Genomic DNA, 57,671 nt, shown 5'->3' with positions numbered 1-57,671 from the left:
GCACTCTTTTAGAAACATTAAACCAGAAAAACGCCTTGAAAATTGCTTGTGATATTCCAAGTGGAATCCAAAATAGCGGAATCGTGAATGACGGAAACATTAATATTGCTTTTAAAGCTGATTTTACACTGACAATGGGTGCTCTAAAATATGCTCTTTTTAGTGATTTAGCAAAAGACTTCATCGGAGAGGTAAAACTCCTTAATTTAGGGATAAGCGAGAATATTTTTAACCAAAATTCTACAATAAAACTACTAGAGCGCAACGATTGCAAACTTCCAAAACGAAAGCACCAAAACACGCACAAAGGCGATTTTGGACATTTATGCGTGTTTTTAGGCAAAAGAAGTGGTGCTGGGATTTTATGTGCGCTAAGTGCGCTAAGAAGCGGAGCAGCGTTAGTTAGCACATTACAAGAAAATCAAATCCCAAATCTTCCCTTTAGTCTAATGCACACAAAAGAGATTCCACACAACACAACGGCAATTGCGCTTGGAATGGGACTAGGTAGGGATTTTCCACTAGAGCATTATCTACCGCACTTGCAAAATATCCCTTTACTTTTGGATGCGGATATTTTCTACAATAACTCCTTTACAACCCTACTAGATACGAATCCAAACTGCATTCTAACCCCACACCCTAAGGAATTTACACAAATTCTAAATGCGCTAAATCTTGCCAAAATCTCCACGCAAGATTTACAAAAAGATAGAATCTCTTTTACGTTAGAATTCTCACGCGCATATCCTAGCACTACACTTGTCCTAAAAGGTGCAAACACTATAATTGCGCACGCAGAAAATCTCTATATTAATCCCTTTGGCAACAACACTTTAGCAAAAGGTGGAAGTGGGGATGTGTTAGCAGGAATGATTAGCGGACTTTTAGCACAAGGTTATAACCCTTTAGATTCCGCAATTAATGGGGTTTTAATGCAGAGTTTCTGTGCGGAATCTTTTTTAAAAACATCGCATAATTTTTCACTAAATCCCCTTGATTTAATTGAGCAAATCCGCTACATTTAGACTAAAATTTAAAAAAGGATTCCTATGCAAACTCCTGATAGCCCCCTAAAAATAGGCAATAAAACATTTCAGAGTCGCTTAATTGTCGGTAGTGGTAAATACAAAGATTTTCAAACTACTTTTGATGCGACAATTGCTGCAAAGGCAGAAATGATAACTGTTGCCGTGCGTCGCGTCAATATCACAAATCCCAATGAAGAAAATTTACTAGATTACTTCAAAGATAGTAATGTTCAGTTTCTCCCAAACTCTGCAGGCTGCACAAAAGCAGAAGAGGCAATCACGCTCTTTCGTCTAACTAGAGAAGCCACAGGGATAAATTTTATCAAGCTTGAAATCATCGGCGATACACAAAAAACACTTTACCCAGACACGATAGAAACGCTCAAGGCTTGTGAAACACTAGCAAAAGATGGCTTTTGCGTGTTAGCATACACCAACGATGACCCCATTCTTGCAAAAAAGCTTGAAGATGCTGGAGCTAGTGCGGTTATGCCTCTTGCTGCACCAATTGGTAGCGGACTTGGAATCCAAAACCGCTACAACATTGCCTTTATTAAAGAAACCATAAAAGTGCCTGTTATTGTTGATGCGGGTGTAGGTTGCGCTTCAGATGCAGCAATTGCTATGGAGCTTGGTGCGGACGCTGTGCTAACAAACACCGCTATTGCACAGGCTAAAAATCCTATTTTAATGGCACAGGCAATGTGTGATGCAGTGCGCGCAGGAAGAGCTAGTTACCTTGCAGGCAGAATCCCTAAAAAACCCTATGCAACTGCAAGTTCTCCTACAATTGGACTAGTGGAGTTTTAACTCCATTTTTTCATATCTTTATTTTTCAATTTGCAAACTTTATTATCTTTATTTCTTCATCATTTAGCTTGTAGAGCTTATAGACTAATTTATCAATTGAGATTCTTCGCTTTTTGCAAAAGGTCAGAATGACAAGAATCCTTGATTGTAAGAATCTCCTCTACTAAGGCGATGATAGAATTTACGATTTACCTATGATTTTTAATGTTTCCTAGTTTGACAACGGAAGTAATAATTGCAGGGATGATGCAAGCAAAAGAAAGCCAAGCATTCACATTATTTATAGCAAGATATACGCCAAATCCTAAACTCCCAATGATAACAATAAATGCTGTTATAGCTCCTAAACTTTGCAAACCATAAAACCAACGCATACTACTCGTCCTATTCTTTTGTTCTTGTTTTTCTATCTCAATGATTTCTTTATCCATTTGCATTTTGTGTTCGGCTGTTTTTTCGAGCAAAGCAAGAGCACGGTTTGCTAGAGGTTCGGGGAGTTTTCCTATGGCATTAAGCTCATTTTCCATAAAAATATTGTTTTGGATATTAAGTTGATTTTGTGGATTTGTATTGTTAGAATGACTATCTTTTCTTGCAGGTTTTTTATTCATTTTTGAGACTTATTCTTTGTTTTTGGTGATTCGTATTGATTTGCTTGTGGGTTTGCATTTGTTTTTGTTGAATCTCTTGTGCAATTTGTCCATATTTTTTGGGTATGACAGGTGATGGTGTAGCAGTAAATCCATTTACATAGCCTTCTAAAAACCCATCAATGTATATATTCGTATTAGAATCTTTTTTGCGTAAAATACCAAACCTCAACCATTTTAAATCTTTCATTGTTTGCTCTTTTGTTCTTATTGTCTTTACATTTTAACATAATGACAATAAATTTTTAGCTTATTTTGATGATTTTTATTTCTTCATCATTTAGCTTGTAGAGCTTATAGACTAATTTATCAATTTGGGATTCTAATGCGGTTGTGTCAAAGGTGGAATTATTTTTGTCATATTGAGGTTTTTGCGTAGCAAAAGCCGAAATATCTCTTTTGGTTTGTTGAGGTTCTTTGCCTAGAGATTCTTCGGCTAACACCTCAGAATGACAAGGTGAAGATTCAGCATGACAAGCCTTAAGGCTTAGAATCTCCTCTACTAAAGCAATGATAGAATCTACTAAATAACGATTAGATTCTGTGATTTTAGGGATTGGGAGCTTTTCTATATAAATCTTTGCCCCATATATCCCATTGCCTAAAGTCGCAGCATTATTCTTAATCCAATGTTTTGCAATACTAGAATTAAGAGTTGCTAAAAGATACTTCATCATTAATCCGTTAGGACTTGTTATCATAAACATAGAATCAAGCACATAATATCCAGCTTCATCATAAGAGAAGCAAAGCTCATTTGAAATCCTATTCCATATAATTTTCCCGCAATACGCATGTGAAAAATCCGCAGAGATAGAATCGCTTGTTTGCTGTGTGAAAAACCTTGCAAATGTCCTAAGATAGAGATTTATCTCTACCCCCCCCCCCGCTAGTATAAGTAGATTCTATCAAGGCTATTTCGTTTTCATTTAAATTATAAAGTCTATAAATCATCGCCTCAAGTTTGGAATCTAGTGCGCTTATGTCCTGTCCATTTTGCTTTAAAGCAATGATTTGAGTGGCTAAAGATTTAATGTCTGCAATCTTTTGCTTATTTTCTTTGTTTTGCTCTATCACAGGGAGTTTTTCTATAAACTGCTTTATCCACCGAAACGCCCCATCACCTAGACTTGAAGCAATTTGTTTCATATAAAAATAAATCAGTTTTGAATTAAGAATCGCACATAAATACTCATCATCTCGTGGGATAAAATAGCAAGTTTGGTTGATATAAAATCCTTTGGTATCGTATATAAAACAAGGCGTGTCTGTCATCTCCGCCCAAATAATTTTGCCTTGATATTGCGTAGCATTAATCTCCCATAAATGATAAAGATTCTCAATTATTTCTGTTCTCTCTCTCTCTTTATTGTTAAATTCAGATTCTATTAAGGCTATTTCACTCTTATTTAATCCATACGCTTGGTAAATCAAAGCATCAAGGCGAGATTCTAACTCTTTTAGTGTTGCATTTGAGCGATAAATTGCGGATTCTTCGCTCTCAACTTCGGTCATTACCGCTTGTGGGTAAACTCCCTTGTTTCGTGCTTGAAAACCACAATTTCTCATCTCAACTGCTTCCACTTGTGCGTTGGTCTTAGAAGTTAAAATCTCACTTGCAAGATTTTCAATCTCGCTTAAAAGTTTAGAATCTATCTTGTGCGTCTCTACCACAGGGAGTTTTTCTACAAAGATTTTGCTCATAGAAAAGCCACTTGCCCCAAGTGTGCTACAAATATGCTTTAGATACCAAAAGCTAGTTTTTGAAGCAAGGACAGCGTTAAGATATACTAAATTTTCCCCCTTAATCATAAAGGCAGTTTTGTCTAAAAAATATCCCATTTTATCAAGCACAAAATTAACGCTTTGTGTAGTTTCTGGATAAATTATCTTGCCTTCATATTGTAGCTTTGTCATGTTGAGCGGTAGCGAACATCTCTTAGATTTTTTGTTAAGAGATTCTTCGCTGCGTTCAGTTTGACAAGAGGAATCTTCAGTTTGACAATTTGCGCTTAAAATAAAGCTTGTCGCCTCCGCATAAAATGCCCCAAATTTAAACTCACCATTATCTAGGTAAAATTGTGGCTCACGCACGATTTCACTATATACGATTTTGGGTTTAGCAAATTCGTGGTAATACGCAATGTTATCTTGCGTTTCAAACCATTTATTAGAAGTCTTTTTTCTCGCGTTATTTCCTCTAATTCCGTCAATATTTTTTTCTCCGCTTTGCTCAAGTCGTTTGCCAAAAGTTAAAAGATAATTTTTCACAGCTGGATAGTATTCAATATTAAGTTTTAATGCTGGAAAAGTGCCTATTATCCACAATCCCGCCCACTCATAGCTATATCTCTTAATATCCCTCCCTCTCAAAATCGGCTTAAGTAGCTGTGCGGTGCGCTCTCTTTCGGTTAAGTAAATCACGCCTTTTTCTCTATCTATTCTTGATTGTAGGTCTTTCATTGTGAAGTCCTTTGAGAGAGATTATTAGAAATATCAAGGAGGCTTTTTTCTCTTATCCTATCACTATGTTTTTTGAGTTTATCAGCAATTTTATATCCCTCTTTGATACTTGCAATGATTACCTCTAAACCATTTATCCTAGCACATTTTAAGGCTGGGATAATGTCCGTATCTTTGCAAAATATTATTACTCTATCTGCTAATTTTTCATAGGCAATATGAGATATATCAAGCCCTAAGAGCATATCAACTTGTTTTTGATTAATAATAGGCTTCCCACTATCATCAAAACCTGATACTTTTAACTCTCCTAATCGCACAGCAAAATAATCCTCAAACGCAATATGCTTAATAAAATAATGAATCTTTTGTCGAATTTCTTTCATAGAGCGACTTTTATCTTTCTTATATTCAAGGAATTTTTTAAATATTTCAGGATTCTTTTTCTTGTATCTGTCTAATTCTTTATTAATCTCCTCCTCTGATAATGGTAAAGCGGTATAAAAGAATATTTTGCTTATTTCCTCGTTTGCATCAATAAATTGCTTAATCAAAAAAGATATGTTTGATACATCATTGTAGTTGAAAGTAATATTTTTTCGCTCTTTGTGCGTTCGTTGAATATTATGAATATCTAAACGTAGATTTTCCCAATCAATAAAAATTGCTACTTTTTTCACAATAACCCCACTAAACTAAAAAACCTACCTTAATCCCTGATTGCACCGAATTAAGTAATGTGCAATACTGCGGGGGATTAAGGTAGGCTTTGGAAGGGATTATATAATATAAATACTTATATAAGACTTAATATCTAGTCTATTGTGAGGTTTGGGTCGTATTCACTTAGCGGATAAGGCTTTAAGCTTGCCTTACTATCATCACATGCATTGAGTATCTCTTCTCTTCTTATGCTATCAATGATAAAGGCTTCGTTATAGCCTGTTTTGATTCCATAATTTATACTTATATCCCAATCCTTTAGCGGCGTGCCGATTTTTTCTATCTTTTCCTTCAAAGCGGAGAGTTTGGCATCACTAAAGGTGAAAGATTCTACACTTAAGGAGGATTGAGGGATTTTATCATACTCTAGCACTTCTTTTAAATCTTGTTTGCTTTTGGTGTCATACTCTCCAAGCTTTGCAAAGTTTAGCGCATGCTTTTTTGAGGCTTTAGCCTTTGTGAAATTTAAAACACTTGTATCCACAGTAGCACTATCAAAGACCTTTATGCCATTAAAATCCACATATTCTAAAAGTGTGGTATTCTCAAGCAAAAATGCTCTCAAAGGCTCACCATACCCCGCTCTGCACCATTTGTTGCTTGTGATAAAGCTTAGGATTCCATTGTTTTTTAGAAGCTTATAGCCTTGCTCATAAAAGTAGGTGTAAATATCGCTTGTGCCTTTGTAGATACTAAAGGCTTTTTGTAATTGTGGCTTTAAATGCTTGATGTCTTCTTGACGTATATACGGCGGATTCCCAATAATTAAATCAAAGCCCAAAAAGTCGCCATTGCTATCTAGCACTTCAGGAAATGCAAAACGCCATTCAAAAGGCTTGTTGGATTCTAAGTTAAAAATATTTGCATATTCCAATCTTAGCTCATCAAATGCCTTTTTGGCTTCTTGTTCATCAAATTCGCTAATAAACATTCTTTGAGCTACATAAAACATTAAATCTTTGTCATCTTGTGCGAGATAGTTCCCATATTTAGAGGAATATTTTTCGCATTTTGCTTCAAAGGTTTTGATTTGCGTTTTGAATTTATCCCTTAAGCAAAAATTCTTAAAGGCTTGATGCAAATCTCTGATTTGCTTATCAATTGCGTTTTTATCAGTGTAAAATCCCTCTTTGTAGTTTTCTACCGCCTTTTTATATGCATTGATTTTTTGTTTGATATTAGGGTAATGTGCAAGGCTTGTTTGTATGTCAAAATAACTCACCAAACTATTCCCACACTTGATGTTTATATCAATATTTGGCAGGGTTTCTAAACGTTTGTTTTCTATATCTTTATAAAAACTTGACTTTAAAAGCTCAATCCAAAGCCTTAGTTTGGTAATCTCGCACGAGTTTGGGTTAATATCCACGCCAAAGAGGCAAGATTCTATAAGTGTGCGTTTAGTGTGAAAGAGGGCTTTTTGAATCTTATGGGATTCTATATTTTCATGAGAAGGGAGCGTGTAGGCAAAAAGTGTGTTATTAGAATCCCTTAGCACTAGTTCATCGCGGATTATTTCTAGGCTAATGTCCTTAATGCGCTCATAGTTTTCATCACAGAGAATCCTAAGCTCAAATTTCAGTAAAATCAGCGCATTAAGGGCAGAGACTAGGAAGTGTCCGCTTCCAACAGCTGGGTCGCAAATGTGAATGGAGTCAAAAATCGCATTTGCTTCCTTGTAGTTTTCTTTGCTTGTGGTGAATTTATCAAGGCTTATTTTTAGCTCCTCTAGATTCTCACACTCCCAATTTTTAGCGGTGTTAAACTTCTCTAATACCACTTTTTGCAAAGATTGTTTGCACATGTAGCTTGTAATAAAGCTAGGCGTATAAAAACTACCCTCTTTGTAGCCATTTAGCTTTTCAAAAACAAGCCCTAAAACAGCGGAGTTAATGAGTTTATCGTAATTTGTTTTGGTGTGGTTTTGGATATCTTGTGCGGTGGTGGTGAAATTATAAGCGTGGAGGAAGGCAAAGAGATATTCTAAAAGCGGCAGGGTTGATGTTTTGTCTTTAAGCTTGAGCTTTTGTTTTAGGCTGTGGTCTTTGTAGAGAATGGAATCTTTATACACACTTAAGGGCTTAGATTCTAGAAATTTGATTTCTTTGCCCTCTCCTTCAAGAGGAGTTTTTTCAAAAAGGCTGGAGTTAAGATAAGGGATAGATTTTAGGGATTGCGACAAAGTGTTATCTCTACTCTCTTCAAATCTAGCTAACACATCAAAAAAGAGCGTGTTTAGAGCTTGAAAGTCCTTTAATACTTCTAAATCTAAAAAGGGCTTAGAAATATGCTTAAAGCTTAGGAGCATGGATTCTAAAAGCCTTAGGAATAAAAGGCGGTTGTTCCAAATGGTAAGCAAGGCAAAAATGGTTTCAAAATCTTCTTGTGGTGTGAGCTTAAAGGCATTGCAAATAGAATCTAGCAAGGTGTTTTTGCTCTTGCTTGGTAGAATTAGCACTTTGCCACTTTGTTTCTCCTCCTCTAGTCCTAAAATATAAAGTAACTCATCATAAAAGCCCTGATTTAGAGTGTTTGCATCAAGATAGCTTTTGTGCTTTAGTAGCAGTGCTGGGCTTAAGACTTGATAGAGCAGGGCAAGATTTGTGGTGTGTGCGGGGGCTTTCGTGTTTGTCGTGGCTTGGCTGTTGGCTAGAGTTTGGCTGTTTGTGGGGTTTGTGGAATCTAAAATGCCCCAATCCATGCAAAAATATGTGTATTTGAGCGTGGAATCAATGCGTGGTAAGAGCGACTCTAAGGCTTTGTAAAAGGCGTCCGTGCTTGTGTTATTCCCCTCTTTGTTTTCGCAGTTTTTAAAGGCTTTTACAATCTCTTTGTCCCTCTCAAATTGAGTGTATTCGCGCGCGTCTATGAGGTAAAACTCGCGCATATCGGTTAGGATAATGAAAGTGATGTTGTTGTTTTGGTGTGTGATAGACTCGCGCAAGTAGTAAAGTATGGATTCATAAAAGGCTTTAGATTCTAGATTAGAATTACACCCCCTCCCCCGCATAAATTCATTTTTTGGCGCACCTAGACGCTTGGTCTCAAAAATCACTTTTGGTAGTGCATCTTCAGAAATGACTAAGTCAATCCTCTCCTTTGGATAGCACTCGTATGCAAAAGATTGCTGTAAGAAATCGCGCAAAATGTTCTTTTGGTGCTCTTCGCTCTCTTTGTTTTTCACCGCTTTTTCAATGCCTTGTAAGTAATCTTTTAAGCATTTTTTAAAACTCTCAAGCATTTCTTGTGTGGGATAAAGGGAGTTGTAGCTTTTGCAAAAATCTTGCAATAATGTGTGGGAGTAGTGCATTTTGCCTTGCCTTTATGGAAATTTATTGCAATTGAATTCTAATACAGAATCTATAAAATTACACTAACACTTAGAATCAAAAAATTTTTTAACTCTCCAAAATTCATCACAGATTTATTTATGTTAAGATTCTAAAAAAATCTCAAAATTTCAAGGCTTAATTTGCAAGGCTATATTCTAAGCACAACACGTGTACGTGATGAGGATTTGCTTGTTAGGATTCTAACAAGGGAGAAAATCTATACGCTCTACCGCTTCTATGGTGCGCGCCATAGTGTCGTGCATTTAGGACATAAAATTGATTTTTCTATGGAAAAAGATATGCGCGGGATTGGCAAGTTACGCGAACCTTTACATTTAGCTTTTTCTTGGGAGAGAGATACGCAAAAGCGCTATTTTTGGCAACAATATCTCCACCTTCTAAATACGCACTTAAGAGATATTACAAGCCTTGATAGCTTGTATTTTGACCATTTAGAAGAAGGCGCAAAACGTCTTGAAAAAGAGAATCCAAAACGTTGTATTTTGAATCTTTATGCACAATTATTAAACTTTGAGGGGCGCAAAAACACACTCCAAAGCTGCTTAATTTGCGAACTTCCTTTAGGGGATAATATTATCTTAGGACGCGGCTTAGTATGCGGACACAAAGGCTGTATGGAGGGTGTGCTTTTTGCTAGATGGCAAATTTTAGCGTGGCTAGACTTACAAGGAGAATTTCTAGATTCTAATAGTGTAGATTGCCTTTGGAATCTCTTAACACAAGGGCTTTAAGAGTCTTAAATTCTCTCAACCTCATCTTCATATGCATTTTCTTGAAACAACGTAATCTAAAAACACCTTTAAGTCCTTAAACTCTCTTGCTCCTCAAAGTCATTCTTGCCTCTAGCAATGAAAATCACACGTGTTCCGCTAAAATCAAAGCACTCACGCAAGAAATTCACCAAATACCGCTTATAGCTAAAATGCAAAGAATTTGGGCGATTCATAATCAGTGCAATTTGCGGTGGCTTACTCTTAAATTGCGTCGCATAATAAATCTTTACAATCTTTCCATTCTCGCTTGGTAGTGGGTGGCGCATTGTAGCTTCTTTAATCACAGCATTAAGTCTTGCAGTTGGAATCCTGAAACTAAAATTTGCATACACCCTTAAAATCTCTTCTTCAAGTTTTTGGATATGGCGTCCATTTTTCGCCGAGAGGGTAAGAATTGGGGCATATTCTAAAAATTTAAAACGTAATTTAAAATCCTCCATAATCCCCTTAAAATCCTTGTGTGCAATGTCCCATTTATTTAACACTACAATAACACCTAGCTTAAATTCGTCAATAAGCCCTGCAATCTTCTCATCAAGCTCCACAAAAGGCTTTGAAGCATCAAGGACTAAAATTGCAATATCTGTGCGCTCTAAGATTGTGCGTGTGCGGTTTAGTGCAAACTTTTCTAGCCCTTCAATCTTCCCGCGCCTACGGATTCCAGCAGTATCAACAAATTTTACTTTTTGTCCATTAATTTCTCCGATTTCATCAACAGGGTCAATTGTCGTTCCTGCCACATTAGACACCACAGAGCGCTCTTCTTTTAAAAGCGCATTTAAAAGAGAGCTTTTTCCTACATTCACACGCCCGATAATTCCGATATTAATCACTTCTTCTGTATTTTTTATCTCCTCCTCAAAATCTCCTTCTTCCTCTAGTAAATCCTCCAAGCAATCTTCATCTTTAGTATTTAATAAACTCTCCATTGTCGTATTGCGCAGTGCCTTAATAATCGCACGTTCTAATTCTGCAATTCCTTGATTATGCGCCACAGAGATATAAAACACATTTTTTACCCCAAACTCCATAAACTCCCATGCATTTTGTTTTTCTTTATCATTGTCAATTTTATTAATCACTAAAAAAATATTGGGATTCTTTTTTTCTAATGTGTAAAAAATTTCTTTATCTTCTTGTGCGGGCGGTGTTTTGCCATCTACAAGATACAAAATCAAATCCGCATTCTCCCCAGCTTTGTGTGCATGTCTCCAAACACATTCAAAAAGTGTATCTTTGTCGTCTAATCCCCCAGTATCAAGGAGTAAAAAGGGTAAATCTTGCAAAAGGATTTTAGCTTTTTTCACATCACGTGTCGTGCCAGCAATTTCTGAAGTAATCGCAATGCGTTCTTTACAAAAACGATTAAACAATGAGCTTTTTCCAGCATTTGGTCGCCCTATTATCGCAATACTTCCATACACTTTATCCATTATCTACCTTTTGTTGTTAATTGGCGCATTTTACTTTATTGTTTGTCAATTCCTTATAAAATTAACCCTACTTTTAAATATAAGGTTTTAAGATTCCAAAAATTTTTTAAGGCGTGAAATGGATTCTGATAAACAAGCAATCATTGCTATCCTCCTTGCAGCTGTGTTATTTACAGCAATGGGGATGCTTGTTAAGATTCTAGCACCAACTCTACCTGCTATGGAAATTGTTTTTGCTAGGAATCTTTTTGGATTGCTATGGATTCTAGGTGCACTACTCTTACGTCCCCCAAAACAAATAGGAGGCAAACCCTTTGTGTTAGCATTGCGCGGATTTGCAGGAGGAAGTGCTATGCTTGCATACTTTTACAACATGTCTATTATGCCTCTTGGAACTGCATATGCTTTTTCCTACACTTCGCCGATTTTTCTAGCACTCTTTAGTGCGCTTTTTATCCATGACAAAGTTACATTAAAAACTTGGATTGCAATTTTGCTCGGTTTTAGCGGGATTTTACTCATCTCTAATCCAGAGGGGACAGGTTTAACGCTTTTTGGTGTCTGTATTGGACTTTATAGCGGGATTGGAGCAGCACTTGCTTATCTCTCTATTGCTAAACTTGCAAAACTCTATGATTCACGCGTTATTATTCTCTCTTTAATGTTTATTGGCACACTTTTACCTCTCCTTACGCAGATTGTGCCTTATACAAGCTATCCTATCCCCCTTTTTCAACCCTTTGTAATGCCAAACTTTAAAGAATTTTTGCTTATCCTAGCATTAGGACTTGTTTCAACTTATGCACAAATCTATCTTACAAAAGCATACACTATGGGTAATCCACCAATAATTGGCGCAATTTCGTATAATACGATTTTTTTAGCAACCCTTGCTGGAATCGCATTAGGAGATAAAATCCCAAATGCACTTGTAATTTCTGGAATGCTTTTAATTGTCTGTGGTGGAATCCTAGCAGTGCTACACAAACATCAATAATTAATCCGCATCTAACTCTAAAGCCTTAATGTTTGAAATTGCATTTCCTGCAATTCCCTTTAGTGCGCCATACATATTTGTGGAGCTCTCTAGCACTTTTTGGATTTGTTTCTCGCGCTGTTTCCATAGTTTTTGCATTGCAATTTTTTCCTTATCTAAATCTATTTGCATTTGCATAAAACCCTCCACAATTGCTTCAATTTGCATTTTAAATTCTGAACTTGTAAGATAGCTATAAAGCATTTGCGTTTTATCTTGTTTATTTTCTGTTGTTTTCCTTGCTAAAAAAACTTTAATCACACTCTCACGTAAAATCAAGGCTAAAGCTTTAAATTCTTCAAAACGACACACCCAAATTCCATCAAGCAATCCCATTCGCTCTAGCTCTTTTGGCAACACTTCTGTAACTATCACACCAATATCCGCCCCTTTTTGACGCATATCGTTTTTTAACTTCTCAATCCATTCTCTTTGAAAATACTTTGTGCGCTTACTTTCATAATAAATTATTCCACAATTTTGTATCTCCCTTGTATGCACAATCTGCACACAATCTCCCCCACTTTGCCCATTTTTAATTCCTGTAATGCTATCAAAAGGAAATTGTGCTTGTAAATACTCTTCAATGGCAAGCTCTTGCACTTCACCTTGAAGTTTTTGTGAACTTATAGTAGCTTTGCGTTGCGCGTCTTGGAGTTGCTTTTGCAAATCTTCAAGTTGCTTGTCTTTTTCTTTAAGCTTTAAGAGATGTTGAGATTCCATTTCTTGCTGCGTTTTTTCTTTAAAGGCTTGCATTTGCAAAGTGAGTTGTTCTTGAGCTTGGGCATTAATTTTAGATTCTATCTCGCTTTTTTCTCGTTTTAAACGTTCAATCTCTATTTTACTGGCATTTAATTCTTTAACTTGATTAGATTTTTCCTGTAATTCTTTTTGCGCTAAATTTAATGCCTCTTGATATTCTGTTAGCATTTCTTTTTTAATAGATTCTTGCATTTTAATACGTTCTTGCTGCAAGCCTTGTTTAATCCCATTCTCAATGCTACTTTGTAGGGATTCTTCTTTACTTTTTAAATCGCTAAGGGCTTTTTGATACTTGTTATACTTTTGTTGCATCTCATTCTCAAAGTCCTTTGCCTTTTGTTGTTGTTCTCTTTGGAGTTGTGCATAAATTTGCTGATAAACGACAGATTGGACATCAATTTCTGCTCCACAATTTGGACAACGGATTGCTTTTTCTTGCATTTACACTCCTTAATTTGTAATTCCGTAACACAAAAGTTTTCGCTATAATTCCCAAATTTTACACTTTAAAAGGAAAATAATGCAAATTTTGTTCAAAATTCAACCCTATTGTTTTGTTTTATATCTCTTGCTAATTGGCGTCTCACTTGGTGCTATGCTCTCTAGTGGGGCATTTAGCGCACCTGCGATATTCCGCGCTTCTAGTATTGTGCCAGAACTTAATATTAACGTGTTTCAATCTGGAATTTTAATGACAAGCATTTTTGTAAAGCTTAATATTTTGCTAAATGCCTTAGCCTTTTTCATTCTCATTTATGAAATTTTAGCCTTACGTGTTAATGGAGCAAAAGTCGCTCCACTGCTTGGATTTATCAGCGTAATTTTGATTTTTTTATTTACAATGTATTATACGCCTTATATTTTAGAAGCACAAAAACTAGGAGAAGATGGAATCGCAAGTGTAGCATTTGATGCCATGCACACACAATCTGTTTATACCTTTAAAGCATTAATGATAAGTCTTTGTTTGCTCTTTGTTGTGCGCATTTTAAAAGTTAGTAGCGGTTGCAAAGATAAATAAAATCGCAAAATTTACATGCATTACGTTTTTGGGCGAGGGAGAAATCCACTTCCTTAGCTCCTTGTTTAATCTCCTTTAGCTTCTCTTCTAGCACACCAACCTTTGTCGCTAAATCCCTCTCTTTCACAATCTCTGCACTATACAAATCATAAAATCCTGCGTCTATATTGCAATTTGGATTCTGTGTTTTTGTAGCAAGATAATAAATAGGGAGCTGAAAATCACTAGATTTTTCATAATTTAGAGAATCTGCTTTCAATGAACGTTTATATTTATAATCCAAAACTAAGAGTTCATTGCCCTTTTTATCAATTCTATCTATACGTCCTTTTAATGCAAAACCCCCAAAATCAAAACTAAAACCACTCTCAAAAAAAGTTGGAATCCAGCCATCTTTTAATCGCTCTTGTTCTAACGCAAACACACGTTTTAAATATTTTTTAGCTAACTCACTCTCAAAGTGTTCTCTAGCATTAAAACTTACACTTAAGCACTCACAAAATCTCTTATACAGAACATCTTCATCAAATTCTCTGGCTCCACTATATACTTCCTTTAATGCCTCATGAATCTTACTTCCAATATTTACGCTCTCCAAAGCTTCTGCTTTTAACCCCAAAATATAGCGGTAGTAGAACTTACGCTTACAAGTTAAAAAACATTCCAAACTTGTTGCACTAAAACTCTCAACCCCTAAGGGTGCAATAATTTGCTGCTCCTTATAGCTTAACGGCTTACCGCTTATAAAATATTCACTATAAGCTAAACTTGTTTTCTTTGGTTTTTGCGTGCCAAATATGGAATCCTCTAATAAAAAACGTGATGGCTTTGTAACATCATTATTTAAACATAGAATCCTAGATTCTTTAGCATTATCTAAAAGCGTAGCATAATAGTGTTTTTGTAAATTTTCTCTATTTTTGCGTGTTGGCAAACCTACATTTTCTCGGATTTGCGTGTTTAAAAAAATGTCTTTATCGCTAATGGAAGGAACATTGCTTGCATTAAATTCTGGAATAATCACATATTCTAAATGCACTCCACGTGTTTCTAAAATCCCCATTACACTAATGCGACCACCACCAACATCATCTAAACTCTGTTCCTTTAACATCTCCAAAAACACCAAAATCTGCTCACGTGCCTCAAGACTTTCTAAATAAGGCAAGGAGAATTTAAACTCACTAAGGGTTTCTTGCACACTTTTGCAGACATTAGCACCCTCACTCTCTATTTCCTCTATCAAAAAAGCTTCAAAACTCGCAAAATCGCTAAAATTCTCTTTAGATTCTACTAATCTTTCATAAATTTTAAGCGCACTTAAGCTCTCTCCCATTGCAAAGTTAAAATTTCTCGCTTTATCAAAAAGCTTTAAATATTCTATAAAACTTTCATTAGGGAGTATCACACTAATTTGCTCTGGTAAAACGCCTTGTTTTAGCCAAATATCAATTTGAGAAAAGATTCCACCAACTTCTGCAATTTTATCTTGAAACTCCAAAATTTCTAGATTTTTTACATTTGGTAAAATTTCTTTAAAATCTGTGATACTAAAACTACCCTGTCCTAGCACGATAGTATATGCACCAAATTCTAAAGTTAGAGAAAAAAGCTTTTGATAGTAATCTTGATTAAATGTGTCAATTCTTAAGAGAAAGGAAATAGGAATTTGTTTTGAAATTTCTTTAAAAATTTTTACCTCAAAGCGCGTCAAAAAGCCATCTATTTGTATTACAATTTGCGAAAACTCTGCTAAAAGCTCAAAAGTAATCGCATAATTTTGCAAAAAATAGTGGTCAAAAAAATGGTGTTTCTCTAAAAGTTTTTGGTATGCCCTAAAAACAGATTCCAATACTTGAATATGGTCATCATAAAAGGCATAAATATCAAGCTTCTCTAACTCCCTAATCTCTACACATTCTGCACACAATTCATCATAAAACTTCAAAAAAAAACTAGAATTTTGCAAAAACTGCGTGAAATTCTTCGCAAACTCACCAAGCTTTTGCGTATCTGTCGCACTAATTGCCTTATAAAGATAATACTGCCTTAAATAGTTTGGAATCTTGCGCTTCCCTTCCACACGCAATACAAACTCCAAAAACTCACCTATACTCTTTGTAGCAGGTAAAAAACTCTCTGCGTAATTTTGCGCAAAAAAGCACTTCATAGAACGTGTGCTAGAAAATAGATATAAAGTCTCCATTTTTTAAAACTATTTTATTAAGCTTTTTGCTACTTCTGTAATATTTTCTACACTAAAACCAAAATGTTTAAAGAGTGCATCACCTTTACCGCTTGCCCCAAAACCTTGCATTCCAACTACTGCATCAGCAAAGGCATACCACTCAATTCCCCTGCTTGCTTCAATAGCTAATACCTTGCCTTGCAACAAGGAATCCTTATAGGCTTTATCTTGTTGCAAAAATAAATCATAGCAAGGCACACTCACCACACGCGTAGCAATTCCCTCGTTCTCTAAGATTTGCGCACTTCTTAGCGCAAGCTCCACTTCACTTCCTGTTGCAAGCAATGTAAGCTGTATGTTGTTGGAATCCTTTTTAATATATGCACCCTTTAGCACATCTTCTTTGCGCACACTTTGCAGCAATGGTAAATTTTGACGACTTAGCACAAATGCACTTGGTGCTTCTAGCTCTAAAGCTACTTGCCAACATGCAATGTTTTCAAAGCCATCGCATGGACGAAAAACATTTAAATTTGGCATTGCACGAAAATGGCTTAATTGCTCAATAGGTTCGTGTGTCGCTCCATCTTCACCCACACCAATACTATCATGCGTCCAAATATAAAACACTTTAGAGCGCATAAGACTTGCCACACGCACACTTGGCGTCATGTAATCGCTAAAAACAAAAAATGTCGCGCAAAAGGGTAAAAACAATCCATAATTTGAAAGCGCATTGCTAATTGCCCCCATTGCATGTTCGCGGATTCCAAAGTGAAAATTGCGTCCCTTTGGAAAATCACCCAAACCTTTAAGCTCTGTATTGTTTGAAGGCGCTAAATCCGCACTTCCACCAATAAATCCGGGCAACGTCTTAGCAATCGCATTTAAAACCATTCCATTGCTCACACGCGTTGCCATCTTATCCTCTTGTGCAAAATTCGGATATTCAATGCTTGAAAAATCTGGTTTTAACATTTTCTCTAAAAGTGCTTTTTTATCACTTTGCTCTAAAGTTTTTTGCCAAGCATGATTTGCTAATGCACCTAGTTCTGCGGTGTTTTTAAAGCGTAAAGCAGAAGTGTTTGGGATAAAAAACTTAGCTTCTGGATTAAAACCTAACTTTTCTTTAGAAATTGCAATCTCTTCATCACCTAGTGGAGCACCATGTGCTTTATGCGAGCCACAAAGACTTTGTGAACCCTTAGCAATTTGTGTTTTAGCAATAATTAGCACAGGCTTACTTGCGCTCTTTGCTCGCTCTAATGCTTTGTCAATTTCTAGGAAATTATGCCCATCAACACTCAAAATCTCCCAATTTTGTGCTTCAAAACGTGCATTTACATTCTCACTCCAAGCAACATTACAATCCCCTTCAATTGTAATATCATTAGAATCATAAATTACAATTAGATTGTCAAGATTATGATGTCCTGCAAGTGAGCAAGCCTCATAAGAGATTCCCTCTTCCAAATCCCCATCGCCACATAAACAATACACTTTATGATTAATCAAATCTTTACCCAATAAATTACTAGCAAGTTTGCCTGCCATTGCAAAACCTACCGCATTTGCCACACCCTGCCCTAGTGGTCCTGTTGTTATCTCAACTCCGGGAGTGTGCTTATACTCTGGGTGTCCTGGAGTTTTGGAACCAAATTTTCTAAAGCTTTTCAAATCCTCCAAACTTACATCAAAACCCCATAAATGCAAGAGAGAATACACAAGCGCACTTGCATGTCCGCCACTAAAAACTAATCTATCACGATTAATCCATTGTGGATTGCTTGGATTTAATCTAATATGATACCCAAGCACAACTGCAATATCTGCCAATCCCATCGGTGCACCTGGGTGTCCGCTATTTGCACTTTGCACCATATCTGCACACAAGAATCGCAAGGAATTCGCCATTAAAGTATATTCGCCAAGCTCTTTTTCATCTAACATTTGATTCCTTTATTTGCGATTTCACTCTAAAACGTGATTAAAAATTTGAAGCAAGGATTCTACTACAAAATCTCTTAATTTTAGAGAATCTTTTGCACTTTTACACATTTAATATCTTGTTTGCAAGCTTTACAACGGAATTTCTCACCCTTTTGAATACGCCTGTGAATATCCAGTGGAACATCATGAAGCTTACCAGAACAAGAACAACCATAATAATACACTTCTGCTGCCACTTCAATCCCCTCTTCTGTTGTTTCAGAATTTTGTCCTGTAAGCATACTGCGACGAAATTTCTCAATTTTCATATCTTCTTTTAAAATATGATCCAAAAGCCATTTTTTTGCAATAATATGCAACTTCTCTTTCATATCATTAACATTTTTTACATTCTTAATTAGCATAACCAAGCTCTTTGTAAGCTCATTATGAATTTTCTTATGATTAGCAATCTCAGGATAACCAATTTTTTCCATATATTGTTCTTCATCGCTAAAATGCTCTTTAATATAATTACAAAACTCTGCTAAAATTTCACGAATTTCGCCTGGCGTTACTTGATGATTTAGCATAATATATGCTTGTTTAGCTAATTCAAAAAGCTTTTTATGCTGTGCGTCAATATGTGCATTATGCACACTATAAGAATCGCTCCATTCAATCATCATCACTCCTTTTTTAAATCACTACCCAAATTATCAATTCCTAACTTTTAAAAACTCACTATACAAATCTTCTAACCTCTTCAATGCTTCTGCATACTCTCCGTCCTTTTGTATTTGAGATTCTAACAAATCTAACCTCTTTTTTAGATAAGCAAAAAATTGATAAGAAACATCTGGAATCTTATTTAAATCATCACTCATTCCCTTTATGATATTTCTTGCTGGAATCCCAACAGCAGTGGAGTTTGGTGGGACATGACGAATCACCACAGAGTTTGCTCCAATCTTTGAGTGCGCTCCTACAACTATATTTCCAAGTACTTTTGCCCCAGCACCGATAATCACAAAGTCCTCAATTGTTGGATGGCGCTTCACTCGCTCTAAACTCACTCCACCTAAACTCACTCCTTGATAAATCGTTACTTCATTTCCCACTTCTGCTGTCTCGCCAATCACAACACCCACTCCATGGTCAATAAACACACGATGTCCAATCTTACATGCAGGATGAATATCCACATTTGTTATCCACTGAATAATCCCCATAATTATTCTTGCTAACACTCTAAAACCTTTTATGTAGAGCTTATGTGCCACTCGATAATGCACAAGAGCAATTAGACCGGGATAGTTAAAAAACAATTCCACTTTAGAATTAATTGCCGGATCTTTTTCTAAAATCACTGCAAAATCCTCTTTAATAGTGCCAAAGAGTGTCGTGGCATAATTCAAAGCATTTCCCCTTCACTTTTAAATACTGTTCTTAAGTACCCATTCTCGCTTAACATTACATAAAGCTGCCCTAAAACTTCTTTTTTTGCTTCTTCTGGAATCTCCTCACTCTCATCTAAACGTTGTTTTAAAAAACGCTCAATCTCTTTTGTATCATAATCTAAATCTTCTAAAACATCCAAAATTGTCTGGGCTTCTAAAAGATTCTCTATGCTATAACCCCCATCTTCCTCATCAAAAACAACACTAAATTCCGTTGGGTGTGTAAAAAGATTATGGCGCATTCCAAGCACTTCTTGATACGCCCCTACTAAAAAGAATCCTAAAAAATACTCCTCTTTATTCACATCAATGTCATGCAAAAATAGTGGAGCATTTTTATCAAAAGTTATTTCCCCATCACTATCACAAGTAATATCCCAAAGACTTGCACTACGTGTTGGACGCTTGTTTAATCTATCAAGAGGAATTACTGGAAAGCTTTGAGAAAGCCCCCAATAATCTGGCAAACTCTGAAAAAAACTACAATTTAGCAAATAGCGCTCTTGAACTTGCTCTTGGATTCTAATAATATCGCTGTGGTTTTTATGTTTTAATATCTTAATCACTTTTTTAATGATTAAATGCACCAAAACTTCTGTATTGCTTCTATCTTGTAAATCAATATAACCCAAATCAAAAAGTGTCAAAAGAGATTCCATATGCTCTAAACTATCGTGCAGATATTCAATCGCATAACGCTCATTAATCGTGTTATATAGGTCTAATAATTCTTCAACAAGAGGGGGATTTTTTTCTTTTAAATGCAATGCTTTTTCATCATATTCTTGTGAAAACAACTCAAGAACAGGAGAGATAAGCACTGCGTGGCTAGCAGATACATAGCGCCCTGATTCTATAAAAATATCTGGTTCTGGCTCTTTTTTATTCTTCGCAATCTCTTTTAGCGTAAAAACAACATTTCCGCTAAACTCCGCTAATGTGTAGTTCCGATTCTGTTTATTTTCATGCTGCGCATATTCTACGGCTAAACCTCCACCGATATTCACATTATTTAGATTTTTCGCTCCCATTTTTCGGAGTTCTGCATAAATATTTCCTGCCTCACGTAATGCTTTTTTAAGTGGAGCAATATCGCTAATTTGACTTCCAATATGAAAATGAATCATTGTAAATTTATCTAGAAGCTTGTTTTTTCGCAAGAGTGAAATGGCTTCTACAAGCTCCGTTGCAGTCAAACCAAATTTAGAATTAATCCCTCCACTTTTCGCCCAAATTCCAATTCCAGTGCTATGCAAACGAATTCTAAGTCCAATGTTCGGATAGGGCTTACCAAGCGTTTTTGCTACCTCAATAATCGTTTCAAGCTCGTTTAATCCCTCAATGGTTAGCGTAATATCATGCCCCATTTTCGCTGCAATAAAACCTAGAGAAATCATCTCCTTATCTTTAAATCCATTAACCGTAATAGGAGCACACTCATTTGTATAAGCCATTGCAATAATTAGCTCTGACTTGCTCCCTGCCTCTAGCCCATAGCAACGGTCTGTATTTTGCTTCATTAAAGGTAGAATGAAATTAGGATAATGATTGACTTTGATAGGAAAAACAGCCTTAAAACGCCCTTTGTAGTGGTGTTCTTTAATAGAAGATTCAAAATTTGTAAAAATCTTTTCCACTTGCTTTTTCATCAAATGGGGAAAGCGCACAAGTAAAGGTCCTCGATACCCATCTTCACGCACTTTTTTCACTATATCAATGAGTGCTGGCTTACTTTTATAATTAACCTTTACTTGCCCATCTTCAATAATAAAATCGTCTTTTCCCCAATAGTCAATCCCATAATCCACCATAAACTGCCTTTTTAAGCTTTAATATCAAGCAAAGTTTGCATAGTAGAATCTGCGGTTTTAACACTTTGTACGTTTGCTTCTACGCCGTTTTGCCCTACGATTTGTTCTGTCATTTGCGTAGTTAAATCGACATTAGAACTCTCTAGTGTAGCTTTCTGAACATTTGAGTTAATTCCACCTTGAGCAACAGAAAATGCGTCATAGCCATAGTTTGTACCAATAGTCATAGCCAATCCTTTAAAAGTAAATTTTTGTTATGCTTAAAAGCACTAAACTATAACTAAAAATTGCTAAAAAATTCCAAAAACATAAAGCAAATATGAGGAATTGTAAAACTTTAAGAATCCTATAGAAATGGAAGTTTTGAATTTCAACTCTTAACGTGTTTACAAAAAGTTGTCTATCAGAAGATATAAGGTTGTCTAAAGCACAACTGCTCTAGACTTTAAAAACTATCCTAAAAACTCACGCTTAAAATACTCTTTTGAAGCCTTGCATAAAGGACAAGCACCCGGAGCCTTCTTACCACGATGAATATGTCCGCACACTTCACAAACCCACACTTCTTCATTACTGCTTTCAAAGAAGCCTTCTGCATCTAACATTGTTTTAAGCTCTAAATATTCACGCTCATGCTCAACTTCAACCTTACCAATGGCATTAAATAAACGCGCAATATCTTTTCTCCCCTCTTCTTCGGCAATTTTTGCAAAGTTTGGATACATTATTGTATGTTCGTAATTCTCACCCTCTGCTGCACTTAGCAAGTTTTTAGACGTAATTTCAAGCTCTTTTCCATCAACAATTTTATGATACGCTTTAAACTCCGCCCTTGCATGCCACTTCTCATTCTCTGCAGCTTCTCTAAAATGCCTAGCCACTGCATGCCAGCCCTCCTCTTCTGCTACATCGGCAAATAAATCATACTTATTGCGCGCCATTGATTCCCCAGCAAAAGCTTTCATTAAATTAACAGCAGTTAAATCTTGTGTTACACAAGCCATTGCTTCACCACAACAGGTAAGTGTTCCACCACCAACATTTTGAACTTCCACTTCATTGCCACATTTTTGACATTTGTATGTTTCGTATTGTCGCATTAAATACTCCTTAAAAATTTAATAATTCTGTATTATAACATAGAATTATTAAATAATAAATATTATCAATAGAAATTTTTAGAATTTTAAAGAACATATTGTTTCAAGGAAGCATCCAAGCTCTAAAAGGTTTGGTTTTAAGCTAAGACTAATTAACTCTATTACTTGCACCAAGCAACCCAAACAAACTTTACCTATTTTTTAGACAAACATATAAGGCTTTATAAAACTTCCTAACTTTTTCATTTGCTCTAGTTATTACAATGATAATCTGCTTTTGGAATGCTCTTTTCTCATTATTAACTCACTCTAATCATACTTGTAAGCACCCAATAAAGCCACAAAAACTTTCAAAAACTCCGCAGATTTTGCTTATAAATTTTGCAAGATTGCTTCTGCAACTCTTTTTGGATTTTCCGCTTCGTAAATTGGGCGTCCTACCACGATAAAATCACTTTTTGCTTCCTTTGCATCTTGCAAGGTTGCCACACGCTTTTGATCGCCACTATTCTCACCAAAAGGGCGGATTGCAGGCGTTAGCGTTAAAAAATCATCGCCTAATTGCTCCTTTATCATCAAAGATTCTGAACAAGAACAAACCACACCATTCACACCACATTCTTTTGCCATTTTAGCAAACTCTAACACTTGTGTTTCAAGCCCTGTATGGTAGATTTCAAAAAAACTTTCTTTATTAAAACTTGTTAGTGCAGTTACTGCCATAACAAGTGGCGGATTTGGAATTGTTTTTAACCGCTCCATCACTTCTAGCATTGCTTCCTTGCCACTGCTTGCGTGGATTGTTAGCATATCTACATTAAGCATAGCAATAGATTCTGCGCTATCTCCCATTGTGTTTGGAATATCATAAAGTTTTAAATCCAAAAAGACTTTAAAAAGCGGATTAACTGCCTTAATCTCTTCTAAAAAAGTTGAACCATCTCGGATAAAGCTCCTTAAACCCACCTTTATCCAAACTCCCTCTACATCTTTTAGGGATTCTAGAAGCTCTAAATTCTCCTCCTTGCTTGGTAAATCTAATGCAACACAAAGCTTCATTTCTCTGCCTTTTTCAATAGGGAATCTTTTTTAGAAATTTTAAAGCTTGATTGTTGAGAATCACTTTTTTTGGGATTTTTAACAATTTTGGATTCTTTATTCTTAAAATTCTTAACCTTAAACCCTTTTGGCTTTGCACTCCTATTTTGAAAACCATGCTTTGTGGAATTCTTTTTATCTTTTAGGACTTTAGATTTCTCTTGTTTTGTATATTGCACACTTTTAGCACTCTCTGCAATTTGCACTTGTTTTTGTCTTTGCGCTTCCTCTAATGCTTCTTTTAGAGATTCCACGCTTATTGTTGCATTTTTTGCAATCCCATCTAAGATTCCATTAATAAATTTTGTAGAAGCCTCATTGCTGAAATTTTTTGTAATCTCTAAGGCTTCATTGATAACAATTGCTTTATCTATTTGGCTAAAAATAATTTCATACACACCTAAGCGCAAAATTGCACGTTCCATATCACCAATGCGTTCAAAATCCCAGTTTTCAATCTGATGTTTAATGCGTAAATCAATTTCTTCTAAATATTCCAAAACACCATTAAACAACGTTTTTGCAAATACACTTTGGGCATTTTTAATCTTTTGTTCATTTAGAATTTCTTCCATAAAGTTTGCAATTTTGTCATTTCCGCTTCCATAAGCATATAGAAGCTGTGCAACGACTTCCCTAGCTTGCGTACGCGTTGCCATTTACACACCAAGCTTTCTATAAAGGTTAATCAGCTCAATAAGCCCAACCATTGATTCAAAGCCCTTATTTCCAGCCTTTGTTCCAGCACGTTCAATAGCTTGTTCAATACTATCTGTTGTTAGCACACCAAAAGTTACTGCTGCTCCATAGCGTACCGTTACATTTGCAATGCCTTTTGTAGCTTCAGCACTTACATAGTCAAAATGTGGTGTAGAACCACGAATGATAGCCCCTAAGCAACAAACCCCGTCAAAATCACCTTGCGCTAACACTTTTTCTAACACAAAAGGAATTTCAAATGCACCTGGAACTAGAATATGTGAAAGATTCTCATCTCTTCCGCCATGTCGTAAAAAACAATCCCTAGCACCTTCTACTAATCTATCAGTAATCAAATGATTAAAACGGCTTGAAATAATTGCAATTTTCTCATCACCAATTAGGGACAAACTTCCTTCAATTACTTGCATTGCTATCCTTTATTTATAATATTGCTAATTGCTAAAATCTCTTCGCTAAGTTTTAAAAGCATTTGCGGTGTGAGCATATTTGGACCATCACTTAGAGCATTTTTAGGATTTGTATGTACTTCGGCAAATAATCCATCAATCCCTACAGCGGCTGCTGCACGCGCTAAAAGGGGAGCAAAAGAGCTATCACCTCCACTTTTTCCCTTTAAACCACCGGGCATTTGCACCGCATGTGTTGCATCAAAAATCACAGGAGCAAAAGAACGCATAATTGCTAATGAGCGCATATCCACAACTAAATTTCCATAACCAAAGCTATTCCCTCGCTCTGTAAGACAGATTTTATACTCCTGTGCGCTTTTAAAATCTACATTTTGCGCATTTGGATTCCGAGTTTTTAGGGCTTTTAATACAGAATACTGCATATCTTGGGGACTCATAAATTGCCCTTTTTTGATATTTAGGGTTGCTTTTGTTTTAGCCGCTGCAACAATCAAATCCGTCTGCCGACATAAAAATGCTGGAATTTGTATGATATCCACGACTTCTGCCACAGGCTTAGCCTGATAACTTTCGTGAATGTCGGTAAGAAGCTTATAACCAAATTTCTTTTTGACCTCCGCTAAAGATGCTAACCCTTTTTCTAAGCCCGGTCCGCGGTAGGATTCTAAACTTGTGCGATTTGCCTTATCAAAACTTGCTTTAAAATAAAAATCAATCTTAGGATTTTTCGCTAAAGGCTCTAAAGACTCCGCAATTTCTTCTAAAATCTCTTGTTCTTCTATAACACAAGGTCCTGCAATAATAACCATTTCTAACCTTTCAATAAATTAAACTCATGCATTTTAAAGTCATAATTATACACTTCTCCGCTCTCAATAATGTAATGCCAACCATAAATTTTAAGAGTACGTGCAAGGTATTTTTCCTTAACTTTTGGGTAAGTAAAAAGATTCACAATTTGTTTTTCAATATTAATCTGCTCTGTCAAATACGCCCGCATTGCATTATTTTTTGGCTTTAGAGCTAAAACCTGCTCTTTTACTGATGCAATTAGCTTTAACCAATTTTTGACATTGGGCATACTCTCAAAATGCCCATCTTCATACAATGCTGCACAACCTCCACAATGCGAATGTCCACAAATGATAATATTCTCTACCTTTAGTTCCTCAAGTGCGTATTCAATCGCAGAAGTCGTAGCTAAATATTCCTCTACTTCACGATAAGGAGGCACGATATTTGCAATATTACGCACCACAAATAATTCTCCGGGCAATGTATTTGTAATGAGATTTGGCACAACCCTAGAGTCCGCACAACCTACAAAAAGCGTATGAGGGTTTTGTCCTTCTTTTAGATTCTCAAAAAGTTCTTTATAGGCTAGAAAATTCTCCTCTTTAAATCTAATAGCACCTTCAAAAAGTAAATCTATTGTGTTTTGTGCATTTGTGAAATCTTGCATGCTTTCGGATTTCATATTTTGCTTCATTACCAACCTTCAAGGCTTAATCTTAGCAATATCACCAATCACACTAGATAAATCCTCACCAATACTATACACATACAAATCCACACGACGATTTTTCGCACGCAATGCTGGAATATCATTGTTAGCAATAGGTGAAAATTCACCTTCCCCGCCTCCTAAAATGCGTTCTTTCTGTAAGCCTTGTTTAAGAAGTAAATCCGCCACATTCACCCCACGCGCAACAGAAAGCTCTAAATTATCCTCAAACACTGCATTTTTACGCATTGGCACATTATCTGTATGCCCTATTGCCTTAATAAGCACTTCTTTTGGCATTCTTAAAAGTTCTAAACTTAAGCGCTTTAAAAATGCAATTCCACTAGGATTAGTGAGCTGCGCACTCCCTGTGGCAAAAAGTAACTCTTCTGGAATCCTAATAATCACGCCTCTTTCCGCTTCTTCAAGCTCTACACTAGGACCATTTGAAATACGATTAACTTCATTGTAATCCGTAATTAAACTTCCAAAAATATTCACAACATTATCCATTTCCACTTCTGTTTCAATGGGTGTTGCCTTAATGGGGGCTGGAGGATTGATTTGGCTTTGAGAACCTTTTTCAAGCACAGCAAGAGAACCTTCTAACGACCCTACTGCTTGTGCGATTCTTTGCGTATCAAAAGTTGCCATTGAAAGCAATAGAATAAAAAATGTTAAAATCAGCGTAACCATATCGCCGTAGGTCCCAAGCCATAACGGAACACCTTGTGGGCAATCACAAGCTGGACATTTCTTATCCTTTGCCACTATCTCTCCTTTCTCCAAAATTTTGGGATTATAACCTATATTTAGTTATAATGCTGTTTAATTTTTAAATTTTTGTGAGGAAATTTTGCACACAATTATTGATTTTATCGTGGAATCCGTAAGTGCTTTTGGATATTTTGGAATCTTTTTTATGATGTTTTTAGAAAGCAGTTTTATTCCTTTCCCTAGTGAAGTCGTGATGATTCCAGCAGGATTTTTAGCTCATCAAGGAGAGATAAATTTCTTTATCGCAATTCTTTGTGGAATATTAGGCTCACTTGGTGGCGCATTACTAAATTACTATCTAGCTCTATATTTTGGGCGTGAATTGCTCATAAAATGGGGAAAATATTTCTTTTTTAATGAAAAAACAATGGTCAAAATGGAAAACTTCTTTGACAAACACGGACATATCTCCACATTTAGCGGACGTTTAATTCCAGTAGTTAGACAATATATCTCACTTCCAGCAGGACTTGGCAAAATGTCTTTACCGCTTTTTTGCTTTTATACAAGTTTAGGAGCTGGAATTTGGGTTATTATTCTAACAGCTCTTGGCTATTTTCTAGGGCAAAATGAGGCAATTTTAAAAGAATATTTACATCTTATTACCATTGCCCTGATTCTTCTTGTGAGTGTTGGAATCTACATATACATTTACCTATGGCGCAAAAAACAGAAATAAGCCTTAAGAGATTTATCAGTTTTAAAGAATCAAAATATCTCTGTGTATGAGATATAAAGTTATTTAACGTATTATGGATTCTAAAATTAAATATGGGGTGGGCGATGGGAATCGAACCCACGACCCTCAGGACCACAATCTGATGCTCTAACCGACTGAGCTACGCCCACCATAGAAGATAAATAAGGAAATGGTCGGGGCGAAAGGATTCGAACCTTCGACCCCTTGGTCCCAAACCAAGTGCGCTAACCAGACTGCGCCACGCCCCGACTTTGCAAAAAAGAATCGCAATTATACCTCTTTAACACTGCTTTGTCAAGGCTAGGCACTCCTAAATTCTATCCTTCAAGTTCATTCCACCAAGCATTACAAGAATCGCATAATACAGTTAATTGCGAAGTGAAATCCTTTTTTCTATGCGATTGACAAAAGCTCTTATGCGCTACTCCATTCCATATCTCTTCTAAATCCTGCTGATATACGTTCCCTATGCAAAACTTCTTGGTATCTTCCCTACCTAAATAATGCCTTTGATGCGCACAATGCCCAACATCTCCACTTGGAAACACATAAAGATTCGCAAAAGGGGCACTACAAATATGCCTCTCTTGCCTTATTCTAATCTCTTCAGTATGATTTGAATCTACAAATTGCCCACTTTCTGCATAACAATCAACACTTACACTAATACGATTAGAAAGCTTTGTAATACGATTCCAAAACTCTAACATTTCTGGCATTCTATGCTCTTCATAAATAATAGCAAAACGCACAAACAAAGGAATTTTTAAGCTTTCAATAAGTTTAGTGATTTCTATTAAACGTTTTTTAAAACTTTCAAAAAAATTTTCTTCACACTGCGCATAGGTCTCTTTTGTAAAGCACACGCTAATCTCCCAAGAATTCGCCCCTGCTTCTACTAGCCGTAAAAACTTCTGTGGTGTTAGCAAAACCCCATTTGTGGCAATCTCTACTGATTCCACTCCATACTCTTTAGAACGTTTAACAAAACTCTCTAGCCTATCATCTAAAAGTGGTTCTCCCGGACCCGAAAAAATACACTTTGCCTTTGCTTTACCCGCGTATTGTAAAATTTTTTCAACTTGTGCATCAGCAATTTTTTTATCCGTCTTAAAATAATCATTGCGTAAAGTTTTACTCAAACTAAAACCAAACCAATGACAAAATAAACAATTTGTATTGCAAATATTTAACAACGCTATCCAAATCGTTTTTGGATACTCAAAAAAAGAATCTTTAACCACATTCCATTGCGAAGAAAGATTATACAATCTCCTATCTTCATAAAATTGCGTTTTATAAGCAAGATTCCATTTAGAATGCATTTGATTGCGTGCCTGTCTATCAATGATACGATTTTTATACGCATATTCTACTGCATAACGAGGAAAATTATCTAAACACACTAACTTAAAAAATACAGAAGTCTTAACTTTCTCATAGGGGTTACAAAAAGCAAAATAGCTATTTTGCTCTGCTAGAATAACTTTTTGGATAGATTTAAAATCATAATCTACTAAATCTATATTAAAAGCTACAAGAATGCCCCCCCCCCCCCGCACATTTACGCAAGAGATTAAAAAACTCTACACCATAAAAATCATCAACAAAAGTGATTTCTATATCTTCTTGTAAAATCTCCCTTAGCACAAGATAATCTCCCACCTTAATAGGGGTTTTAAATTTAACAAAACTCATTGTCTGCATTATTGTCCTTATAAATATATTTAACGCTTTTACCACTTAAAAAAATCTTTTTTATTAAAGCAAATTCTAGCATATTTCATTCCCAACATACAAATTACCTATTTTAAGAAATAGAATTAATGTATAAGTATAAGGGTTATTTCTAAAAAATTACTCCCCAGACAATATGCAAGAAAACTTGAAAAAATCAAATGATAAATTCTAAAAGACTAGAGCTTAAGAGTGAGCATAAATCATAATAAAAAGATTAAATCTTCACAATTTTTGCACCAAAACCACCAGCTTTTGGTGGAGCATCTTGAAATTCTAAGACTTTTGGATGTGTTTTTAGAAAATCTCTCACTACACTTGAGAGACGTCCTGTTCCAATTCCATGGTAAATTAGCACTTCATCAAAACCAGCAATTAGGCTATTTGAAATAAATGTATCAAGGGCTTCTAAAGCTTCCTCTGCACGCATTCCATGCAAATCTAATACCGGAGAGAGACTTTGTGGAGCTTTAATATCAATCTTTGTTACAGGTGCGCTTGGAACATTCCTGCTTAATTTTAATTCACTAAAATGTGCTTTAATTTTCATTCCTGATTCTAATTCCACTAATGCACCTTGTTTATTTGAGCTTAAAATCACACCACACATATTGCGGTATTTTACACGTGTTCCTTGAATGAAAGCTGTGAAATCCTTAGGTGTGAAATCACTAGAAGCGGAATCCTGTTGTATTACTTTTGCCTTATTTAGAAGTGTGTTTGCATAATGCATTGCTCTATGAATGTCGCTTGTGTTTTTTTCTTTTATCGCCATTTTAGCAGCATTAATAGCATCCAAATAAGCAGATTCTAGGGAGTTTTGCAGTTTGTTAAAACGTTCTTGCAGAGTTATTTCTTTGTCTTTTAGATTCTGTATTTTTTGTTCTAAAATCTCACTTTTTTTCTGTGCGCTTGTAATTTCTTGTTTAAGTTGCATTTCAAGACGTGAGGCGTTTTCAATGAGTGCATTTAACTTCTCTTTATCTTCACCATAAAGAGTTTTTGCACTATGGATTAGCTCTTTTGAGATTCCATAGCGCAATGCAGTTTCAAAGGCATAACTCTTGCCAATTGTCCCATCTAAAAAACTAAAAGTTGGCATTTGACGTTCTTTGTCAAAAAGAGCCGCTAGGAGTTGAACTTTTGAATTACTAGCCATTAGGGCAGCTAAACGCTTATGGTGCGTGGTAATGATGATTTTATTATTTTTTTGCATCAGAGATTCTAACAGAACTTTAAACAAACTTGCGGCTTCATCGCTATCTGTGCCTAGCTCAATTTCATCAACACCAATGATTCCATCTCTTTGCTTTAGAATCTGACTAAATTCTAGCATTCTACCCCCAAAAGTAGAAATATCGTTTTTACTATTTTGAGGGTCTTCAAAAATGAAATCTAGGTGCTTGAAATTACCAACACTAGATTTTGCAGCATTGATTGGAAGCGGAATTAGGTATTTTGAGAGAAAAACTACGCTTAAAATAGATTTTAGGAGCATTGTTTTTCCTCCAGCATTCACACCAGTTATCATTAAAATTTGCCCTTTAAAATGCAAGGTAATGGGTTTTGGGTTTTTCAAGGCTGGGTGACTGAAGGAATCTAGGATAATCTCTGTAGTATTTAATTTTGGAGCTAAGAATTCTAAGTTTTTAGCCTTAGCAAAATTTAGACGTGCTTGATAGGAATCAAAGCGGTCAAACTCTTTGTTGATAAATTTTAAAAATAATAAATGCTTAGTAAAAATGCTTGAAATTTCACGACAAATTTCGAAAAGATAGGATTCTCTTTGATTTTTTAATGCGCCATATTTGTCTTTTAAATTTGCGATATTTTGAGGGAACACATAAAAGAAACCTGAAGCAGAGCGATCTAAAATCTGCCCTTTTAGAATATGGTGGAATCCTGCTTTTAAAAGCAAGCATTCCTCATCGTTAATTAAGTGGATTTGCTTATCTACTAAATAAGCAGAGAGTTTATTTTGGTTTAGTGTATGGAATAGTTGCTGAGAAATCTCATGCTTTAGGCGTTCAAGGTCAGCATTTATGGAATCCAATTCTAAATAAATGCCACTTTTTAATCTCCCATCTTCTAAGAAAGATTTTACAATAGGTAGAATCTGCTCTGGGATTTGGATACTAGAAAACCACTCTCCTAAGATTCCCTCGCATTTTAGACTTTTTAAGTAAAGAAAATAGCGGATAATTTTGACAAACTCAAAGATTTCATCTAACTTTAAAAAACCAAATTTTTTAAGCAATGCAAGCTGATGCTGGAGATTTTTTACTTCTTTTGGAGGTGTAAAAATTAATGTTTCAAGAGCATTTATATAACGCAAATGCACTTTAGCATCGCCTTGCAAAAATAGCTCTTTTGGGCGCGCTAAAAAGCTTTCAAAACTTTTACAATAATCCTGTAAATCAAGTGCTTTAAGGCTCTTTTGCATCTTTTAAGATTCTTTTGTGTTGCAAGCTTTTAATGGAATTGTCATGTGCTTATATTCACTCTCTTCCTTGCCCATTAACGTGAGTGTTCCGCTAATAAAATTAAAAGTTTTGTTGCTCACTTCTAAGGTTTTTGTACCAACTTGACATTGTAATGCTTTACCTTGCAAGAAAGTTTGGGTAAGCTGTATAAGATGTGCTTCATTTTTATCTTGATTATGTGTAAAAATTCCAATACCAATAGAAAAAACTAGCAATGCAATTCCAATACTAATGCGCATTTTGTAACTAATGACATTATACTTTGCTAAAAGTTGAATAAGCACAACAAACAGAATAACGACAAGTGCTACAATAAGAATAAAACGTAACATTTAGATTCCACCTCTTAGCGCATAGGTGAGATTTCCTGCATTAAAACCCACTAAAATTCCCTCGTCTAAACACGCAATTTGCTTACTATCTTTAAATAGGCATAGGGAATTACCCTTGCGCTTCACATCATCAGCAAAAATGGGATTATACCGCGCAAAAAGCTTGGTGAAATCCATGGCAATAGCATCTTCCCCCACAGCATACACAGGTAAAATTACCAAAGAATCCACACCCTCAAAACAAGAAATAAAACCTTCTAAATTATCCTTAATACGTGAATATTTATGCGGTTGCCAAATAGCTACTAATTGCTTTGCACCCATTAGCTCTTGATATTTTTTAAGTGCTTTTAACGTAGTGGTAATTTCTGTAGGATGATGTGCATAATCATCAATAATTACGCATTCTCCCTCTGTTAAAATATCAAAGCGCTTTTTGATTCCGCAATAATTTTGGATATTTTCTCTAATCTCATTTAAAGGAAGAATTTGAGAAGCAGCTAAAATAGCAAGTGCTGCGTCAATGGCAATATGCTCACCTAAGCCATACACACTAAAAGTGCCATAATCTTTACTATTATTTACAAGTGTAAATTGCGTCTTTGGCATACCATTTTCTATAACATAATGCACATTATGCAAATCCTTACTAGGATAGAAGCGACAAACATTATCTAAGCCTTCTAATGCACCCAAAAAGGAATCTTCAGCATTAATAATACAAATTTTTGCAAGATGTAAAAAGCTTTCATAGGCTTGATAAAACTGCGCTAAATCATGCTCGTAAGTCTCCATATGCTCTGGTTCTGCGTTAGTTACAATTGCACAAGTGGGATTGCATTCTAAAAAGCTTTTATCAGATTCATCAGCTTCAAATACTACGCGATTGCCACTTAATGCACGTGCATTAGACTTAAATTCTTTACTCTCTGCGCCAATTAGCGCACTTGCATCTTTTAAAATCGCACTTAATATTGCTGTTGTTGTGCTTTTTCCATGCGCCCCTGCAACAGCAAAAACTTCTTTGTTTCCCAAAATCATCTTTAGAGATTCCTTCCGTGAGAGAACGGGTATATTTTGCAAATGAGCTTCTTGGACTTCAATATTATCTTCTTTGATAATTGCAGAGTGAATCACTAAATCCTGCCCACAAATAGCTTCTTTGGTATGAGGAATGCTAACTTTTATCCCCATTGCTTTTAACTCTTTTGTTACGCTCCCCTCTACCACATCAGAACCGCTAATCTCCACACCTTGTGCGCGTAAAAACTTCGCAAGAGCCGAGATTCCAATCCCTCCAATACCAATAAAGTGGATTCTTTTAATACTTATATCCACTTAGAGATCCTTAAAAGCGCATCTTTAATCACCGCTTCCTCATAGACTAGAGCTAGGCGCACAAAATTACTTCCAGGATTCTCACCTTGCACATCCGTTCGTGATAGGAAGCTTCCGGGTAAAACTAAAATATTTTCCTGCTCTAAAAGATTACGCGTAAAGGCTAAGTCATCTTTAACAGGAAGCCATACATAAAAAGTCTCTTTTGGGATCGGCAAGTTTGAAATCTTTTTACAAAGAATCTCTTTAGCAAGCTTTAAATTCTTTGCATACTCAATGCGCGAAGATTCTGTATGCGCTTCGTCACTCCATGCAACACTTGCAGCCTTTTGCAATGGCAAGGGAGAAGCACAACCTATATAGGTGCGGTATTGCATATATGCTTTTAAAACTTCAGAATCTCCGGCAATAAAGCCACTTCTAAGTCCGGGCGCACTAGAACGTTTAGAAATGGAATTTAAACTTAAGATATTTCTAAAATGTGTATTTCCCACTGCAACACTAGCTTCTAGAATAGAAGTGGGCTTTTCACTGCTATAAATCTCACTATAACACTCATCATTTAAAAGCAAAAAGTCAAATTCTAATGCATTTTTGACCCACTGCTTTAGTGCTTCAAGGGACATTGTCGCGCCTGTTGGATTATTTGGCGAGTTTAAAATCACTAAATCACACTTTTGCATCTGCTCTTTTGTTAGGCTTGGCATAAAGTTGTTTTCTTGTGTTAAATTCATATAAATTGTTTTTGCTCTTGAGGCAATGCTAGCACCCTCATAAATTTGATAAAACGGGTTTGGGTGGGCGATTACTGGGGATTTTTTGTCAAACAAATAAAACTGCGGAAAATTAAAGAGCACTTCACGTGTGCCAAAAGTTGGGATTAACATTGTAGTGTCTAAATCTACATTAAAACGACGTTTTACAAAGCCTAGCATTGCCTGCTTAAGATAGTCTTCGCCAGTGGTTTTTGGGTATTTATTGAGCAAATCTACACTTTCTTTTAAAGCATTGCAAATACTTCTAGGAGTGGGGAATTGTGGCTCACCAATAGTAAGCGTAATGCGTCCTGCTTTTATAGGAATATCTTTAATAAGTGCTTGAAGTTTTTCAAAAGGATAGGGTTGAAAGTCCATTATCTTTTTCCTTTTGTGGATTTTTTATTGAAATCTTTTTTTGATTCTTTAGTAGATTTACCATTTTGTTGTTTTTTAATCTCTTTAGTGGATTTTTTATTCTTAAAATCTTGTTTGCTACCCCTATAATCACGTTCATTTTTACCCCTGCTCCTAGAGTGATTTTTATTCGCACTTTTATCCCTTTCTCTTGAGCCTTGTTTGCTATCCTTTTTTTCTTTATTCCTATTGCTATCAAGCTGAAATTGGAACGCATTTAAATCTTTTTTATTTAAACCAATTTTATTTGGTCCTAACACCTTAGATTCTTGAAGCACCATTGAGAGTAACTTACAAACAAGCTGTGTCATATCCGCATTGCCGCGAATCTGTTCATACACACGCAATGCATCATCACTAATTGTGTGCTTTAAGATTTTTTCTAAAATGCTAGAGTCCTTTTTGTCCATTGTGTCTTGTATATTTGGAATCTCATAGAGTTCAATGCTTGCCTTTGTGTTTTCTTTAATACGACGCAATTCCTTAAACTCTAGGGGAGTTGCTAGTGTGATTGCTATACCCTTTTTACCCGCACGCCCAGTTCTACCTATTCTATGCACATAAGATTCTGGATTTAAAGGAATATGAAAGTTAAACACATGGCTAACACCACTAATATCAAGCCCTCTTGCGGCAATGTCTGTGGCTACTAAAATGTCAATGGTAGAATCCTTAAAGGCTTTCATAGATTTCACACGTTCTCTTTGCTCCATATCTCCATGGAGTGCACCAGCTTTAAAACCGCGTAAAAGCAAACGTTCAGAAAGAATATCCGCTTCTTTTTTCATACGTGTAAAAATAATTGCCTTTTGTGGCATTTCACTATCAATCAGTCGCACAATTGCATCTTCACGTTCTTGCTCATTAATAATATAATAACGTTGGGCAATGTCTTGATTAGTCGTATCATCAGGAGTTACTTTAATCAACTTTGGATTGTTTAAAATCTTTTGGGCTAAATGTTTAATTGGTGTTGGCATTGTCGCAGAAAACAACAACGTCTGTCTATCATCAGATAAATAAGTAAAAATCTCTTCAATATCATCTAAAAAGCCCATATCTAGCATTTCGTCAGATTCATCAAGAACTACAACACTTGGACAGAAGTTTTTTAAACGTTCATTACGCAAATGATCTAGTAGGCGTCCGGGGGTTGCAATGATAACTTGTGGTTTTTTTTCTAAGAGTTCAATTTGTCGTTTTATAGGTTGTCCGCCAAAGAGAGAAATGGTTTTAACTCTATTGTATTTGCCAAGCTTAAAAATCTCATCACTCACTTGCATTGCAAGCTCACGCGTTGGCGTAACAATTAGCACTTCAATACTGCCATCATTTTTAAGATTATTAATTAATGGGAGTCCGAAAGCAGCGGTTTTTCCCGTTCCTGTCTGGGCTTGTGCAATAACATCAAGTCCGTCTAAAATAATTGGAATTGCTTCCTTTTGAATTGGGCTAGGTTCGGTAAAACCCGCCTCCCTAATCCCTCTTAGCACACTCTTTTTAAAACCAAAACTCTCAAAACTTTCCCTAATATCCCATGCACTCGCGTCTATTTGCTTTTTCATAATTTCCTTTTTGTTTTCTTTTTAGATGTATTCTAAAGTTAAGCCGTGATTATAACACTAAAACTAATTAAATTTACTCTACAAAGCCAAAACGATTCTCTTTAACAGAGTTTGACAAAAGCGCAAATTTCGTATTTTCATTTATTTTTAATGCCTTTGTTTCTCTTATTAGCTCATTTGGGCTTTTCCATAGGTTTTCCGGATCAATATAAATGCGATCAAAACAGATTTCATTAACCATTGCAAAATAAATTGTATTTTTATAAGCAGTTTTAACAACATTAAATTTATTTTGACTTAAGATTTTTATCTTTATCTCTGTTGCACGTTTCTCATTCGTAGTAATAATTAAAAAATGTTTTCTATGTTTTTTACATAATTTATCAACATAACGATACATTAAAGCATCTTTTTCATTCAAGTGATCTTTGTTTAAATGTTCCATATACTGCTCTACAAAATAGATAATATTTGGGACACGATCGTTTTCAGGAATTTTAAAAAAACCTTTAGAAAACGCAACAGACTTCATAACTTTATGATAAATTTTATTATCTAAAATTGTAATACAAATATCTAATCCACTTTTGACTTTTTTATAAATTCGCATATAAATTTTTTGATAAAGTTCAGAAAAAGAATTCAAATAATGCGTTTCAAATTTCTCTTTCATATCCGTCAAACGCGTAAAAAGCTCACTATAATATTTCTCTGTTTTTAGCATTTCCTCTAATTCTTTTTTTGCTTTATCTAATTTTTGTGTGTTTTTATCTAAATCCAAGCCAGATTGAATTCTCCTCTCAAATAACAAAATATCGCTTCTTAGTGCATTAGTGCGCTTTTGTGCTAAGCTTTGACTATCTTTTGCGTTACTAACTGCTACAACCAAGGCTTGGTAATGGCACTGCTTTGATAAAAAAGAGTCTTGAAAGATTTGTTTTAAATTCGCATTATTATAACGTGAAAAATCCAAAAAAGCAGATTCTAAGCGCATCACAACGCTTAATTCTTCAATAAAATCGTCCTTTACTATGGTTTTATCATTAAAAAGTAAATTATCTAATGCCTTTACTCCAAAACGTTTTAAATGCGTATAATCAAACAAAATTTCATCTTCAGATACAGGCAAATCGTTAAGAAAAGAAATTGCTAAAAACTCTTGATGGAAATAGTTTTTAACAGCTTCAACAAGCTTAATAGTCAGTGGAATTTCTGTAATTTTAGCATAATCTGTGCTTTTATAAATCTTTTGCACAATTGCATCACGAGCATTGCTTTGAAGCGTGAGTAGCTCTTCATCCGTATCATGTCGCCAAAAATCCGCCTCACTAATCATCGTATTGCCACCAAACTCTTGAAACTTTGAGACCTTACAATCTGTAATTTGATGCATTTCATTACAGCGGAACTCTACATACATTCCAACCATTGGCATTACTTTTTTATCATGCCAAGTTTCTTTATTAAAATCAAAAAGCATTTTTGATGCGTTAATCACCGCACCCTTGCCATTACTATTGAGATAGCGCACTATTCTTCCATGCATTGATTCTGCCTTTGATACATTGATGTATAAACCTCTTGCATATGCGTTTGCAACTCTTCAAACCAATTTGGATTCTCTGGAATAAAAGATTCTAGATACTGCACACTAAATGGTGAGTTTTCAAATTCTAGCTTTTCAAAGTTAAAACTCTTGCGTGTGCCACAAAACACCACAGGTTGCACCTTTAGTTTAAAATGCTCTACTAAAAACTTCGCACCACTTTTAAAAGGAAGCAGTTTTTCTGTCCCTTTTGAACGTGTGCCTTCTGGAAAGATACAAAGTATTCGCCCACTCTCTAACCTATCTTTTGCTTCTTTTAATAAAAACACTAGCTCTCTTTTACTTTCACGATTAATTAAAATCATTTTAGGTGCTTTGAGTGCGTGTCCATAGAGAAACACCTTGCCCAACTCTTTTTTTGCGATCCAACATAAATTATTAGGATGCACTGCTTCAAAATACATTACATCCATAAAACTTTGGTGGTTCATTATCAAAATCTGCGCGGTTGGATCAAGCTTACCCTCCGCACTGACTCTAACCCTAAACAAGCAAAAAAACACAGCAGCAATGCTTTTACGGATTTTGCGATGAAAGACGTTAAACGCATACATTAGCACAATACCAAAAGGTATTACAAACAAAATATAAAGCAATGCACTATATGCCCTAATTTTGGATATCATCTTTTTTTATCCACCCAATGCGTTCATCTTCTAAAATCACTTTATAATAATTATTGCGTGTGCCTAAAATCTCTGCTTGTGTCGCTCCTTGTGTAACTAGAAATATTGTGGAATTAAAAGTAGGTTGGATTCTTAAAGCGACATTAGCCTTTATTGTTACTTCACTTTTTAGCGTTAAAAAATACAACAAAAACATTAGTGCAAAAACAGCAAGCAAGATAAAGATTATTTTGCGTTTATATACATAAAGCCCAAAAAATACGAGCGCAAAGAAAATCATTAAGGAAATTTGAAAAAACTGATAGTTATTCTTTGGTTTAATATCACTCTGTGTGCTAACACGATCTTCACTAGCTATATTTGGAACTTGTAGAGTTTGGTATTTGGAAGTTTGGGTATTAAAATAATCAAAACTTATTGTATTTAGTGTTTTTGGTACAATCACATAATAAAACGCCACAGCCTGTTTATAATCCCCACTTTTACTCTCAATCCCCTGTTGCTCATAGTTTTCAAGCTTAAAATCAAAAAGATTTCCCATTGTGCTTTGAAGCTGAAAAACTGCAAGATTCTGTGTGGAATCATAGCTTGTAATTTTAGTCTCTAAAATCTGTAAATCTTGTGCTAAAACTTGAGAATATGCTCCCTTGCGCTCTAGCTTTATGGCACGCCCAACACTTCCAGCAAGACTCTCACTTACTAGCCCATCAATTGTATGCACACTTACCTTAACGTTAGGAATTGCAAATTGTGATTGCTTGATTTTAAGATAAAAAGTGTTTCTAAGACTGGAATCCTCAGCATTTAACACCCAATCTTGCTTAGGATTCAACACTTCTACGCTGTTTTTCAAAGCAGAATCCTCAAAAATAAATTCTGTATCAATGGTAGAATACTGCGTAAAAACTAACATTTTAAACTCCAAAGCTACCACTTGTTCTACATACAAAATATCCATTAAAGGCGTGAGTGCTTCTAAATAGATATTTTTCACCAAAAAGCTCTTTGAAGCTGTATTGCTTGAAATTGCATTCAAAGTCGGATTGCTAGGTATTAGAGAATCATCTATTGTGGAATCCTGTGTTTTTGGAATCTCTAATGTGTTTTTGGATTCCACATCATCTTCAATAACAACATTAGGAAGTAAGGTTTGTGACGCGGAGTTAGTTTTGGATTCTGTATTTTCTACTATTGTATTTGGAATCCCAAAAGCTTTGGAATCTAAATTTTGCTCTTTTTGATTCTGTGTGTCTTGCACATTTTCTACACTTCTAGGACTTTCTGGAAAAATACGTGTTTCCTCTGCAAATACTACCCCAAAAACACATAAGAATACAAATACAATTCTCATAAAATTTTCAAAAATCCCTCAAGCATTTTTAACCCAACATCTTCTCCTAGCACTTTTTCTATTGCGCGCTCAGGATGTGGCATCAACCCAAAAACATTTCTTTTTGCATTGCAAATTCCTGCAATACTGCGCACAGAACCATTTGGATTTTTTACATACTCAAGCAAAATCTGTCCATTATCCTCAAGGGATTTTAATCCCACTTCATCAATATAATAGTTTCCATCTGCATGTGCAATTGGAATCTTAATTGTGTCTCCATTTTGAAATTTTTCCAAAAAAATATTTGAATTATTTATAACTTTTAAATAGCAATTTTTAGAAATAAAATGTAAATTTGTATTACGTTTCATCGCACCCGGGAGCAATCCGCTCTCAAGTAAAATTTGAAATCCATTACAGATTCCAAGCACATATCCGCCAGCATTTGCAAAAGCAATAACCGATTGCATAATCGGAGAAAACCTAGCAATTGCTCCACTACGCAAATAATCTCCATAGCTAAATCCACCAGGAATGACAACAAGACGAGTCTCCTTTGGAAGTTCCGTATCTTTATGCCATACAATCTTTGTTTTTACGCCTAACAGAGAAAAGGCATATTCCATATCATATTCGCAATTTGTGCCTAAAAACTGAAGGATTGCAACCATTGCTACATCTTTATTTGGTAATTTTCAATCACAGTGTTTGCAAGAAGCATTTCACACATAGATTCCACTTCTTTTTTTACCGCTTCTTTGTCGTCATTATTAATCTCTAATGTAATAACTTTACCTACTTTTACACCATCAACACCCTTAAACCCTAGAGATTCTAATGCATGGTGAATCGCCTTACCTTGTGGGTCTAAAACCCCTTCTTTTAACCCAACAATCACTTCTATTTTCATTACTTGCCTTTAGCTTAAGATTCTTTTTAAAATCTCTTCATATGCCATTTTGACATTGCCCAAATCTTGTCTAAAGCGATCTTTATCCAACTTTTCTTTTGTATCTTTATCCCAAAACCTGCAAGAATCTGGTGTAATTTCATCAGCAAGTAAGATATTTCCATCTTTATCCACACCAAACTCAAGTTTAAAATCCACTAAAATAAGATTTCTTTTATCAAAGAATTCACGCAATACAGCATTGACTTCACGTCCAATTTTGCGTAACATATCTAGTGATTCCACAGATTTTACACAATTTAGAATTAATGCGTGTTCATCATTAATCAAAGGGTCCCCTAATGCATCATCTTTATAATAAAACTCCACAAGACTAAAAGGCAATAGCTCTCCCTCTTTAAGCCCCAAACGCTTACTTAAAGATCCTGTTGCAACATTACGTACAACCACTTCAATAGGAATAATCTTTACAAGCTTACAAAGCATTAAATTGTCCGCTAAAGTCTCTACATAATGTGTTTGGATTGCATTTTTTTCCAAGAGTTTAAAAATTTCTGTGGAGATTTTGCAATTTAAAATTCCTTTACCCTGTTCACTCCCTTTCTTCTCCGCGTTAAATGCGGTTAGGTCATCTTTAAATTCAGAAATCACAAGATTTTCATTCTCTGTCTTATAAAGCTTCTTTCCCTTTCCCTCATAGAACATTTCTTTTTGTGTTACCTGCATTTTTATTCCTTATAAAACTTTAAAGACTTTTAAAACATCAATCGCACTTTTTAGCTGAATATCCTCTAGGACTTGCTTTTGTGTGATTATGTTTTTTGAATCGCTTTGTTTTTTTTCTTTTTTATCCACTTTAGCTAACTCGCCCTCTAAATGCTTTTGCAAATCTGCTTCTTTAATGCTAAAGCCACTATTTTCATCTGGAACTGCACCGGGTGCAACTTCAATATCTGGTGTTACACCTACTGCTTGGATTGTGCGCCCACTTGGCAAATAGTAGCGGGCAATGGTTAAACGCAATGCTTCTTTTTTCTCTGTTGGCAATATCACTTGCACACTTCCTTTTCCAAATGTCCCCTCACCGACTAGCACACCGCGCTTATTATCCTGAATTGCCCCTGCGACAATCTCACTAGCACTTGCACTTCCATTATTAATTAACACCACAAGCGGAATCGTAGCATAAGGAGTATTGTTTGTTGCACGATACACGATATTTTCATCTTTGATTCTTCCTTTTTGAGATACAATAATACCCTCTTTAATAAATAAATCACTCAAACCCACTGCTTGATTTAAAAGTCCTCCAGGATTATTGCGTAAATCTAATACAATTCCATCAATTTTTTTGTATTTTTTTAGTTCTTCATTAACGCGTTGTGTTATATTTTTATCAAAAGAAGTTACACGCAAATACACATAATTTGTATCCATAATTCCCTTAGAATACACAGATTCTACTTTAATATTATCACGTACAATGTCAAAAACCAGCGGTTTTGGCTCATTTTTACGCACAATTGTTAAACTAACTTTCGTTTTTGGCTCACCACGCATTCTATTAACAGCATCATCAATGCTCATACTAAGTGTGCTTTCATCATTAATCTTTAGGATAATATCCCCACTCTTCAGCCCTGCTTTATCACCCGGTGTGCCTTCAATTGGCGCAATAATAGTAAGTGCATTATCTTTTAAAGAAATCGTGATTCCAACACCGCCAAATTGCCCATCAGTTTGGATTTTTAAATCCTCAAACTTCTTCTCATCTAAATACGCCGAGTGCGCATCAAGATTTGAGAGCATTCCATCAATTGCTTTATCTACAATCTCATTGAGCGTTAGCTCATCTACATAATATTTCTCTACTGTGCCAATAACCTTACGTAATTTATTATATGCATCAAGGCGAGATTCTTCCTGTGCAAGAACAAAACTTTGCAAACCAATCAAAGCTACACTAACAAGCCAAAATACTTTATTTAAGCCTAGTCTATTCATCATTACAACCTAATGTTTTAAAATCTTAGGATTTTAACGCAATGTTGATAAAATAAAAATTATTTTTTATAATGCAAATGGATATACAATTGCAAAACCTCTAAACTAGCAGGTGTTACACCGCTAATCTCACTTGCCTCAAACAAACTTTTAGGATTAAATTTCTTAAGCTTTTCAATCACTTCCAAGCTAAGACCAGGAATCCTATCAAATACAAAACCTTCTGGAATTGTAATACTTAGCATTTTATCCATATTCTCAATCATGCTCTGCTGTTTTTGGATATAGTTAAAATATTTTGCCTCCACTAAAATCTCCCCTAATGCACGCTCTGAATAGCCTGTAAATGGGCAAGGTTGAATTTCTTGAATTTTTAAAAGCTTGTGCAAATCAAAACTACGACGTCCAACAATTGTTCCCCAATGTGTCTTATCACTGATTTTCTCTTCGCAAATGGAATTTAGAAATTCTAGCACTTCAGCACTCGGTGTTACCACCGTGTTTTTAAGCCAATCCAAACCCTCATTAATCGCTATTTTGTCTTTTTGAAGTTCTTGATACTCTTCTTCCTCCATTAATCCTAAGCGATACGCAAGCTCACCTAATCTAAAAATTGCATTTCCCTCACGCAAAAGTAATCTGTATTCTGCTCTTGAACTAAACATTCTATAAGGTTCTTTTGTGCCTTTTGTTACCAAATCATCAACCATTACACCAATATAAGCTTCATTACGTTTTAGTGTTATTTGTTCCTTGCCTTGCGCACTAAGTGCTGCATTAATTCCAGCAAAAATCCCTTGCGCACCTGCTTCCTCATAACCTGTTGTGCCATTAATCTGTCCTGCACAATAAAGATTTTTAATTTTCTTGGTTTCTAATGTGTGTTTTAATTCTGTTGGGTTAATATAATCATACTCAATCGCATAACCATAACGCACAATCTCGGCATTTTCTAAGCCTTCAATGCTACGAATCATTGCTTCTTGCACATCAAAAGGCAAGGAACTTGTTAATCCATTAATGTAATACTCGTTTGCTTCTAGAGTTTGAGGTTCTAAAAACAGCTGATGACGCTCTTTATCACCAAAGCGATTAACCTTATCTTCAATACTTGGACAATATCTTGGACCAATGCCTTCAATCTGCCCGGTAAACATTGGCGCACGATGAAAATTCTCGCGAATAATTGCATGTGTTTTAGCATTTGTATAAGTTACATAACAAGGGAGTTGCACTGGATTAAAGGGATTGTCTCCAAGCTCTTTTTGTGTTTTCTTGCTAAAAAAGGGTGCTGGTAAGTCCCCATAATGCTTCTCTAAAATCTCAAAATTAATACTACTTGCCTTAATGCGTGCGCAAGTCCCAGTCTTTAATCGCCCTACATCAAAGCCCAAAGCACGGAGATTCTCACCAAGTTCCATTGCTGGTGGCTCTCCAACGCGCCCATTGCTTGAAGTATTTTCACCAATGTGGATTTTCCCACGCAAGAATGTCCCTGTTGTTAGCACCACTTTTTTAGCGTGATATACCTTGCCGATGGCTGTTTTCACTCCTACCACAAAATCATTTTCTAACGCTAAAGATTCCACAATTTGCTGGGAAATTTCTAGATTTTTTGTGTGGTAGCAAAGATTGCGTGCAATGATTTTGTAACGATCCATATCAATTTGTGCGCGTGTTCCACGCACTGCAGGACCTTTTGAAGCATTTAACACTCTAAATTGGATTCCGCTTTTATCAGCGAGATAGCCCATTACGCCACCTAGTGCGTCAATTTCTTTTACCAAATGCCCCTTGCCAAGTCCGCCAACGGCAGGATTGCAACTTGCTGCACCAATTTGCTCAACAAGCATTGTCAAAAGCAAGGTTTTACAACCCATTTTAGCAGCCACTACAGAGGCTTCAATTCCTGCGTGTCCGCCCCCAATGACAATCACATCATATTCCATTTTAGCCCTTAAAAACTCTAAAATTTCGCGCACATTATACTAAAAATACGTCCCTAAAAATCTAACTCTTGGGTTAGGTTTTTAAACTTAATATCCTCTAATTGCTTCTTAATATGCTTATTCTCCTCACTTAGCGAACCAATTTGCGCTTGTAATTGGATAATATTGCGACTTGCATAATAAATATTATTACGGATATAAATTTTTGGAATAAAAAGCACAAGAACCAGTGCCATCACACCAAAAGTGATTAATACCATCTTAAAAGGAATCTCTTTTGCATTTAAATCTATATCCCTTAGCACCGCTTCACGCTCATCCATATTTAAGCTTACAGATTTTGGTGCTTGTGGATTTTGTGATTCTAAATCTTGCAGATTTGGATTCTGCCTAAGCATGCGCAAATGCTCACCCTCTAAAATCAAATCATCTAGAAGCAAGAAATCTTCTTTTTGAAAATCTGTTTTAATATCCTTATTATAAAAATTTTTTTGTGGATTTTCTTTCAGATTTTCTTGTAAGCGCAAATCCTCTTCTATTGGACTTTCAAAAATAGAATTAGAAATAGGATTTTCTGTAATTTTTAAATTTTGCAAAAAATCTTGTGATTCTTGTTCTGCATTCTCTAATGCAGAATCGTTTTTTTGATTTTGATAGCGCTCTTCTAAAAAGTCTAAATTTTGCTCTAAAATACCATTGTCCTTTTTAAACAGGCGCTCAAACAGACTAGGTTTAGGAATCTTATCTTTTTTTTCTAGGCGCAAATCCTCATAAGATTCCACAACTATCTCCCAAATTCAAAGCTTCTTAACTTCGCACTACGTGAGCGTGGATTACTTTTTAACTCACTTTTATTTGCAATTAATGGCTTTTTATAAAGATTTTGACCCTTTTTATATCCACCTCCACAAATACAGCGCATAACATTAACATCACAAATACAATCCCTCTCCCACTTTCTAAACTCCTGCTTTACAATTCTATCTTCAAGCGAATGAAAAGTAATAATACTAACCCTTGCACCCTTGCTTAAAGGATTTTTACTCAAAGTTGCTAATAAACGTTCCAACTCTCCTAACTCATCATTAACCGCAATTCTCAAAGCCTGAAAAGCTTGTGTTGCAGGGTGAATTTTAGGATGCTTAAAATGCTTCGCAATAAGTGTGCTTAGTGCCTTAGCACTAGTAAATTTTTCAACTTTGCGCTTTTCTATAATAAGCCGTGCAAGTTTTTTATACTCCCTAATTTCGCCAAAATCCCTAAAAATGTGCTCCAACTCTCCTAGATTATAGCTATTTACGATCTCTTTAGCACTATTTTGTCGTGATTTATCCATTCGCATATCAAGTATGGGAGAATCAAAACAAAATCCCCGCTCTTTGTCGTCAAACTGCATTGAAGAAACCCCAATATCTGCTAAGATTCCAACAATATTTGACGCAAACTCTTTGTCGCTTAATACTTCGCCTACAACTGCACTATAACGTCCCATTCTATGAGAAAATCTTGCTCCAAATGCACGCAAACGCTTCGTGGAAAAATCTAATGCATCTTTGTCCTGGTCAATGCCGATGATTTCTAAGCTAGGATAACGTTCTAAGAGAGCAAACGTATGCCCTCCAAAACCTAGTGTGCAATCAAGCAAGATTCCACCTTTTGCAATTCTAGGCGTATCAAAGGAATCCAAAACCTGCTCTAGCAAAACAGGAATATGTGGAATCTCCATAACCTTCTACTCTTTTGCACGAGTGATATTTGCGCCAAGTATTGCAAATTTTGCTTCCAAGTCCTCATAACCACGATCTAAGTGATAAATACGGTGGATTCTAGTCTCGCCTTTTGCAACAAGAGCTGCAAGCACAAGCGCACTTGAAGCACGCAAATCCGTTGCCATCACATCTGCACCAATTAACGCACTTGCGCCATTAATAGTTGCAGTATTCCCGCGCAGACTAATGTTTGCTCCCATTCTTTGTAGCTCACTAACATGCATAAAACGATTTTCAAATAAGCGCTCTTCAATAATGCTACTCCCATTACATTGTGTTGCTAGTGCCATAAACTGCGCTTGCATATCTGTTGGAAATCCCGGATATTCTGCTGTTGATAATGCAAAAGCATTACGTTTAAGAGCGGGATAAATAGTAATGGAATCTTGATTATAAGTAAGCTTAAAGCCAATTTCTTCAAGCTTTGCAATCACAGCACCTAAATGGCTTGCATTCACGCAGTGCAAAGTAATTTGTGAGTTTGTCATTGCTCCAGCACACAAGTATGTCCCAGCCTCAATACGATCGGGAATCACGCTAATTGCGCTTGGCAATGCCAATCCCTCTCTACTTGTCCCAAAAATGCTAATCGTATCACTTCCAATCCCATCAATCTCGACACCACTATCACGCAAAATCTCACAAAGCTGCACCACTTCAGGCTCTTTTGCAGCATGCATAATAGTGGTCTTACCCTTTGCCATCGCCGCAGCCATTAAGATATTTTCTGTTCCTGTAACAGTAATCTTATCAAAATTTATCACCGCTCCTTTTAAGCCATCTTTAGCACTAGCGATGATATAACCTCCCTCAATACGAATCTCTGCTCCCATTTTTTCTAGTGCTTTAATGTGTAAATCCACAGGACGAGCACCAATAGCACAGCCCCCGGGCAAACTCACGGCGCAATACCCAAACCTTCCAAGAAGCGGACCTAGCACTAAAATTGAAGCACGCATCTTACGCACAATATCATAAGTAGCTTTTGTGCTATTTTGCTCTGCAACATCAACATTTACAATATGTTTATCAAAACGTTCTACACAACAACCTAACCTTCTTAAAAGCTCAAAAAAAGTTTCAATATCCACAACATCAGGAAGATTTTGCAGACTCACTGGATTTTTTGAAAGTAGCGTTAGGGCAATAAGTGGTAGCGCAGAGTTTTTCGCCCCAGCAATATTAATTGCCCCATTTAAGCGCACACCACCTTGCAATGCTAGATAATCCACTTCATTCTCCTTTGAACAATTTTTATTCTATTAAGAATCCTCTTATGCAAGACTATTTCTTGCCTTTGCGCTCTTCACGATTCTTAAGTGCCGAGCCAATCACTGTTTCAATCTCTTTTTTATAATTTGGATTTGCATCAACAAAAATTTCTCTGTAACGTACAACACTATCAATATCCATATTTACACATTTTGAAAATGCAGTAATAAAGTCAATGCAACTTTGATACTCCTTACTATCCTTGCTTGTATTACCAAAATGCATAAAATGTTCATTAAAAGCATTTAATGCCTCTTCTAACAAACTAGAATCGGATTTTTCATCTTCAAAAATTGAGATTAAATAATCAATGTTTTTAAACTGCTGTTCCCGTCCCCTAAGTTCCTCTAAATATGCTTGTATGCGTTCATAAACGATGAACACCATAGTGAGTAAGAAAAACGGAAACATCAAAAAACTAATAAATAAAAAAACAAAAAGGTGAAAAGTAAGATTATACATTAGTGCATTTCGCCTTTTAGGAATTTCTCATAGAAAACATCTGTTGCTTGCACAAAACCATCTACACTTCCACAATCATAGCGCACACCTTTAAATTTATAGGCTAGCACCATTCCTTTTTTGCATTGTTCTAAAAGAGCATCAGTGATTTGAATCTCACCATTTTTACCCGGTTGCGTATGACGTAAAATCTCAAAAATATCAGGAGTTAGGATATAGCGCCCAATAATTGCAAGATTACTTGGTGCTTTATCTTTTGAGGGCTTTTCAATCATGTTATCCACCACAAAGACATTTTCATCCATAACACGTCCAGCAATCACGCCATACTTACTCACCTCATCCATATCTACTTCTTCTACTGCCACAATAGAACAGCGATATTTCTCATAGATTTTGCACATTTGACTAAGCACACCAAGCTCTGCATTATCGCATAAATCATCACTTAATACCACCGCAAAAGGCTCATTACCAACAAGCGGCTCACCACATAAAATTGCGTGTCCTAATCCTTTCATTTCCATTTGACGCGTATAAGAAAAGCTACAAGTCTCTAAAATATGACGAATATCCTTTAAATACTTCTCTTTACTTGTGCCTTTAATTTGACTCTCTAGCTCATAACTAATATCAAAATGATCCTCTAAGGCACGTTTTCCTCGTCCTGTAACAATTGCCATATTATAAATCCCAGCCTCCATAGCCTCTTCTACGCCATATTGAATAAGCGGTTTATTAACAATAGGCAGCATCTCCTTTGGCATTGCCTTTGTTGCTGGTAAAAAGCGTGTCCCATAACCCGCTGCTGGAAATAAACATTTTTTAATCACTTGCACTCCTTATAACAATTCCCACAAATTACTTTTATACAATGCGTAAAAATGTGCTGCTGTGCGCGGATTGCGCGAACCTTTTTGGGTGGCATACTGCATCGCCTTTTGACAAATTCTTTCCCATTCTTGCGGTAATTGCACATTATTTTCTAGAAAATAACCTTTTAATACTTCTAAATATTCCCTGCTTCCTTGTGTATAAAAGCCAATACACAAAGGAAATCTATCACTCAATGCAATCTTATCTTCATTTCCCTCATAGCCAAAAATCTCATTTTCATCGTGAAATTCTGGAAGCAAATGACGTCTATTACTTGTCGCATAGATTCTAATATTTTTTGGTAGAGTTTCTAAACTACCCTCTAACACACTCTTTAAACCCTTGTAATTCTCATTTTGCTCAAAGCTTAAATCATCGCAAAAAATAATAAACCAATAGGGTTTCTCCCTTAGAATATCAAAAACTTCTGGCAAAATCTCTAAATCCTCTTTATCCACTTGTAAAACCCTTAACCCTTCAGGTGCATATCTTAAAAGCAGTGCTTTTACAAGTGAGCTTTTTCCGCTTCCTCTTGCCCCCCACAATAAAACATTAACACCTAAATTTTGCTGCAAAAAGGATTCTGTATTTGTACATAAAAGCTGGGTTTCCTTTTGCACTCCCACAAAGGATTCCAAACTTTTAGCCTCTACATTTGTAATCCCATGGATATACCCACTCTTGCGATAAATCCCAGCAATGCAGTTTTCTAAATCCCACTGCAAATTAGGCATTATCAGCCTTTTTCATTTTTGTACGTTTTACTACGAGCTTTGGAGATTTTTGAGCGGTTTTAGTAGCTATTTTTATTTTGGATTCTTTCTTTTTTCTAGAAGTGTTTTTAGATTCCATACTTTTAGGCAAAAACTTATGTGTCAATTTATCTTTGATAAAAGCGAAACTCACCACACCACCTTTGCTTAAATCCCCAAAAAGCATCGCATCACTAAGAATATTTTTAATCTCTTTTTGAATCACTAAAGCTAGTGGTCTAGCACCAAGCTCTGCATTAAATCCAATTTTTGCTAAATACTCTTTTGCACTTTTTTCTAAAATAACTTCCACCCCTTTTGGTGCAATCTGTGCATTTAAATCTGCAATATTTTTATCCACAATTTTTAGAATCTCTTCATGGGATAGAGGATTAAAGGCGACAATTGCATCAAGGCGGTTCCTAAATTCTGGCGAAAAATAATCTTTAATAGCACTAGAAAAGCGCAAATTTGTATCTTGCTTAAAGCCTAACACCGGCATTTCCTTAGAACCCACATTAGAAGTTAGAATCAAAATCACTGATGAGAAATCCACACTTTCGCCATTATTATCTGTTAGCTTTCCATAATCCATAACTTGCAAAAAGACATTAAGCACATCAGGATGCGCTTTTTCCACTTCATCTAGAAGCAATAAAGTATGGGGGCTCTTCTTAATCATCTCCGTTAAGATTCCACCTTTTTCATAGCCTACATAGCCTGCTGCTGCGCCGATTAATTGTGAGCTTGAAATTTTTTCCATATACTCACTCATATCAAGACGTTCAAAGTTGATATTAAGCGCCCTTGCAATCTCTTTTGCAAGTTCAGTTTTCCCAACACCACTAGGACCACTAAATAAAAATGAACCAATAGGTTTATTAGGTGCACCAAGTCCAGCTTTATTGCGTTTTAGCGCACTTACAACTTCTCCAATCGCATCATCTTGACCAAAGATTCTACTCTTTAAATACTTCTGAAGATTTTTTAACACACTTTTATCGTCTTTTGTTGCTTCAATTTCTGGAATCTTTGCCATTGTAGCAATCATTTTTTTAATACTTTGCAAACTGATTTTTCCACTTTTCCCATCTAACTTATAACTTGCACCAACTTCATCTAAAACATCAATAGCTTTATCAGGTAAAAATCGCTCATGCAAGTGGCGCATAGACAAATCAACAATAAGTGCGATTGCTTCCCTAGAATAACTAACATTATGGTGTTTTTCATAATACTTTTTTACGCCCTCTAAAATCAAAATGCTCTCTTCACGGCTTGGTTCTTTAACTTCTACTTTAGCAAAACGGCGCGAAAGTGCCTTATCTTTATCCAAAAATGAGCGATACTCTGCATAAGTGCTTGCCCCAATACAACGCAATTTGCCATTACCAAGCATAGGTTTTAGCAAGTTACTAGCATCCATACTGCCACTATTTGTAGCCCCTGCACCAATTAACATATGAATCTCGTCAATAAACAAAACTACATTGCCAAGCTCTAACACTTCATCTGTAAGTGCCTTTATGCGCTTTTCAAAATCCCCTCTGTATTTTGTCCCTGCAACCAATGCACCCATATTTAACATATAAATTTCTGTATTCTCCAAAGGACTTTGCGCGGTAATCATCTTTAGTGCTAACCCTTCAGCAACGGCTGTTTTCCCAACTCCTGGTTCTCCTACTAAAAGCGGATTATTTTTCTTTTTTCTAAGCAATACTTCAAAACAACGCCTAATCTCCGCTTCTCTACCTACAACAGGATCTATTTTCCCCTCTCTTGCCATTTGTGTAAGGTTTGTGCAATAGTTCTCTAGTGCGGATTCTTTTTTCTCTCCATTTCCTTCTTTTATTGTATCTCTTGTGCCTTTATAAGACTCTCCATGAAAACTTGCTTGATTTTCAGTAATGTATTCTAAAATATTTAGACGTGTGATACCTTGTGTGTTTAAAACCTGTGCGCAAAATGCCTTTTCTTCCTCCAAAATTGCCGCAAGCAAATCACTCACCTGCGCTTGTTGGCGCTGCGATCCTTTCACATGTCCTATCATTATCTCAATCACGCGTGTAACAGCTAGTGTCTCTTGTGGCATAACACCATCTTCTTGGTGTTTAGGATAAGATTGTAAAAACTGCTTCAAATACCGCTCTACTTGCCTTTTCATAACTTCCACATTGCCCCCACACTCTTGTAGGGTTTTGATGATTTTTTTATTCTCTAAAAGTGCATGGAAAATATGCTCAAGCGTCAAATACTCATGTCCTTGTTCTTTAGCTTCTTTTTGTGCATTTTGCAAAACAATATTTAATTCTTTACTAATCTCAAACATTTTATATCTCTTATATTTTTTCTAAAATTGCACGCAAGGGATATTGCTTTTCTTTTGCCATTTTGCGCACTTGAGCCACTTTAATCTCAGCAATATCATAAGGATAGATTCCACAAATTCCCTGTCCATTGTGATGAATTTGTAGCATTAAATTAAGGGATTCTTCAAAATTTTTATGAAAAATAATCTGTAAAACTTCCATTACAAATTCTTGCGTGGTATAGTCGTCATTTAGCAAAATCACACGATAGCGGATAGGCTCTTGAATTTTCTCTAGCGTTTCTGTGGCTGGGTCAAATTGTGCATCTTTTGGCAAGATTTTCCTTGAATTTTTAAGATAGCGCGAATTATAACATTTTTTGATAACTTTTCTTTTAATTCGTAGCAAATTCAACAAGCCTCTTACCCTTTATAATTAAAAAATCCTGCTATTTTTAACTTCAAAAAGAGACAAGTCAAATATTAATAGAACCTACATTTAGCAAAGCAAAATAATTCTTTCTCAAAAATACGACCGATTCTAAAAACGCACTTAAACAGCAAAAATCTTACACAAAAAGTAATTTTAATGTAAGACAAAAACACAACAAGAAAGAATTCAAAGAAAACAAAAGTTTAAAATTTAGAGGATTGCGACTTTGCACGCAAAATTGCTTCTTTTATGGCATTTATATAGCTTTTGGATTCTGCTTTATTTTTATATGCAATATCAAACGCTGTGCCATGATCTACTGAAGTGCGAATAATAGGAATATTTAAAGTAATATTAATACTATCTTTAAAATACAAAGTTTTTAGTGGGATTAATCCTTGGTCATGATACATTGCCACATAATAGCGCAAATGTTTGCCAATAAAAGCAGTATCTGGCACAAGAGGACCGATATACACTTCTTTGCCCAAACTTGCATTTGCTAAGCTAATTGCTTCTTTTATAGCATTTTCTTCATTACCTAGAACACCAAAATCCCCAGCATGCGGGTTTAAACCTAACACTCCGCAAGGCGTTTTTAAAACATGTGGGGCAAAGCTTAGCAAAAAACTCATTATGGATTCCGTATTTATAAGAGGCGGAACTTCTTTAAGTGGGATATGATCACTAAATAGCGCAACATAAAGTTTTGGGGAACCTAACATCATAATTGCTTGATTGTTTTCTTTTTTTTCTTTTTTTTCTTTTTGCTCACTTTTTTGAATATACTCTTTTAAAACATCACGCAAAACTTCTGTGTGCCCAGCATAAGGAATCTTAGCTAATTGCCATGCTTTCTTATGGATAGGTAAAGTTACCAATGCTTTTGCTTCCCCCTCTAGTGTTAAATTTAGTGCTTGCAGAAAACTTGCATACGCATACGCTCCACTTTCTCTATTAATTTCTCCGGGGATAATTTTGGGAAGTTTCGCCAAAGGAGGCTTACAAATCCATGACTTTGAAATCTTAAGAGATAACTTTTTAGCCGCACTTCTTAACAAATCTTTATCTACGCAATACACAGGAGTGCAAAGTTTTTTAATTCTCTTATGGTTCTTTAGTAAAATCTCTAATCCCACTCCATTTGGATCCCCAATGCTTATTGCAATTTTCATTTTAATAGCATGCACCTTTTGTGTATAAATCAAAACTTACTTTAGGATTAGGAGAAGGAATTACAAGTTTAAAATCCATTGATTCTTGCTTGTTTAAGGGAGTTTTGTAAATTTTAATGTGTGCATATCTAGGATTTATCTTATATTTTATACGTTGAAGTTTTTTTGAATCCTTTGGAATAAAATTTACTTCTACCACACAACCCCTAAAGTCTAAATATCCAATGTTTTTAAAGCTTCCCTCCACAAAATACACGGCATCATATTGCAAACTCTCATTATGCGTGAGTATAAACTCTGTCTTTTTCAAATACGATTCCATAATCCATTGATAAATAAAAGGCGATGCAGGGATTAACCCCCCACTTAACAAAAACAACACTGCAAAAGGAAAAGTGCGCCCACGTAGCGCAATACCCAATAGAAAAATTAAAAGAATGATTAAAAAAATGCCAATTAATACTAAATAATCTAGCAATGCAAAAAAACGCGAAATATCTAAGAGTTTTAGCAAATATTCCTTTAATCCGTCCATTTACTATGCTCACTCCTGCCTTGCATTTTTCTCATCAATCCCGCTTAATCCAAAACGTCTTAGAATCTCCTGTTTTATTAAATCTGGCGACACATTTTTATATGCTAAACCAACAAGGACGTGATAGAGTAAATCCGCTGCCTCATAGATAATCTCTTTACGTTCATTGTCTTTGATAGCAAACCCCAACTCCGTAGCTTCCTCAACGATTTTCTTAGCAATAGTATTCTCGCCTTTATGATAAAGTTTTGCAGTGTAAGAAGTTTTAGGGTCTGCGCCTTTGCGTTCTAAAAGCGTGTGATATAACGCATCTACTGCCCCATAGATTGCACTAATATTAGAATCTATGGGCTCTATGCTAGAATCTAATTTACTTTCTCTTAAATTTATGGTGTTAAAAAAGCAACTCTTTGCTCCTGTATGGCAAGCTACACCAACTTGCTCCACACCAATAAGAAGGGAATCCTTATCACAATCAAGAGCAATTGTGCGGATTTTTTGCGTGTGCCCACTTTGTTCACCTTTTTTCCAAATACGTCCTTTAGAACGTGAAAAATAATACACAAAACCGCTTTCTAGACTTAGCTCCAAAGCCTCTTTATTCATAAAACCAAGCATTAAAACTTCATGTGTTTGGTAATCTTGTGCAACAGCTGGAATCAACCCACCGCATTTATCCCATAAAATTTGCTCTAAAATTTCTTGCACTTCAACCCTTATTTTTGAATGGAACTTGCACGTTGAGTATCCTTGGAATCTAACCAAATATTTGGTGTTGCTCCCCCTGGTGTTAAGAAAATCTTAGCATCACGATTATTTTGCAATGCTTCATTGAACTTACCTTGCACTTCAATTTGTCGCAATTGTAATAATGGACTATTAAGGCTTTGGCTAATTAAGCGGTTAGCCTTTGCTTGTGCATCTGCTTCAATGATTGTCGCATCTGCAACCCCTTTTGCAAGAGCTGCTTTTTTCTCTGCTTCTTGTTTGGCACGTTCTACTTCGTATCTTGCACGTTCTGCTTCTTGACGCGCAACTTGAACACGTTCAATTTGTTCCTTAATTGCAATTGGCAAAACAATCTCTGTTAGTTGAATTGACACAAGCTCCACAGGGCGATTTTCAAGGTTATTGATATTTTCGCGGAATTTTTGATCAATAAGCGTTGCAATTTCATTACGTTTTGTTGGTAGCTCTTCTGCTGGAAAGCTTCCTACTACATTACGTACGATTTCACGGATTACAGGAGTAATGATTCTCTCTTCCCAATTTTGTCCCCAAGTGGCAATAGTTTGTGGCACACTTAGAGGATCTAAGCGATACTGCACAGCAAGTTCCACAGACACAGACAAACCTCTAGAATCTAGCACACTAATGGCTTGATTTTTCAAGCTTCCCTCATCTCTACTGCGCAAACCTACACCCTCAGAACCTGTAAATTCTGCGATTCTAACCTTTGTATTTACCGCAATAATTTTTTGTATCCCGGGGATAAAGAAATGAATGCCCGGTTGCAGTGGAGCAGGATCAAATTCTCCAGTAGTAATTTTTACTCCAACTTCACCACTATTGATAATTGTAAAAGGTTTCAGCAAGAAAAATAAAATCACAAGGATAATAAGCACATAAATCCCTGCCATTTTCTTTCCATTTGGCATTGTAAAATTTGGAATCTTGGGGGATTGAAATCCACGATTATGATTGGGATTTGGGTTATCATTTCCTTTATTTCCATCAGGGTTATAACCCCTGTTTTTACGTTTTAAATGTTCATTTAAATCAATTGGCATTTGCAAAACCTTTTAGTTAATATAAGTTAGCCATTGTGCATATTTTGGATTCCGTCCTTGAACCACATCAAAATAAGCATTTTGCAATTTTTGCGTGATTTCGCCACGCTTACCACTACCAATAATACGCGCATCAAGCTCTCTAATTGGTGTAACTTCTGCTGCAGTCCCTGTAAAAAATGCTTCATCAGCAATATACACTTCATCACGTGTAATATTACGACGTTCCACTTTGTAGCCAAGATCTTTTGCAATTGTAATCACAGAATCTTGAGTAATGGATTCTAACGCACTATCACTTGGAGGAGTAATAATCACGTCATTGCGCACGATAAAAAAGCACTCTCCACTGCCCTCTGCAATCATTCCATTATCATCTAGTAATAATGCTTCTTCATAACCACATTCAATAGCCTCGTATTTTGCCATTTGTGAGTTTAAGTAATTTCCAGAAGCTTTTGCTTTTCCAAAAAGTGATTTAGCAGAATTCCTAACAATAGATGCTGTTTTTACGCGGATTCCTTTTTCCAACCCTTCATCACCAAGATACGCACCCCACTCCCACGCGATAATCGCCACTCTAACTGGAGCATTCTTATGATACACTCCCATTGCGCCATAACCCAAATAAATCAAAGGACGCAAATAAGTGTTGTTCTTAAAAGCATTATCTCTTAAAAGCTCAATTTGCGCTTTTTCTAGCTCTTCTTGTGTGTAAGGAACATCAATAGCTACAATTTTTGCAGAGTTTAACAAACGTTTTGTGTGATCACTTAAGCGAAAAATTGCCATTCCTTTGTCAGTCTTATAAGCTCTAGTACCTTCAAAAACGCCATTTCCATAGTGTAGTGTATGTGTTAAAATATGGACATTTGCTTCTTTCCAAGGGACTAGCTTTCCGTCCATCCAAATTGATTTTGCTTCATTCATAATAAAACTCCATTATTGTGCGCTTTTATGGATAAATCACCACAAAACAAATTTTTAAATTTTGTTTGTTAAATTTTGTTTGTAGCGCAAAAAGCAAAAATATAACAAAAACTTTCTTAAAAGGCTATTTAAACCTTAAAGGCGGAATCAAAAACGGCACTAAAATAAAAACAACGTTTACTTGTTAGAAATTTGAAGAAATGGTCGGAGTAGCGGGATTTGAACCCACGACCTCACCCACCCCAAGGGTGTGCGCTAGCCAGACTGCGCTATACTCCGAAGAAAAGTTTTAAGAAAGTCCTAATTGTACACAAAAAAGGATTAAAATAAAATACTAAAATTTTATTTTTAAATAGTTAGGACAGATTTTAAGCAATTTGCTTAAAGCAGGAATAATATTTCTTGAAAGTTTCTTTCCTCAAATTAAGAGAGTTCCCCCTTTATTGTTTTTAATGCCTTTATTTGATAAGGTTTTATTTATTTAATAAACATTTAAAGGAGGATATATGTATCAAACTGCATTTTTTAAACACATCAAACACATTTGTTTAAATCACAT

The 57,671-nt window shown here is 35.7% G+C and carries 54 protein-coding genes, 3 tRNA genes and 1 pseudogene (1 of these 58 running past the window's edge); 6 read left to right on the top strand and 52 right to left on the bottom strand.

What is annotated here, in order from left to right:
* Both K4G57_RS01865 and K4G57_RS01860 read left to right on the top strand, forming a co-directional pair.
* Window positions 1-1,028 carry the 3' portion of an NAD(P)H-hydrate dehydratase gene (locus K4G57_RS01865; protein ID WP_221531593.1) on the top strand. 409 nt of this gene lie to the left of the window's left edge, so 1,028 of the gene's 1,437 nt are visible here — the last part of the coding sequence; its start codon lies off the left edge, out of view; the stop codon is at window positions 1,026-1,028.
* Between the two features lie 24 nt (window positions 1,029-1,052).
* Window positions 1,053-1,841 (top strand): thiazole synthase, encoded by a 789-nt coding sequence (locus K4G57_RS01860; RefSeq protein WP_221531594.1) that lies wholly within the window; start codon window positions 1,053-1,055, stop codon window positions 1,839-1,841.
* A 188-nt stretch (window positions 1,842-2,029) separates the two neighbouring features.
* Here K4G57_RS01860 and K4G57_RS01855 read toward each other — a convergent pair whose 3' ends face one another.
* The 6 genes and pseudogenes from K4G57_RS01855 to K4G57_RS01830 all read right to left on the bottom strand — a co-directional run bounded on the left by K4G57_RS01855 (window position 2,030) and on the right by K4G57_RS01830 (window position 8,987).
* Window positions 2,030-2,452, bottom strand: a complete 423-nt coding sequence (locus K4G57_RS01855; protein ID WP_221531595.1) for a hypothetical protein — start codon at window positions 2,450-2,452, stop codon at window positions 2,030-2,032.
* Window positions 2,445-2,681 carry a hypothetical protein gene (locus K4G57_RS01850; protein WP_221531596.1) on the bottom strand — a complete coding sequence of 79 codons (237 nt, stop codon included), beginning with the start codon at window positions 2,679-2,681 and terminating at the stop codon, window positions 2,445-2,447. Before K4G57_RS01850 ends, K4G57_RS01855 begins: the two co-directional genes overlap by 8 nt.
* A 55-nt stretch (window positions 2,682-2,736) precedes the next feature.
* Complete coding sequence (locus K4G57_RS01845) at window positions 2,737-3,306, bottom strand: TaqI-like C-terminal specificity domain-containing protein (RefSeq protein WP_429913077.1); 570 nt, start codon at window positions 3,304-3,306, stop codon at window positions 2,737-2,739.
* A gap of 40 nt (window positions 3,307-3,346) precedes the next feature.
* Window positions 3,347-4,900 (bottom strand): annotated as a pseudogene (locus K4G57_RS09345) (TaqI-like C-terminal specificity domain-containing protein); the annotation flags it as partial.
* Window positions 4,901-4,950: 50 nt separating this feature from the next.
* Window positions 4,951-5,634 carry an NYN domain-containing protein gene (locus tag K4G57_RS01835; RefSeq protein ID WP_221531598.1) on the bottom strand — a complete coding sequence of 228 codons (684 nt, stop codon included), beginning with the start codon at window positions 5,632-5,634 and terminating at the stop codon, window positions 4,951-4,953.
* Window positions 5,635-5,768: 134 nt separating this feature from the next.
* Window positions 5,769-8,987 carry a type IIG restriction enzyme/methyltransferase gene (locus K4G57_RS01830; protein WP_236033167.1) on the bottom strand — a complete coding sequence of 1,073 codons (3,219 nt, stop codon included), beginning with the start codon at window positions 8,985-8,987 and terminating at the stop codon, window positions 5,769-5,771.
* Between the two features lie 162 nt (window positions 8,988-9,149).
* On the opposite strand from K4G57_RS01830, the gene recO reads away from it, so the two are divergent.
* Window positions 9,150-9,761 carry a recombination protein RecO gene (gene recO, locus K4G57_RS01825; protein WP_221531599.1) on the top strand — a complete coding sequence of 204 codons (612 nt, stop codon included), beginning with the start codon at window positions 9,150-9,152 and terminating at the stop codon, window positions 9,759-9,761.
* Window positions 9,762-9,829: 68 nt separating this feature from the next.
* Here recO and der read toward each other — a convergent pair whose 3' ends face one another.
* Entirely contained in the window at window positions 9,830-11,236 is a 1,407-nt protein-coding gene (gene der, locus K4G57_RS01820) for a ribosome biogenesis GTPase Der (RefSeq protein ID WP_221531600.1), read from the bottom strand.
* A 118-nt stretch (window positions 11,237-11,354) separates the two neighbouring features.
* Between der and K4G57_RS01815 the strand changes: the two genes are divergently transcribed.
* Complete coding sequence (locus tag K4G57_RS01815; RefSeq protein WP_221531601.1) at window positions 11,355-12,233, top strand: DMT family transporter; 879 nt, start codon at window positions 11,355-11,357, stop codon at window positions 12,231-12,233.
* Here the strand turns inward: K4G57_RS01815 and K4G57_RS01810 are convergent, their stop codons facing one another.
* Complete coding sequence (locus tag K4G57_RS01810) at window positions 12,234-13,475, bottom strand: DUF2130 domain-containing protein (protein ID WP_221531602.1); 1,242 nt, start codon at window positions 13,473-13,475, stop codon at window positions 12,234-12,236.
* A gap of 79 nt (window positions 13,476-13,554) precedes the next feature.
* Here K4G57_RS01810 and K4G57_RS01805 point away from each other — a divergent pair, with 79 nt between their 5' ends.
* On the top strand, window positions 13,555-14,055 hold the full coding sequence (locus K4G57_RS01805) for a DUF4149 domain-containing protein (RefSeq protein WP_221531603.1): 501 nt from the start codon (window positions 13,555-13,557) through the stop codon (window positions 14,053-14,055).
* On the opposite strand, the gene K4G57_RS01800 is transcribed toward K4G57_RS01805, so the two are convergent.
* From K4G57_RS01800 to K4G57_RS01740, 13 genes are all read right to left on the bottom strand, one after another.
* Window positions 14,030-16,261: a PD-(D/E)XK nuclease family protein gene (locus K4G57_RS01800; protein ID WP_221531604.1), complete on the bottom strand. Its 2,232-nt coding sequence runs from the start codon at window positions 16,259-16,261 to the stop codon at window positions 14,030-14,032. The two genes, K4G57_RS01805 and K4G57_RS01800, sit on opposite strands and share 26 nt — an antisense overlap.
* Window positions 16,262-16,270: 9 nt before the next feature.
* Window positions 16,271-18,193: a transketolase gene (tkt, locus tag K4G57_RS01795; protein ID WP_221531605.1), complete on the bottom strand. Its 1,923-nt coding sequence runs from the start codon at window positions 18,191-18,193 to the stop codon at window positions 16,271-16,273.
* Window positions 18,194-18,273: 80 nt separating this feature from the next.
* Entirely contained in the window at window positions 18,274-18,861 is a 588-nt protein-coding gene (locus K4G57_RS01790; protein WP_221531606.1) for a bacteriohemerythrin, read from the bottom strand.
* Window positions 18,862-18,891: 30 nt separating this feature from the next.
* Window positions 18,892-19,590, bottom strand: a complete 699-nt coding sequence (gene cysE / locus K4G57_RS01785) for a serine O-acetyltransferase (RefSeq protein WP_221531607.1) — start codon at window positions 19,588-19,590, stop codon at window positions 18,892-18,894.
* Window positions 19,587-21,443 (bottom strand): arginine decarboxylase, encoded by a 1,857-nt coding sequence (gene speA / locus K4G57_RS01780; RefSeq protein WP_221531608.1) that lies wholly within the window; start codon window positions 21,441-21,443, stop codon window positions 19,587-19,589. The genes cysE and speA overlap by 4 nt, the downstream gene beginning before the upstream one ends.
* Before the next feature lie 11 nt (window positions 21,444-21,454).
* The gene (locus tag K4G57_RS01775; RefSeq protein ID WP_221531609.1) at window positions 21,455-21,670 is read right to left on the bottom strand and encodes a flagellar basal body rod C-terminal domain-containing protein; all 216 of its coding nucleotides are present in this window, start codon (window positions 21,668-21,670) and stop codon (window positions 21,455-21,457) included.
* 225 nt (window positions 21,671-21,895) lie between these two features.
* The gene (locus K4G57_RS01770) at window positions 21,896-22,543 is read right to left on the bottom strand and encodes a ferritin family protein (RefSeq protein WP_221531610.1); all 648 of its coding nucleotides are present in this window, start codon (window positions 22,541-22,543) and stop codon (window positions 21,896-21,898) included.
* Between the two features lie 372 nt (window positions 22,544-22,915).
* Window positions 22,916-23,602 (bottom strand): orotidine-5'-phosphate decarboxylase, encoded by a 687-nt coding sequence (gene pyrF / locus K4G57_RS01765; RefSeq protein WP_221531611.1) that lies wholly within the window; start codon window positions 23,600-23,602, stop codon window positions 22,916-22,918.
* A complete protein-coding gene (gene nusB, locus K4G57_RS09285) occupies window positions 23,599-24,300 on the bottom strand; it encodes a transcription antitermination factor NusB (RefSeq protein ID WP_221531612.1) in 702 nt (233 codons plus the stop codon). The genes pyrF and nusB overlap by 4 nt, the downstream gene beginning before the upstream one ends.
* Entirely contained in the window at window positions 24,301-24,771 is a 471-nt protein-coding gene (ribH, locus tag K4G57_RS01755; RefSeq protein ID WP_221531613.1) for a 6,7-dimethyl-8-ribityllumazine synthase, read from the bottom strand.
* 2 nt (window positions 24,772-24,773) lie between these two features.
* Window positions 24,774-25,583: a 3-deoxy-8-phosphooctulonate synthase gene (gene kdsA / locus K4G57_RS01750; RefSeq protein ID WP_221531614.1), complete on the bottom strand. Its 810-nt coding sequence runs from the start codon at window positions 25,581-25,583 to the stop codon at window positions 24,774-24,776.
* 2 nt (window positions 25,584-25,585) lie between these two features.
* The gene (locus tag K4G57_RS01745) at window positions 25,586-26,236 is read right to left on the bottom strand and encodes a carbonic anhydrase (RefSeq protein WP_221531662.1); all 651 of its coding nucleotides are present in this window, start codon (window positions 26,234-26,236) and stop codon (window positions 25,586-25,588) included.
* Between the two features lie 36 nt (window positions 26,237-26,272).
* Complete coding sequence (locus K4G57_RS01740) at window positions 26,273-27,049, bottom strand: OmpA/MotB family protein (protein WP_221531615.1); 777 nt, start codon at window positions 27,047-27,049, stop codon at window positions 26,273-26,275.
* Between the two features lie 85 nt (window positions 27,050-27,134).
* Here K4G57_RS01740 and K4G57_RS01735 point away from each other — a divergent pair, with 85 nt between their 5' ends.
* The gene (locus tag K4G57_RS01735) at window positions 27,135-27,734 is read left to right on the top strand and encodes a DedA family protein (protein ID WP_221531616.1); all 600 of its coding nucleotides are present in this window, start codon (window positions 27,135-27,137) and stop codon (window positions 27,732-27,734) included.
* A 93-nt stretch (window positions 27,735-27,827) separates the two neighbouring features.
* Here K4G57_RS01735 and K4G57_RS01730 read toward each other — a convergent pair.
* The 31 genes from K4G57_RS01730 to K4G57_RS01580 form a co-directional block, all read right to left on the bottom strand.
* A tRNA-His gene (locus K4G57_RS01730) sits at window positions 27,828-27,904 on the bottom strand.
* A 21-nt stretch (window positions 27,905-27,925) separates the two neighbouring features.
* Window positions 27,926-28,003: transfer RNA gene (locus tag K4G57_RS01725), tRNA-Pro, on the bottom strand.
* A gap of 69 nt (window positions 28,004-28,072) precedes the next feature.
* Window positions 28,073-29,317 carry a radical SAM/SPASM domain-containing protein gene (locus K4G57_RS01720; protein WP_221561791.1) on the bottom strand — a complete coding sequence of 415 codons (1,245 nt, stop codon included), beginning with the start codon at window positions 29,315-29,317 and terminating at the stop codon, window positions 28,073-28,075.
* The gene (locus K4G57_RS01715; protein WP_221561790.1) at window positions 29,283-29,462 is read right to left on the bottom strand and encodes a hypothetical protein; all 180 of its coding nucleotides are present in this window, start codon (window positions 29,460-29,462) and stop codon (window positions 29,283-29,285) included. The genes K4G57_RS01720 and K4G57_RS01715 overlap by 35 nt, the downstream gene beginning before the upstream one ends.
* 247 nt (window positions 29,463-29,709) lie before the next feature.
* Window positions 29,710-31,935: an endonuclease MutS2 gene (locus tag K4G57_RS01710; RefSeq protein WP_221531619.1), complete on the bottom strand. Its 2,226-nt coding sequence runs from the start codon at window positions 31,933-31,935 to the stop codon at window positions 29,710-29,712.
* A gap of 3 nt (window positions 31,936-31,938) precedes the next feature.
* Entirely contained in the window at window positions 31,939-32,307 is a 369-nt protein-coding gene (locus tag K4G57_RS01705) for a hypothetical protein (RefSeq protein WP_221531620.1), read from the bottom strand.
* Window positions 32,308-33,645, bottom strand: coding sequence for a UDP-N-acetylmuramate--L-alanine ligase (murC, locus tag K4G57_RS01700; protein WP_221531621.1), 1,338 nt, complete (start codon window positions 33,643-33,645; stop codon window positions 32,308-32,310).
* Window positions 33,636-34,778 carry a succinyldiaminopimelate transaminase gene (locus K4G57_RS01695; protein ID WP_221531622.1) on the bottom strand — a complete coding sequence of 381 codons (1,143 nt, stop codon included), beginning with the start codon at window positions 34,776-34,778 and terminating at the stop codon, window positions 33,636-33,638. Before K4G57_RS01695 ends, murC begins: the two co-directional genes overlap by 10 nt.
* Window positions 34,778-36,382 carry a DEAD/DEAH box helicase gene (locus tag K4G57_RS01690; protein ID WP_221531623.1) on the bottom strand — a complete coding sequence of 535 codons (1,605 nt, stop codon included), beginning with the start codon at window positions 36,380-36,382 and terminating at the stop codon, window positions 34,778-34,780. Before K4G57_RS01690 ends, K4G57_RS01695 begins: the two co-directional genes overlap by 1 nt.
* A 73-nt stretch (window positions 36,383-36,455) precedes the next feature.
* A complete protein-coding gene (locus K4G57_RS01685; RefSeq protein WP_221531624.1) occupies window positions 36,456-37,928 on the bottom strand; it encodes a hypothetical protein in 1,473 nt (490 codons plus the stop codon).
* The gene (locus tag K4G57_RS01680) at window positions 37,913-38,614 is read right to left on the bottom strand and encodes a lysophospholipid acyltransferase family protein (RefSeq protein WP_221531625.1); all 702 of its coding nucleotides are present in this window, start codon (window positions 38,612-38,614) and stop codon (window positions 37,913-37,915) included. The genes K4G57_RS01685 and K4G57_RS01680 overlap by 16 nt, the downstream gene beginning before the upstream one ends.
* A complete protein-coding gene (locus tag K4G57_RS01675) occupies window positions 38,598-39,965 on the bottom strand; it encodes an SH3 domain-containing protein (RefSeq protein ID WP_221531626.1) in 1,368 nt (455 codons plus the stop codon). Before K4G57_RS01675 ends, K4G57_RS01680 begins: the two co-directional genes overlap by 17 nt.
* Window positions 39,962-40,618, bottom strand: a complete 657-nt coding sequence (gene purQ / locus K4G57_RS01670) for a phosphoribosylformylglycinamidine synthase subunit PurQ (protein WP_221531627.1) — start codon at window positions 40,616-40,618, stop codon at window positions 39,962-39,964. Before purQ ends, K4G57_RS01675 begins: the two co-directional genes overlap by 4 nt.
* 2 nt (window positions 40,619-40,620) lie before the next feature.
* Entirely contained in the window at window positions 40,621-40,857 is a 237-nt protein-coding gene (gene purS / locus K4G57_RS01665) for a phosphoribosylformylglycinamidine synthase subunit PurS (protein WP_221531628.1), read from the bottom strand.
* A gap of 9 nt (window positions 40,858-40,866) precedes the next feature.
* Window positions 40,867-41,583: a phosphoribosylaminoimidazolesuccinocarboxamide synthase gene (gene purC / locus K4G57_RS01660; protein ID WP_221531629.1), complete on the bottom strand. Its 717-nt coding sequence runs from the start codon at window positions 41,581-41,583 to the stop codon at window positions 40,867-40,869.
* Window positions 41,584-41,592: 9 nt separating this feature from the next.
* Window positions 41,593-42,864 (bottom strand): S41 family peptidase, encoded by a 1,272-nt coding sequence (locus K4G57_RS01655; RefSeq protein WP_221531630.1) that lies wholly within the window; start codon window positions 42,862-42,864, stop codon window positions 41,593-41,595.
* Window positions 42,865-42,920: 56 nt separating this feature from the next.
* Complete coding sequence (gene mnmG / locus K4G57_RS01650) at window positions 42,921-44,810, bottom strand: tRNA uridine-5-carboxymethylaminomethyl(34) synthesis enzyme MnmG (RefSeq protein ID WP_221531631.1); 1,890 nt, start codon at window positions 44,808-44,810, stop codon at window positions 42,921-42,923.
* Between the two features lie 53 nt (window positions 44,811-44,863).
* Complete coding sequence (locus tag K4G57_RS09010) at window positions 44,864-45,592, bottom strand: hypothetical protein (protein WP_236033169.1); 729 nt, start codon at window positions 45,590-45,592, stop codon at window positions 44,864-44,866.
* 2 nt (window positions 45,593-45,594) lie between these two features.
* Entirely contained in the window at window positions 45,595-46,536 is a 942-nt protein-coding gene (gene rsmH / locus K4G57_RS01640) for a 16S rRNA (cytosine(1402)-N(4))-methyltransferase RsmH (RefSeq protein ID WP_221531632.1), read from the bottom strand.
* A gap of 6 nt (window positions 46,537-46,542) precedes the next feature.
* Window positions 46,543-47,811: a UDP-N-acetylglucosamine 1-carboxyvinyltransferase gene (murA, locus tag K4G57_RS01635; protein WP_221531633.1), complete on the bottom strand. Its 1,269-nt coding sequence runs from the start codon at window positions 47,809-47,811 to the stop codon at window positions 46,543-46,545.
* Window positions 47,812-47,863: 52 nt separating this feature from the next.
* Complete coding sequence (locus K4G57_RS01630) at window positions 47,864-48,313, bottom strand: hypothetical protein (RefSeq protein WP_221531634.1); 450 nt, start codon at window positions 48,311-48,313, stop codon at window positions 47,864-47,866.
* Window positions 48,313-49,146 (bottom strand): UTP--glucose-1-phosphate uridylyltransferase GalU, encoded by an 834-nt coding sequence (gene galU, locus K4G57_RS01625; RefSeq protein WP_221531635.1) that lies wholly within the window; start codon window positions 49,144-49,146, stop codon window positions 48,313-48,315. Before galU ends, K4G57_RS01630 begins: the two co-directional genes overlap by 1 nt.
* Before the next feature lie 9 nt (window positions 49,147-49,155).
* Complete coding sequence (locus tag K4G57_RS01620) at window positions 49,156-49,923, bottom strand: ATP-binding protein (protein WP_221531636.1); 768 nt, start codon at window positions 49,921-49,923, stop codon at window positions 49,156-49,158.
* Window positions 49,916-52,270, bottom strand: a complete 2,355-nt coding sequence (locus K4G57_RS01615; RefSeq protein WP_221531637.1) for an AAA family ATPase — start codon at window positions 52,268-52,270, stop codon at window positions 49,916-49,918. Before K4G57_RS01615 ends, K4G57_RS01620 begins: the two co-directional genes overlap by 8 nt.
* A gap of 10 nt (window positions 52,271-52,280) precedes the next feature.
* Complete coding sequence (locus tag K4G57_RS01610; RefSeq protein ID WP_221531638.1) at window positions 52,281-52,586, bottom strand: ATP-dependent Clp protease adaptor ClpS; 306 nt, start codon at window positions 52,584-52,586, stop codon at window positions 52,281-52,283.
* A gap of 299 nt (window positions 52,587-52,885) precedes the next feature.
* A complete protein-coding gene (gene pdxA, locus K4G57_RS01605; protein WP_221531639.1) occupies window positions 52,886-53,857 on the bottom strand; it encodes a 4-hydroxythreonine-4-phosphate dehydrogenase in 972 nt (323 codons plus the stop codon).
* Between the two features lies 1 nt (window position 53,858).
* Window positions 53,859-54,392 carry a DUF2393 family protein gene (locus K4G57_RS01600; protein ID WP_221531640.1) on the bottom strand — a complete coding sequence of 178 codons (534 nt, stop codon included), beginning with the start codon at window positions 54,390-54,392 and terminating at the stop codon, window positions 53,859-53,861.
* A gap of 9 nt (window positions 54,393-54,401) precedes the next feature.
* Complete coding sequence (gene hisIE, locus K4G57_RS01595; RefSeq protein WP_221531641.1) at window positions 54,402-55,100, bottom strand: bifunctional phosphoribosyl-AMP cyclohydrolase/phosphoribosyl-ATP diphosphatase HisIE; 699 nt, start codon at window positions 55,098-55,100, stop codon at window positions 54,402-54,404.
* A gap of 8 nt (window positions 55,101-55,108) precedes the next feature.
* The gene (locus K4G57_RS01590; RefSeq protein WP_221531642.1) at window positions 55,109-56,182 is read right to left on the bottom strand and encodes an SPFH domain-containing protein; all 1,074 of its coding nucleotides are present in this window, start codon (window positions 56,180-56,182) and stop codon (window positions 55,109-55,111) included.
* 12 nt (window positions 56,183-56,194) lie between these two features.
* Window positions 56,195-57,112, bottom strand: coding sequence for a branched-chain amino acid transaminase (locus K4G57_RS01585; RefSeq protein ID WP_221531643.1), 918 nt, complete (start codon window positions 57,110-57,112; stop codon window positions 56,195-56,197).
* A gap of 201 nt (window positions 57,113-57,313) precedes the next feature.
* Window positions 57,314-57,391 (bottom strand) — tRNA-Pro (locus K4G57_RS01580).
* Between the last annotated feature and the right edge of the window lie 280 nt (window positions 57,392-57,671).

The organism is Helicobacter turcicus, assembly GCF_019711685.1.
GTDB classification, from domain to species: Bacteria; Campylobacterota; Campylobacteria; order Campylobacterales; family Helicobacteraceae; genus Helicobacter_D; species Helicobacter_D turcicus.
Note: the sequence above shows the minus strand (reverse complement) of the source record. Positions and strands in the feature narration are given on the sequence as shown.

Bases quoted from the DNA above. Each gene is read 5' to 3' on its own strand.
- K4G57_RS01655 (WP_221531630.1), bottom strand. From the start codon at position 42,864: ATGATGAATAGACTAGGCTTAAATAAAGTATTTTGGCTTGTTAGTGTA.
- K4G57_RS01695 (WP_221531622.1), bottom strand. From the start codon at position 34,778: ATGGACTTTCAACCCTATCCTTTTGAAAAACTTCAAGCACTTATTAAA.
- K4G57_RS01775 (WP_221531609.1), bottom strand. From the start codon at position 21,670: ATGACTATTGGTACAAACTATGGCTATGACGCATTTTCTGTTGCTCAA.
- pyrF (WP_221531611.1), bottom strand. From the start codon at position 23,602: ATGAAGCTTTGTGTTGCATTAGATTTACCAAGCAAGGAGGAGAATTTA.
- K4G57_RS01585 (WP_221531643.1), bottom strand. From the start codon at position 57,112: ATGAATGAAGCAAAATCAATTTGGATGGACGGAAAGCTAGTCCCTTGG.
- tkt (WP_221531605.1), bottom strand. From the start codon at position 18,193: ATGTTAGATGAAAAAGAGCTTGGCGAATATACTTTAATGGCGAATTCC.
- speA (WP_221531608.1), bottom strand. From the start codon at position 21,443: ATGGTGGATTATGGGATTGACTATTGGGGAAAAGACGATTTTATTATT.
- purQ (WP_221531627.1), bottom strand. From the start codon at position 40,618: ATGGTTGCAATCCTTCAGTTTTTAGGCACAAATTGCGAATATGATATG.
- K4G57_RS01745 (WP_221531662.1), bottom strand. From the start codon at position 26,236: ATGCAAGATTTCACAAATGCACAAAACACAATAGATTTACTTTTTGAA.
- K4G57_RS01860 (WP_221531594.1), top strand. From the start codon at position 1,053: ATGCAAACTCCTGATAGCCCCCTAAAAATAGGCAATAAAACATTTCAG.
- K4G57_RS01690 (WP_221531623.1), bottom strand. From the start codon at position 36,382: ATGAAAAAGCAAATAGACGCGAGTGCATGGGATATTAGGGAAAGTTTT.
- K4G57_RS01680 (WP_221531625.1), bottom strand. From the start codon at position 38,614: ATGATATCCAAAATTAGGGCATATAGTGCATTGCTTTATATTTTGTTT.
- K4G57_RS01800 (WP_221531604.1), bottom strand. From the start codon at position 16,261: ATGGAGACTTTATATCTATTTTCTAGCACACGTTCTATGAAGTGCTTT.
- K4G57_RS01620 (WP_221531636.1), bottom strand. From the start codon at position 49,923: ATGCCTAATTTGCAGTGGGATTTAGAAAACTGCATTGCTGGGATTTAT.
- K4G57_RS01770 (WP_221531610.1), bottom strand. From the start codon at position 22,543: ATGCGACAATACGAAACATACAAATGTCAAAAATGTGGCAATGAAGTG.
- K4G57_RS01830 (WP_236033167.1), bottom strand. From the start codon at position 8,987: ATGCACTACTCCCACACATTATTGCAAGATTTTTGCAAAAGCTACAAC.
- K4G57_RS01790 (WP_221531606.1), bottom strand. From the start codon at position 18,861: ATGATGATTGAATGGAGCGATTCTTATAGTGTGCATAATGCACATATT.
- ribH (WP_221531613.1), bottom strand. From the start codon at position 24,771: ATGCAAGTAATTGAAGGAAGTTTGTCCCTAATTGGTGATGAGAAAATT.
- purC (WP_221531629.1), bottom strand. From the start codon at position 41,583: ATGCAGGTAACACAAAAAGAAATGTTCTATGAGGGAAAGGGAAAGAAG.
- K4G57_RS01630 (WP_221531634.1), bottom strand. From the start codon at position 48,313: ATGTATAATCTTACTTTTCACCTTTTTGTTTTTTTATTTATTAGTTTT.
- K4G57_RS01710 (WP_221531619.1), bottom strand. From the start codon at position 31,935: ATGCAAAAGAGCCTTAAAGCACTTGATTTACAGGATTATTGTAAAAGT.
- rsmH (WP_221531632.1), bottom strand. From the start codon at position 46,536: ATGGAGATTCCACATATTCCTGTTTTGCTAGAGCAGGTTTTGGATTCC.
- K4G57_RS01675 (WP_221531626.1), bottom strand. From the start codon at position 39,965: ATGAGAATTGTATTTGTATTCTTATGTGTTTTTGGGGTAGTATTTGCA.
- kdsA (WP_221531614.1), bottom strand. From the start codon at position 25,583: ATGGTTATTATTGCAGGACCTTGTGTTATAGAAGAACAAGAGATTTTA.
- K4G57_RS01705 (WP_221531620.1), bottom strand. From the start codon at position 32,307: ATGTTACGTTTTATTCTTATTGTAGCACTTGTCGTTATTCTGTTTGTT.
- K4G57_RS01715 (WP_221561790.1), bottom strand. From the start codon at position 29,462: ATGCAGACAATGAGTTTTGTTAAATTTAAAACCCCTATTAAGGTGGGA.
- K4G57_RS01590 (WP_221531642.1), bottom strand. From the start codon at position 56,182: ATGCCAATTGATTTAAATGAACATTTAAAACGTAAAAACAGGGGTTAT.
- mnmG (WP_221531631.1), bottom strand. From the start codon at position 44,810: ATGGAATATGATGTGATTGTCATTGGGGGCGGACACGCAGGAATTGAA.
- pdxA (WP_221531639.1), bottom strand. From the start codon at position 53,857: ATGAAAATTGCAATAAGCATTGGGGATCCAAATGGAGTGGGATTAGAG.
- K4G57_RS01810 (WP_221531602.1), bottom strand. From the start codon at position 13,475: ATGCAAGAAAAAGCAATCCGTTGTCCAAATTGTGGAGCAGAAATTGAT.
- K4G57_RS01805 (WP_221531603.1), top strand. From the start codon at position 13,555: ATGCAAATTTTGTTCAAAATTCAACCCTATTGTTTTGTTTTATATCTC.
- K4G57_RS01850 (WP_221531596.1), bottom strand. From the start codon at position 2,681: ATGAAAGATTTAAAATGGTTGAGGTTTGGTATTTTACGCAAAAAAGAT.
- K4G57_RS01815 (WP_221531601.1), top strand. From the start codon at position 11,355: ATGGATTCTGATAAACAAGCAATCATTGCTATCCTCCTTGCAGCTGTG.
- K4G57_RS01600 (WP_221531640.1), bottom strand. From the start codon at position 54,392: ATGGACGGATTAAAGGAATATTTGCTAAAACTCTTAGATATTTCGCGT.
- purS (WP_221531628.1), bottom strand. From the start codon at position 40,857: ATGAAAATAGAAGTGATTGTTGGGTTAAAAGAAGGGGTTTTAGACCCA.
- K4G57_RS01685 (WP_221531624.1), bottom strand. From the start codon at position 37,928: ATGCATGGAAGAATAGTGCGCTATCTCAATAGTAATGGCAAGGGTGCG.
- nusB (WP_221531612.1), bottom strand. From the start codon at position 24,300: ATGGCAACGCGTACGCAAGCTAGGGAAGTCGTTGCACAGCTTCTATAT.
- K4G57_RS01615 (WP_221531637.1), bottom strand. From the start codon at position 52,270: ATGTTTGAGATTAGTAAAGAATTAAATATTGTTTTGCAAAATGCACAA.
- der (WP_221531600.1), bottom strand. From the start codon at position 11,236: ATGGATAAAGTGTATGGAAGTATTGCGATAATAGGGCGACCAAATGCT.
- K4G57_RS01855 (WP_221531595.1), bottom strand. From the start codon at position 2,452: ATGAATAAAAAACCTGCAAGAAAAGATAGTCATTCTAACAATACAAAT.